Below are 56,620 nucleotides of genomic sequence, written 5' to 3'. Positions count from 1 at the left end.
CTTCGCACCCTGCTGGAGCGCACGTGCGAGGCCGAGGGCGTCCGGGTCGAGCCGACCGTGTTCCCCCTGGTCGTCCGCGCCGGCGGTGGCTCGGTGCGCGACTCGCTGTCGATCCTCGACCAGCTGCTGGCCGGCGCGGGGCCCGAGGGCGTCACCTACAAGGGCGCGGTCGGCCTGCTCGGCGTCACCGACGACGCCTTGCTCGACGAGACGATCGACGCGCTGGCGGCGCACGACGCACCGGGAGTCTTCCGGGCCGTCGACCGGGTGGTCGAGGCCGGGCACGACCCCCGCCGCTTCGCCACCGACCTGCTCGACCGGCTGCGCGACCTGATCGTGCTCGACGCCGTCCCCGAGGCCGGGGGCAACGGTCTGCTCGACTGCCCGCCCGACCGGCTGGACCTGATGAACCAGCAGGCCCAGGCGCTGGGTTCGGCGACGCTGTCGCGGATGGCCGACACCGTGCACGAGGGCCTCACCGAGATGCGGGGGACGACGGCGCCGCGGCTGCTGCTCGAACTGGTCTGCGCGCGCATGCTGCTGCCCGCCACCGACGGCTCGGCCGCCGCGACGCTGCAACGCCTCGAACGCCTCGAGCGGCGGATGTCGATCGCCGGCGAGCACGCGGGGCGGCCGCGGGAGGAGATCGGCCACCGCGAGAGCGCCCCGGTCGACGCCGTCCAGGCCCCCGCCACCGACCAGGGGCAGGGGCAGGCCGCGTCGTCGGGTCCGCGGCGGGAGTTCGTCCGCAGGTCACAGGCGGCGCAGGCCCCCGCCGCCCCGGCGCGGACCGAAGCCCGGCCGCCGGCCCCCGCGCAGCCGGCCCCCGCGCAGCCGTCCCCCGCACCCGCGGCCTCCACCGCGGCTCCTCCTGCCCCGACTGCCGCCGCGGCCGCGGGACCGGCGGCTGCCACGCCGGCGGCGTCCGCTGCGCCGGCGGCCGACGACTGGCCCGAGGCCGCGCGTCCGGGCGGGGGGCGGCGTCCCGTCGCGGCCGACGACTGGCCGGAGACCGCGCGTCCGGGCAGCCGCCCACGACCCGCCGCCGCGCCCACCCCGTCGCCGGCCGGCGACGCGCCCACCCCGCCGCCGGTCGGTGACGCAGCCACCCCGCGCCCGCGGGTGGCGACGGAGGAGCCGGACATCCCGCTCCCGCCCGAGCCCACCGACGACGAGGACTGGCCGCACCCGGCGCAGCCGGCCGCCGTCCGGGCCGCTGCTGCGCGGGTCGAGCAGCCGCGCCCCCCGGCGTCCCCGCCCCGTGCGGCCGCCGAGTCCTCGCCCGCCCCGCGCGGCGGCGAGCCGACGCCCGTCGTGTCGGCCGTCCCCGAGGAACCGGCCGGTGAGGGCGAGCTGACCACGACCGACGTCCGCCGGGTGTGGCCCGAGCTGCTGGCCATCGTCAAGAAGCACAAGCGCACCACCGAGGCGCTGCTGAAGAACGCCCAGGTGCACCAGCTCTCCGCCGGTGTCCTCACCCTCTCCACGTCGTCGCCGGCGCTGGCGCGGCGGCTGGGGGACGACCTGAACAAGGACGTCCTCCGCGCAGCGCTCAACGAGCTCCTGGGGGTCCGCTGGCGCATCGACGCCGTCGTCGACGGCGCCGGGCCGGCCACGGCTGGTGCCCGGGCGGTGGCGCCGGAGGCGGCACGGGAGGCGGCGCGCGCCGCCGAGGCCGCCGAGGCGCGCGAGCTCATGGCCGAGCGTGCGGCGGAGGGGTCCGACGACGGGGACCGCGAGCCGGGGCCGGTCGTCGACCAGGAGCAGGCCGCTCTGCAGCTGCTGCGAGCCCAGCTCGGCGCGCGGCCGGTCGACAGCTGAGCCCGCGGGGCGGCGCGCCCTCACCTGTCGCACCCGCGGCCTACTCTCGTGGCATGTTCCCCGGAGGCCAGCAGCCCGACCTGTCGCAGCTGATGAAGCAGGCGCAGCAGATGCAGCAGCAGCTCGCCGCCGCTCAGCAGGAGCTGGCGGCCACCGAGGTCACCGGCACCGCCGGTGGCGGGCTGGTCTCGGCGACCATGACCGGTGACGGCGACCTCACCGCGCTCACCATCGCGCCGGACGCCGTCGACCCGGAGGACCTGGAGACCCTGCAGGACCTCGTCGTCGCCGCCGTCCGGGACGCCAAGCGCGCGGCGGACGAGCTGACCGCCAGCCGGATGGGCCCGCTCGCCGGCGGTCTCGGTGGCGGCGGCGGCCTGGGGCTGCCCGGCCTCTGATCGGGCGCGCCCGCCCGATCCACTTCCCAACTCGAGGAGCACCGTGTACGAGGGTGCCGTCCAGGACCTGATCGACGAGCTCGGTCGCCTGCCCGGCGTCGGGCCCAAGAGCGCCCAGCGCATCGCGTTCCACCTGCTGTCGGCCGAATCGGCCGACGTCAGCCGCCTGGTGGCGGCCCTGACGAGGGTGCAGGAGTCGGTCCGGTTCTGCGTGACCTGCTACAACGTCGCCGAGGCCGAGCAGTGCCGCATCTGCCGCGACCCGCGACGCACCGAGGACGTGCTGTGCGTGGTCGAGGAGCCGAAGGACGTCGTGGCCATCGAGCGCACCCGCGAGTTCCGCGGTCGCTACCACGTGCTCGGCGGGGCGATCAGCCCCATCGACGGCGTGGGCCCCGACGACCTGCGGGTCAAGGAGCTCATGACCCGGCTGATGGACGGCACGGTCAAGGAGCTGATCATCGCCACCGACCCCAACCTGGAGGGCGAGGCGACGGCGGCCTACCTGGCGCGGCTCGTCGGGCCGATGGGGCTGGCCGTGTCGCGGCTGGCCAGCGGCCTGCCGGTGGGTGGGGACCTCGAGTACGCCGACGAGGTCACGCTCGGCCGGGCGTTCGTGGGTCGGCGCCGCATCGACGCCTGAAAGGGGACCCCGCTGCCCCCACCGCTCGCGAGCTCGCGACGGGCCGGAGTGCTCCGGCGGCGCCGCGTGACGTGCTGACCTGCACGGCGAGGTCGAAGGTCACGGCTTGGTGTCGATGGCCGACCGGCACTGCCGGGGAGCGACGGGCGCCGCCTAGGGTCCACAGGCGATCCGTGGACCCTTTGGCGTCCGTGGGCCCCACGTCCGGAACTCGTCCGGCCCGCAGTGGCCGAGGAGGCAGGTCTTCCGCGATGACACGTCGTCGTACCACTCGAGCGCTCGCCGCGTCCGCGGCCGCACTCACCGCAGTCACACTCTCGGCCTGCGCCTCCAGCGACCGGGACTCCGGCGAGGGCGGCGGCGAGGGGGCCGCTGAGTCCGGGGGCACGATGGTCTTCGGCGCCGCCGGTGACCCCGCGATGTTCGACCCGGCGTTCGCCAGCGACGGCGAGACGTTCCGGATCGCCCGCCAGATCCACGAGGGCCTGCTCACCAACGAGCCGGGCACGACCGAGCTGGTCCCGGCCCTGGCCGAGGACTGGGAGGTCAGCGAGGACGGTCTGGAGTACACCTTCAACCTGCGCGAGGGCGTGCAGTTCCACGACGGCACGGACTTCAACGCCGAGGCGGTCTGCTTCAACTTCGACCGCTGGCACAACTTCACCGGCCTGGCCCAGAGCCCGAGCGCCTCCTACTACTACCAGGCGGTGTTCGGCGGCTTCGCCGACAGCGAGAACCCCGGCATCTACGAGGGCTGCGAGGCCGTCGACGAGAACACCGCGGTCATCACCTTCAACCAGGTGACCAGCAAGATCCCCGCCGCGCTGTCGCTGCCGGCGTTCTCCATCCAGAGCCCCACGGCCCTGCAGGAGTACGACGCCGACAACCTCTCGGGCAGCGAGGACGCGATCACCTACAGCGAGTACGCCCTCGAGCACCCGACCGGCACCGGGCCCTTCCGCTTCGACAGCTGGGACCGCGGCAACGGTGAGGTCACCATCGTCCGCAACGAGGACTACTGGGGCGAGCCGGCCCTGCTCGACGAGATCATCTTCCGCACCATCCCCGAGGGGAACACCCGCCGGCAGGAGCTCCAGGCCGGCACCATCGACGGCTACGACTTCGTCTCGCCCGCCGACTACGACACCCTCGAGAGCGAGGGCTTCCAGGTCCTCGTCCGCGACCCGTTCAACATCCTCTACCTCGGCTTCAACGGCGGGAACGTGCCCGGGACGAGCGCCAACCCGGCGCTGCAGGACGAGCGGGTGCGCCAGGCGATCGCCCACGCGATCGACCGCGAGACCATCGTGAACTCGCTGCTCCCCGAGGGCGCCGAGGTGGCGACGAACTTCATGCCGCCGACGGTGGACGGCTGGGCCGAGGACGTGCCGACCTACGAGTACGACCCGGAGCGGGCCCGGCAGCTGCTGGAGGAGGCCGGCGCCGCCGGCACCACGCTGCGGTTCTACTACCCGACCGACGTCAGCCGGCCCTACCTGCCGGACCCGGCCGCGATGTACCAGGTCATCGCCGAGGACCTGCAGGAGGTCGGTCTCACCATCGAGCCGGTCGCGCTGCAGTGGAACCCGGACTACCTGCAGGCGGTGCAGTCGGGCCAGGCCGACATCCACCTGCTCGGCTGGACCGGTGACTACAACGACGCCTACAACTTCATCGGCACGTTCTTCGCCGAGGACCAGAACAACCAGGCGTCCGCGGAGTTCGGCGCGTTCAGCGCCCCGGAGATCTTCGCCGCGCTGGCCGAGGCCGACTCCGAGCCGGACCCGGCGACCCGGACCGAGCTCTACCAGGAGGCCAACCGCCTCATCAAGGAGTACCTGCCGGCGGTGCCGATCTCGCACTCGCCCCCGGCGCTGGTCGTGGCCGAGAACGTCCAGGGTCTCGAGCCCAGCCCGCTGACCGCGGAGGACTTCTCGACGGTCTCGCTCCAGGACTGAGCAGGGATCCCCTCGACCGCGCCGGCGGTGGCAGCGACGCCACCGCCGGCGCGGTCGACCGTCCGGTGTAGGACAGCGGTGTCCGGAAAGGCTGGTCCGAGCGCGTGCTCCGCTTCATCGTCCGGCGGCTCCTCCAGCTGATCCCGATCCTGCTGGGGCTGTCCGTCCTCCTCTTCGCCTGGCTGCGCGCCCTGCCCGGCGGCCCCGCCCAGGCGGCCCTCGGCGAGCGCGCCACGCCCGAGGCGATCGCCCGGTACAACGAGCTGTTCGGCCTGGACGAGCCGCTCTACGTCCAGTACTTCCGCTTCCTCGGGCGGGCCGTCCAGCTCGACTTCGGGAACTCCACGCAGTACGGCCGGCCGGTCACCGAGGTCTTCCTCGAGCGGTTCCCCGGCACGATCGAGCTGACCCTCCTGGCGATGGTCTTCGCCATCGGGGTCGGCATCCCGCTGGGCTACCTCGCCGCCCGCCGGCACGGCAGCTTCTTCGACTCCGCGTCCGTGATCGGCTCGCTGATCGGCGTCGCGATCCCGGTCTTCTTCCTGGCCTACCTGCTCCGGTTGCTGTTCGCCGTCGAGCTCGGCTGGCTGCCGGGGTCGGGGCGCCAGGACGTGCGCATCGACGCCACCCGCGTCACGAACTTCTACGTGCTGGACGGCCTGCTGACCCGCGAGTGGGACGCCGCCTGGGACGCCCTGATGCACCTGGTGCTGCCGGCGATCGCCCTGGGCACGATCCCGCTCGCGATCATCGTCCGGATCACGCGAGCATCGGTGCTGGACGTGGTGAACGAGGACTACGTCCGGACGGCGAACGCGAAGGGCCTGGCGATGGCGACGGTGCGCCGCCGGCACATCGTCCGCAACGCGCTGCTGCCCGTCTCGACGACGATCGGCCTGCAGACCGGTCTGCTCCTCTCCGGGGCGGTGCTGACCGAGACGGTGTTCGCCTTCGGCGGGGTCGGCTCGACGCTGTACGACGCGATCAGGCTCCGGGACTTCGCGGTGCTCCAGGGCTTCATCCTCATGCTCGCCGTCGTCTACGTGCTGGTGAACCTGCTGGTCGACATCAGCTACGGCCTGCTCGACCCGCGGGTGAGGGTCCGATGACGCCCGCGCGACCGGAGAGGGGGGTGTCGCGGTGACAGCTCTCGGCGACTACAAGCGCGAGCGCATCGACGCCCTCGCGGCCCGGGCCGGGCAGCTGCCCGAGGGCGACGCCGGGCTGTCGCTCACCCGCAGCGCCTTCCGCCGGCTGCGACGGGACCCCGTGGCCATCACCGGCGCGGTCATCGTGCTGGTGTTCCTCGTCGTGGCGGCCTTCGCGCCGCTGCTGGCGCCGAAGGACCCGGTCACCCAGTACCTGCTGTCGGAGATCCGGCCCGGCACCATCCCGGGGTCCCAGGAGGGCTTCCCCCTCGGCGTGGACAACCTGGGGCGCGACCTGCTCTCCCGGTTGATCTACGGGTCGCGGCAGTCGCTGCTCATCGGCGTGGTGTCCACCGTGCTCGGCCTGGTGGCCGGGATGGCCCTGGGTGTGCTGGCCGGCGCCTTCGGCGGCTGGGTCGACACCGCGGTCATGCGCTTCGTCGACATCCTCCTGTCCATCCCGGGCCTGCTCATGGCGATCACCATCTCGGTGCTGCTCGGCCAGAACCAGTACGCGCTGATGGTCGCCATCGCCGTCGTCCAGGTGCCCATCTTCGCCCGGTTGCTGCGCGGGTCGATGCTGGCCCAGCGCGGCAGCGACTACGCCGTCGCGGCCCGGGCGCTGGGCGTGAAGCAGGGCCGCATCGTGTTCGGGCACGTGCTGCCGAACTCGCTGTCGCCGGTCATCGTGCAGGCGACGCTGTCCCTGGCGACGGCGATCATCGAGGCCGCGGCGCTCTCCTACCTCGGCCTGGGTGACCCCGACATCGCCCGCCCCGAGTGGGGCGCGATGCTCGCCAACGCCCAGGACTTCCTGTCCATCCGCCCGGCGCTGGCGGTCTGGCCGGCGCTGTGCATCATCGTCGTCGCGCTCGGCTTCACGCTGCTCGGGGAGCGCCTGCGCGAAGCCCTCGACCCGAAGTTCCGGAGGTGAGCTCCGTGCAGGCACCGGTGCTCGAGGTGGAGGACCTCGCCGTCCGGTTCACCCGCCGCGGCGAGCAGTCGACGCGCGCCGTCGACGGCGTCAGCTTCTCGGTGGCCCCCGGCGAGACGATCGGGCTGGTGGGGGAGTCCGGCTGCGGCAAGTCGGTCACCTCCCTGGCGATCATGGGGCTGCTGCCGCGGCGCGGCGTCGAGGTGACCGGCTCGGTCCGCTTCGACGGCAACGACCTCGTCGACGCCCCGGACCACGTGCTCCGCGGGCTGCGCGGCGCCGACATGGGCATGGTCTTCCAGGACCCCCTCTCCTCGCTCAACCCCACCGTGCCGATCGGCACGCAGGTCACCGAGGTGCTGCTGGAGCACCGCGAGATGAGCAAGGCCGAGGCGCGCGACGAGGCCACCCGGCTGCTGGACCGGGTCGGCATCCCCGACCCGGGACGGCGGCTCAAGGAGTACCCCCACCAGCTCTCCGGCGGCATGCGGCAGCGGGCGCTGATCGCGATGGCGCTGGCCTGCGCGCCACGGCTGCTGATCGCCGACGAGCCCACCACGGCGCTCGACGTCACCATCCAGGCGCAGATCCTGGAGCTGCTGCGCGAACTCGTCGTCGACTCGGGGACGGCGCTGGTGATGATCACCCACGACCTCGGCGTCGTCGCCGGGCTCTGCGACCGGGTGCACGTCATGTACGCCGGCAAGATCATCGAGACGGCGGACCGGCACGACCTGTTCGCGCGACCCCGCCAGCCCTACACCGGCGGGTTGCTGGCGTCGGTCCCGCGGCTGGACTCCGCCCGCGGCGCGCCGCTCACGCCCATCCGCGGCTCGGCGCGCGACGCCATCCCGTGGTCGGAGGGGTGCGCCTTCGCCCCGCGCTGCGACAACGCCCAGGACGACTGCCTGACCGAGGTGGCGGGCAGCACCGTGCCCCTGGTGCCGGACGGCCCCGGCCGGGAGCTGCGCTGCCGCCACCCGCTCGAGCACCCGTCCGCGCCGTCGGGCGCCACCGCCTCCGGAGCCGCCCGATGACCGCCGCCCCGACCGCCGGCCAGGACGACCTGCTGCGGGTGGAGGACCTGAAGGTCCACTTCCCCATCAAGAAGGGCGTCTTCTTCGACCGCACGGTCGGCCACGTCCAGGCCGTGGACGGCGTCTCGCTCACCGTGCCCCGGGGCGCCACCTACGGGCTGGTGGGGGAGTCCGGCTGCGGCAAGTCGACGCTCGGCCGCGCCATCCTGCGGCTGGAGGAGCCCACCTCCGGGCGGGTCCTCTTCGACGGCACCGACGTCGCCGCGCTCAAGGGTGAGCCGCTCCGGCGGATGCGCCAGCGCATGCAGATGGTCTTCCAGGACCCGCTGGGCAGCCTCGACCCTCGGCAGAACGTGGAGTCGCTGCTCTCCGAGCCGCTGCGGGCGCACGGGCTCGCCGGGGGCAAGGCCGGGATCGCGGAGAAGATCCGCGGCCTGCTCGACGCCGTCGGGCTGCCCTCGGCCGCGTTGCGCCGCTACCCGCACGAGTTCTCCGGTGGCCAGCGGCAGCGGATCGGCATCGCCCGCGCGGTCGCGCTGGAGCCGGACCTGCTGATCGCCGACGAGCCGGTGTCGGCGCTGGACGTGTCGGTGCAGGCGCAGGTGCTCAACCTGCTCGAGGAGCTGCAGGAGCGGCTCGGCCTCACCTACCTGGTCATCGCGCACGACCTCGCCGTCGTCCGGCACATCAGCGACGTCGTCGGCGTCATGTACCTCGGCTCGCTGGTGGAGCAGGCACCCGCCGACGACCTCTACGAGCAGCCGCTGCACCCCTACACCCGGGCGCTGATGAGCGCGGTCCCGGTGCCCGACCCGGAGGTGGAGGAGCAGCGCGAGCGGATCCTGCTCGCCGGTGACCTGCCCTCGCCGGCCGACCCGCCCAGCGGCTGCCGGTTCCACACCCGGTGCCCGTGGCGGCAGGAGACGCGCTGCGACGACGAGGTCCCGGTGCTCCGCGAGCTCGGGCCGGAGCGGCTGGTCAGCTGCCACTGGGCCGAGGAGATCCGCGACGGGGTGCTCCGGCCCCGGTCGCCCGAGGAGGTGCTGCACGCCGGTGCGGCCACCCGGCCGGACGCGGGCGGGCGGCCCCGGGACGACGACCCCACCCCCTTCCTCGGCCGGGACCAGCCCCTGCCGCGGGCGGAGCAGGGCTGACCGCAGCGACACCCACCCAGGCATAGGAAGCGATGCATGCGTCTCCGGGCCCCGGACGCAGGTATAGCTTCCTATGCCTCAGTCGGTGACGACGACGTCGTCGCCGCGGCGGACCGCCCGGCGGACCCGCAGCCGGGCGATGCTGCCCACCAGCCGGACCAGGCCGCTGTAGCCCGGCGCCGGCCCGTGGTACCCGAGGAAGCCGCGCGGCCCGTCGACCATCTCGCCGGTGCGCACGTCGTAGCGGCTCTGGTGCCAGGGGCAGACCAGGCAGCCGTCGGCGTCGACGGTGCCCTCGGCGAGGTCGGCCAGCTGGTGGCGGCAGCGGCGGGAGACGGCGAAGTACTCGTCGTCCCCGCGGTTGCCCACGGCCCAGCCGCCGACGCGGCGGACCGTCCGCGGCGGCAGGTCGGCCGCGGGGATCGAGTCGGGGTCGGGCACGCGGGGCTCCTCGCAGAGGGCGGGTCGGCGGGGTCGCCCTACCCACCGCGCCCGGGCCGGACCCCTCCGCCGTCGGTAGGGTTCTGCCGACCGACGTCCGCCGTTCCTGGAGGTTCCCGTGCGCCGGCTCTGCGTGGTGCTGGGGGTCCTCGCCGTCCTCGTGGTCGGCGGCGGCCCGGCGTGGGCGGTGCCCCCGTTCCGGCTCGCGGAGCAGGTCACCGACGAGGTCGGTGCGCTCGACGGCAGCACCGCGGAGGTGCGGGACGTCGTCGACGACCTGCGGGCCGACACCGGCTCCGACCTGCACGTGGTCTTCGTGTCCAGCTTCGACGGCGCCGACCCGGGGGAGTGGGCCCAGGCCACGGCGGAGCTGAGCCAGCTCGGCGAGGAGGACGCGCTGCTCGCCGTCGCGGTCGACGACGAGCGGTACGGCACCGTCCGTCCGGCGGACTTCCCGGTCACCGGCGGGGAGTTCGACGAGCTCACCGACGAGCGGGTGGCCCCGCGGTTCTCCGAGGGCGACTGGGCCGGCGGCGTCGCCGCCTTCGCCGATCTGCTGCGGGACCCGGGAGCGGCGGCGGGGGAGCAGCCGGCGGAGGCCGCCGACGGGGGCTCCGGCGGGTCGGGCGTGCTGCTCGTCCTGGGCGGGATCGCGGTGGTCGGGGGCAGCGCCTACCTGCTCAGCCGGTCCCGCCGCACCCGCGGCGGTGCGCCCCTCCCCGGTGGCCGGCGGACCGAGCCCGACCCGCACGAGGGCGTGCCCACCGACGAGCTGCAGGGCCGGGCCAGCGAGGCGCTGCTGACGCTGGACGAGGCGGTCAAGACCTCGCAGCTGGACCTCGACTTCGCCCGCTCGCAGTACGGCGAGGAGGCGGTCGCCGGCTTCGGTGCGGCGCTGGCGCAGTCCAAGGCCGACCTCGGGCGCGCGTTCGCCCTGCGCCAGGAACTCGACGACGACGTGCCGGAGGACGAGCCCACCACCCGCCGGATGCTCGCCGAGATCCTCGCGCTGACCGGTGCCGCGGGCGCCCGCCTGGACGAGCTGAGCGCGGCGTTCCAGCAGCTGCGCGACCTGGAGCGGACCGCCCCCGAGGTGCTCGCCGGGCTGGAGCCCCGCATCGCGGCGCTGCGGGCGCGCATCCCCGAGGAGGAGCGGCGGCTGGCGGGGATCCGGCAGCGGTACTCGGGCTCGGCGGTGACCGCCGTCGCCGACAACGTGCAGGAGGCCGCCGCCCGGCTGGACGCCGCCGACGACGAGGTGCGCGAGGGCCGCGAGGCGCTCGCCGCCGGCCGCGGCGGGCAGGCGGTGGGGGACATCCGCGCCGCCGAGGACGCGGTCGCGCAGACCGGCACGCTGCTGGACGCCGTGGGTCGCCTGGCCGCCGACCTCGACGCGGCTGCCGACCGGGTGGGCGCGGTGCGCACCGAGACGGAGAAGGACCTCGCCGAGGCCCGGGCGCTGGTGGCCGGTGGTGACCGCAGCGGGCTGCCGCCGCAGATCGCCCGTGCCGAGGCCGCGCTCGCGGCGGCCGACGCCGCGCTGCGCCCCGCCGGCGGCGGCCCGGGCGACCCGCTCGCCGCGCTGCGGCAGCTCGAGGACGCCGACGCCGCCCTGGAGGAGGCGCTGGCGACCGCCCGCGACGCGCAGACCCAGGCGCGGCGGGCCGCGGCGGCGCTGGACCAGGCGCTGCTCACGGCCCGCTCGGCGGTGGGCGCAGCGGCCGACTTCGTCGACACCCGGCGCGGGGCGGTGGGCCCCGAGGCCCGCACGCGGCTCGCCGAGGCGCACCGGCACCTCGACGCCGCCGTCGGGCTGGGGCGCACCGACCCGGTGACCGCCCTCCGCGAGGCCCACCAGGCGGGCATGCTCGCCCAGCACGCGCTCGACCTGGCGCAGGACGACGTCGACCGGTGGCGCTCCGGGTACGGCCCCGGGGGCCCGGGTGGCTTCGGGGGCTACGGCGGCGGCTACCGCCGCGGCGGCGTCGACCTCGGCAGCCTGGTGCTCGGCGGCATCCTGATGGGTGGCGGTCGCGGGTTCGGTGGGGGCTCCGGGGGCTTCGGCGGCGGTTTCGGCGGTCGCTCCGGGGGCGGCGGCTTCGGCGGCGGGGGCCTCGGCGGGGGTGGTTCGTTCGGCGGCGGTGGCCGCAGCGGCGGCGGGACGTTCTGACCTGCCGAACTGTCGGTGCTCGGTGGGACCGTGACCTCCCCCACAACAGGAGGAGGCAACCATGCCCACTCGAGAGACCCCCTGGCCGCCCGGCACCCCCAGCTGGGTCGACTACGGCGCCGCCGACCTGGAGGCGGCCAAGCAGTTCTACGCCGGCCTGCTGGGCTGGGAGTACACCGGCGGCGACCCCGAGTTCGGCGGCTACCTGGACGCCGAGAAGGACGGGCGGCCGGTGGCCGGGATGGGTCCGCAGCAGGACCCGGACGACCCGCCCCGGTGGACGACGTACTTCGCGACGGACGACGCGGCCGCCGCGGTCTCCCGCATCCGCGAGGCCGGGGGCACCGTCGTGGCGGAGCCGATGGAGGTCGGGCCGTTCGGCACCATGGCCATCGCGCTGGACCCGCAGGGCAACCCCTTCGGCCTCTGGCAGGCCGGTGAGCACGTCGGCGTGCAGCGCTACAACGAGCCCGGGTCGCTGGTCTGGAACGAGCTCGCGGCCGACGACCCGGCGGCGGCCCGGGAGTTCTACGCCGCGGTCTTCGGGTTCCGCTTCGAGGAGGTCCCCGGCGGGGAGGGCTACACGACCTTCGCCACCGGAGGTGACCCGCTCGGCGGCCTCGGTGGCGTCGTCCCCGGGGCGCCGAAGGGCTGGTCGACCTGCTTCGCGGTGACCAGCACCGACGGCGCGGTCGCCACGGTCACGGCCGCGGGCGGCAAGGTCCTGCTCCCCGCGGAGGACACCGAGTACGGCCGGTTCGCGGTCGTCGCCGACCCGTGGGGCGCGTCGTTCGCGGTGATGGAGGTCGCCACCGGGTGACCGGTGCCCGGTAGCCGGTGCGAACGGGGCGCACCGGCGGCGCCGGGGTCAGGCCCGCAGCTGGCCGTAGGCGTGGTCGGGGCGAAACCGGACGACCAGCCGCCGGTCGGCGACCATCGCGGCCCGGTACTCGTCCCAGTTCTCGTGCTCGCCGGAGATGCCGCGGTAGTAGGCGATCAGCTCCTCGACGGCGGCGTCGTGCGGGTCCTGGGCGACCGGCGTGAGCTCGGCGGTCCCCTCGACGGCGACCCAGGTCCAGAAGTCGCCCGACGCCACGTGCAGCGTCACCCGGGGGTCGCGCTGCAGGTTGCGGGTCTTCGCGCGGTCGGCGGTCACCGAGACGCGGATGAGGCCGTCGTCCCAGGCGTAGCCGACGTTGGACAGCTGCGGCCGGCCGTCGCGCTTGATCGTGGCGAGCACCCCCCAGCGCTGCTCGGCGACGAACTGCAGCAGCCGTGGGTCGAGGCGGGTGGAGTCGGTCATGCCCGCAGCCTCCCTCAGCGGACGCGGCCGCGCGGCCGGAGCGCGACCGGGGGCAGCGGCGGGGCCTCCAGCCGCTCGCCGTCGTAGCCGACGACGGTGCCGAAGCGCCGCGACTCGGCGTTCCACTGCTCGGCGTACTCCGCGACCTCATCGCCCGACCGGCCGATGAAGTTCCACCACATCACCAGCCGCTCCTCGAACGGCTCGCCGCCGAGCAGCAGCAGCCGGGACGCCGCACCGGCACGCACCCGCAGCGCCCGCCGGCCGGTGCCGAGGTAGAGCATCGCGCCCGGCTCGAGCGGGACGCCGTCGACGGACACCGAGCCCGAGGAGGTCAGCAGCCCGTACTCGAAGTCGGGTTCCAGGGGCACCTCGACGTCGGCGCCGCTCGCGAGGTCCAGGTCGACGCCGACCAGCGGGGTGTACGCCCGCCCCGGCGACGTCACCCCGCCGAAGGAGCCCATCAGCACCGTCGCGGTGAGCCCGTCGGAGCTGAAGCCGGGCAGCTGCGCGTGGTGCTCGAAGTGCGGGGCCGCCTCGCGGTCGCGGTCGGGCAGCGCCACCCACAGCTGGGCTCCGTGCAGGAACCGCGGGTGGGTCGCCGGCGACTGCTCGGAGTGGGCGATCCCGTGCCCTGCCGTCATCAGCGCGAGCTCCCCGGGGCGGAACCGCACGTCGCTGCCGAGCGAGTCGCGGTGGTGCACCTCGCCGTCGAGAAGCCAGGAGACCGTCTGCAGGCCCGTGTGCGGGTGCGGCGGCACCTGCATGCCGGGGGAGGAGGTGATGTCGTCGGGGCCGTAGTGGTCGACGAACACCCAGGCGCCGACCATCCGCCGGCCGAGCGTCGGCAGCAGCCGGCGCACGCGGGTGCTCTCGCCGAGCAGCACCTCCTTGCCCGGGAGCAGGTCCAGCGCGGGCCCGGCGGTGGTGCCGGCCAGCCCGCCCACGTCGCGGGCCGGCGGACGCGGTTCCAGGTTGCTCATGGCGCGGCTCCTAGCGCTCGTCGTCCCCAGCAGTCTCGCCCCGGACGTCGGCGTGGGGAACCGGTCCCTCCACGCGCTGCGCCGGGATCGAGCCGAGCCGGCCGGCGCGGAAGTCGGTGAACGCGTCCCTGACCTCGTCCGCCGTGTTCATGACGAACGGCCCGTACATGGCGATCGGCTCGTTGATCGGCCGCCCGCCCAGGATCACGACGTCCAGCGCCGGCGTGCGCGACTCCTGGTGCACCGCGCCGCGCACGGTCACCGTGTCGCCGGGGCCGAGCACCGCGAGCTGGCCGGTGCGCACCGGGGCGCCGTCGATGCCGATCGAGCCGGCTCCGGAGAGCACGTAGACCAGCGCGTTGAAGTCCGGCCGCCACGGCAGGTCCAGCGTCGCGCCCGGGGCCACGGTCGCGTGCACCATAGCCATCGGGGTGTACGTCGAGCCCGGGCCGGTGTGGCCGGCGACCTCGCCGGCGATGACCCGCAGCAGCGCGCCGGCGTCGGCGCTGGCGAGCAGCACCGACTCCCGGGCGCGCAGGTCCTGGTAGCGCGGCTCGACCCACTTCTGCGCCCGCGGCAGGTTCACCCAGAGCTGGAGCCCGTGGAACAAGCCGCCGCTCACCACCAGCTGCTCCGGCGGGCGCTCGATGTGCAGGACGCCGCCACCGGCGGTCATCCACTGGGTGTCGCCGTTGCTGATCGTGCCGCCACCGCCGTGCGAGTCGGCGTGCTCGAACGTGCCGTCGATGAGGTAGGTGACGGTCTCGAAGCCGCGGTGCGGGTGCCAGCTGGTGCCCTTGGGCTCACCGGGCGCGTACTCGACCTCGCCCATCTGGTCCATGTGGAGGAACGGGTCGAGCGCGCGCAGGTCGACCCCGGCGAACGCCCGGCGCACGGGAAAGCCCTCTCCCTCGAAGCCGGAGGGCGCCGTCGTCACCGAGCGGGTGCGGCGGCGCACCGTGCGGGGAGCGGGCAGCGGGACCCGTGGCAGCGTGGTGGTGTCCTCGACGGTCACGGCGGGCATGCCGGCCTCCTTGTTGAGAGCTCAACTAGCGCCCAGCCTAACCCCGCTCGGGGTCGCCGTCTTCCCCTCCGTGCGGGCGGGACCCGCGCGCGCCCGCAGCCACCGCTCACGCGGCCGACTGTCCACATCTGAGGGGGCAAGCGCAAAGAACTCTTTGCAAAGGAGTCTTTGCAGTTCTAGTCTGCCTGCGTGACCCGCCTCCCCGACCCCCCCGAGCCAGCTGTCCGGGTGACCGACGTCCGGGCCCTCCGCGCGCTCTCGCACCCGCTGCGCAACCGCCTCCTCGGCCTGCTGCGCCTGCACGGCCCGGCCACCGCCAGCGGGCTGGCCCGCACGGTGGGGGAGAGCAGCGGGTCGACGAGCTACCACCTCCGCCAGCTCGCGGCCCACGGCTTCGTCGAGGAGGTCGAGGACCAGGGGAGCGGCCGCGAGCGCTGGTGGCGGGCGCGGCACCGGATGACCAGCTGGCGGGCCGCCGACCTCCTCACCCAGGAGGGCGGTCCGGAGGTGCAGGAAGAGATGACGCGGCTGCAGGTCGACCGGCAGGCCGCGGTGGTGGACGCCTGGTACGCGCAGCGGGAGCAGCTGGACCCGGACTGGGCGGATGCCGCCTCGCTCAACGACTACGGCCTGCGGCTCACGCCCGAGCAGGCCCGCGCGCTGGGGGCCGAGCTGGCCGCCACGCTGGCCCGCTGGGTGGAGGCCCACCCCGCGAGCGCGCCGGGCGACGGCGAGCAGGTCTGCGTGCTGCTCGACGTGCTGCCGCTGCGGGAGTGGCCCTCGTGACCGGCCCGGCAACGGTCCGCTCGGCCACCCGGCGGCTGGTCGGCCTGACGGCGCTGCGCTGGTTGCCGGTGGGGCTCACCACGCCGATCACGGTCCTCCTCGCGCAGGCGCGCGGCCTCACGCTCGGCGAGATCGGCGTGCTGTTCACCGTCCACGGGGCCGTGGTCGTGGCTCTGGAGCTGCCCACCGGCGGGCTGGCTGACGTCCTCGGCCGCCGTCCGGTCGTGGTCGCCGGGGCCGCGCTGCACCTCCTCTCGTGCCTGCTGCTCGCGACGGCGACGTCCTTCGCCGGGTTCCTGGCCGGCGTCCTGGCCCTCGGGCTCGGCCGCGTGCTGGACTCCGGCCCGGTCGAGGCCTGGTACGTGGACACCGTGCACCGGCTGGAGCCCGGCGCCGACGTCGCTCCCGGGCTGGCGAAGCACGGGGCCGCCGACGGGGCGAGCCTCGCGGTCGGCGCGGTGGTCGGCGGCCTCCTCCCGGCGCTGGCCGGTAGCTCCGGGGCGGAGGGGCTCGCGCTGCCCTACCTCGGTGCCGCCGTGCTGGACGTCGTCTACGTGGTGGCGGTGCTCCGGCTGCTGACCGAGGCCCGGCCCGCTCGGGAGGGCAGCGCGCGGGCCGCGCTGGGGAGCGGGCTGCGCGCGCTCCCGGCGACGGTGGGCGCCGCGGTGCGGCTGTCGGTCACCGACGGGCCGCTGCGGGTGGTCCTGCTGCTCACCGGCATCGGCGGGGCCGGGCTGGTGGCCTGCGAGCTGCTGGGTCCCCTGCGGTTCAGCGAGCTCGCGGGGGAGCCCGACGACGGGGCCGCCGTCTACGGGGTCGTCCTGGCCGGGTCCTTCGCCGCGGCGGCGATCGGTGCGGTGGCCGCACCGGCGCTGCGGCGCCTGCTGCGCGGCTCCACCCGGGCCGCCTGCGGGGTGCTCTCCACCCTCGGTGGTTCGGCGCTGGCCACGCTGGCCGGCCCGGACCTGCTGGCCGTGGCCGCCACCGGGTTCGTGCTGCAGTACCTGGCGCACGGCTCGGCCTGGCCGCTGCTCAGCGCCGTCCTGCACGCGCGGGTGGCCGCCGCCCACCGGGCCACCGCCGTCTCCGCGATGTCCCTGGCCTTCGCGCTCGGTGGCATCGCGGGGAACCTGGCGATCCCGCCGCTGGTGGCCGCGGCCGGGCTCGAGGGCGCCTTCCTGGCCGTGGGCGTGGTGGTCGCGCTCGGCGTCCTGGCCTGCCTCCGGCTGCCGCGGTCGACCGCATCCGGGACCGCCGTGGCCGCGGAGGAGGCACCCGTCGGATACTGAGGACCCATGACCCCTCCTCGCAGCCGATGAGCGCCCCCCTCAACCTGGTCAACCTCGAGCGGGTGCACAAGGCCCACGGCACCACCGTGGTCCTCGACGACGTCTCGCTCGGCGTCGCCGCCGGCGAGCGGATCGGCATCGTCGGCCGCAACGGGGGCGGCAAGAGCACGCTGCTGTCGCTGATCACCGGCGCCGACGACCCCGACTCCGGCCGGGTGACCCGCCGCGGCGACCTCGCGATGGGCGTGCTCGACCAGTCCGGCACCCTCCCGCCCGGGACGACGGTGCGCGACGTCGTGCTCCCCCCGTCGATGTTCGCCGCCGAGCACGAGTGGGCCGGCGACCCGGCCGTGCGCTCGGTGCTCACCGGCCTGGAGCTCGACCGGCTGGGTCTCGACGCCCCCGTCGCCCCCATGTCCGGTGGCGAGCGGCGCCGGGTGGCCCTGGCCGCCCAGCTGATCCGGCCGCTGGACCTGCTGGTGCTCGACGAGCCCACCAACCACCTCGACGTCGAGGGCGTGGCCTGGCTCGCCGGGTACGTGAAGCAGCGCAGCGGCGGCCTGGTCGTCGTCACCCACGACCGGTGGTTCCTCGACGAGGTCTGCACCACCACGTGGGAGGTCGCCGACGGGAACGTCCACTCCTACGACGGCGGGTACTCGGCGTACACCCTGGCCCGGGCCGAGCGGGCGCGGATCGCCTCGGTCACCGAGGAACGCCGGCTGAACCTGGTCCGCAAGGAGCTGGCCTGGTTGCGTCGCGGCCCGCCGGCACGGACCAGCAAGCCGAAGTTCCGCATCGAGGCCGCCCAGGCGCTGATCGCCGACGAGCCACCGGCCCGCGACTCCATGGCGCTGAAGGGGTTCGCCGCCCGGCGCCTCGGCAAGACCGTCTTCGACGTCGAGGACGTCGACTACGCAGTCCCCACCGAGGACGGGCCGCGGACCCTGTTCCACGGCCTGACCTGGCACGTCGGCCCCGGCGACCGGATCGGCATCGTCGGCGTCAACGGCGCGGGCAAGACCTCCTTGCTGCGGCTGCTGGTGGGCGAGACGGAGCCGGATTCGGGGACCGTCGTCGTCGGGCAGACCGTGGCGCCGGCCTACCTGTCGCAGCACGTCACCGAGCTGCCCGGGACGCTGCGCGTGGTCGAGGCGGTGCAGGAGGTCGCCCGCGTCGCCCGCATCGGCAACCAGGAGATCTCCGCCTCGTCGCTGGCCGAGCGGTTCGGCTTCGCGGCGAACCGGCAGTGGACGCCGGTCGGCGACCTCTCCGGTGGCGAGCGGCGGCGGCTGCAGCTGCTGCGGCTGCTCATGGGCGAGCCCAACGTGCTGGTCCTCGACGAGCCCACCAACGACCTGGACATCGACACCCTCACCGCGCTCGAGGACCTGCTCGACAGCTTCCCCGGCACCGTGCTGGTGGTCAGCCACGACCGCTACTTCGTCGACCGGGTCTGCGACAAGGTGGTCGCGCTGCTCGGTGACGGCTCGCTGGCCGAGCTCCCCGGTGGGGTGGAGGAGTACCTGCGCCGCCGGGCCGCCGGCGGTGCCCCGCTGACCACCGCGGCCGGTAGCGACGGTCCACGGCCGGTCGGGGCGCCGTCGGCCTCGGGGCCCGCGGTCTCGGCGGCGGAGGCGCGGGCGGCCAGGAAGGAGGCGGCGAAGCTCGAGCGGCGGATGCTCAAGCTGGACGCCGACGAGAAGAAGCTGCACGAGCAGCTGGCCGCGGCGGCCACCGACTACGCGAAGGCCGCCGAGCTCGACGCCCGGCTCAAGGAGCTGCAGGCGGAGAAGGAGCAGGTCGAGGAGGAGTGGCTGGCCGCCGCGGAGACCGCGGAGGGCTGACCCTCAGCGGGTGGCCCGCCGCTCGTGGTCGTCGTCCGCACGCGGGAGCGCCGTCGCCGGCCTGATGCCGTCCTCCCGCACCGCGGCGCGTCCGCCCTCACCGCAGAGCGGGAGGGAGGACGCGCCATGATCAGGGAACCGCTCCCTGCTCGAGGTGGCCCCGCCCGAGGCCCTCGTCGCCCCGCCATCCGCACCGTGGTCGCCGGGCTGTCCGACGCCGAGATCGCCGCCCGGCGTTACCTCGGCGAGGCGACGGTGGAGACGCACGTGAGCCGGGTGCTGCTGAGGCTGGGGTTGCGCGACCGGGTGCAGGCCGTCGCCTTCGCCTACGAGAGCGGGCTGGTCGCACCGGGGCGCTGAGTTTCACCGCGGCGGGACGGCGGTACTGCCCGATCGGGCGCGCGCGCGTCCCGAGACCGCCGTGCCACCTGGAGCTCCGTGACCCTGCTGCTGCTCGCGCACGTCGTCGCGGCGCTCGCCGCGCCGGTGCTCGTGCGGTGGTGGGGGCGGCAGGCGTTCCTGGCCCTCGCCCTCGTCCCGGCCGCGGGTCTGGTGTGGGTGCTGACCCGGCTGCCCACGGTGCTCGACGGCGGGGAGATCGCCGAGACGGTCCCGTGGGTCCCCGCCCTCGACCTGTCGGTGGCCCTGCGGCTGGACGCGCTGGCGCTGACCTTCGCCGGCCTGGTCACCGGCGTCGGGGCCCTGGTGCTGGTCTACTGCTCCCGCTACGTCGGACCCGACGACGAGGGCGCCGGGCGGCTCGGGGGGCAGCTCACGGCGTTCGCCGGGGCGATGCTCGGCCTGGTCCTGGCCGACGACGTCTTCGTGCTCTACGTGTTCTGGGAGCTGACCACGGTCTTCTCCTACCTGCTGATCGGCGGCTCCGGCGCCACGGTGGCCGGCCGCCGGGCCGCCGGTCAGGCGCTGATCCTCACCACGGCGGGCGGGCTGGCGATGCTGGCCGGGCTCATCATGCTGTCGCAGGCGGCCGGCAGCACGCTGCTGTCGGAGATCGTCACCGCGCCGGGCGACGGCGGCCTCCTCGTCGGCGGCGTGCTCCTCGTGCTGCTCGGTGCGCTCACCAAGTCCGCCATGGTGCCCTTCCACTTCTGGCTGCCCGCGGCCATGCAGGCGCCGACGCCGGTCAGCGCCTACCTGCACGCCGCGGCCATGGTGAAGGCCGGCATCTACCTGGTCGCCCGGCTGGCACCCGGGTACGCCGACGTCCCGGGCTGGCGGCCCGTCGTCCTCGGCATCGGCGTCACCACCATGCTGGTCGGGGGATACCGGGCGCTGCGCCAGTACGACCTGAAGCTGCTGCTCGCCTTCGGCACGGTGAGCCAGCTGGGGTTCGTGCTGACCCTGGTGGGCGGCGGCAGCGCGGCCCTGGGGAAGGCGGGGCTCGCCATGGTGCTGGCCCACGGGCTGTTCAAGTCCACGCTCTTCCTCTCCGTCGGCGTCATCGATCACGCGACCGGGACCCGTGACCTGCGGGAGCTCTCCGGGCTGGGGCGCCGGCTCCCGGTGCTCACCACCGCCGCGGTGCTCGCCTCGGCCTCCATGGCCGGCCTGCCGCCGCTGATCGGGTTCGTGGGCAAGGAGGCGGCCTTCACCGCGCTGTGGGACGGGGCCCTGCCCGACCGGACCGCAGCCACCGTCGTGCTGGTCGGGCTCGTCGTCGGCTCGGTGCTCACCGTCGCCTACACCGCGCGCTTCCTGTGGGGCGCCTTCGCCCGCAAGCCAGGCCTGCCGGGGACGGCGCCCGCGGAGCTCGAGCACCCGCCGGGGCCGCTCTTCCTCGTCGCGCCCGTGGTGCTGGCGCTCGCCGGTCTCGCCGGCGGGCTGGGGGCCTCCGCCCTCGACCCGCTCGTCGTCGCCGCCGCGGAGCCCCTGCCGCAGCTGCTGCCCGAGGAGGAGCACCTCGCGCTCTGGCACGGCCTCACCCCGGCCCTCGGGCTCTCCGCGGTCACGCTGCTCACCGGTGCGGTGCTGTTCCTGGCCCGCCGCCCGGTCTTCCGGCTCCAGCGCCGCGTGGGCGTCCCGGTCTCCGCCGACACCGGGTACTGGAACGTCCTCCAGGCGCTCGACCGGCTGGCCGTCGTGGTCACCGGCTCCACCCAGCGCGGTTCGCTGCCCGTCTACCTCGGCGTCATCCTGGTCACCGTGCTGGCCCTGCCCGGGGGTCTGCTGCTGGCCCGCGGCACCTGGCCCGCGGAGTGGCGGGCCTGGGACAACCCGCTCCAGGCGATCACCGGCGCCCTGGTGCTGGTGGCCGCCCTGCTCGCCGTGCGCATCCACCAGCGGCTGGCCGCCGCCGTGGTCGTGGGGCTCACCGGGTACGGCCTGGCGGTCCTCTTCGTCGTGCACGGGGCGCCCGACCTCGCCCTGACCCAGGTGCTCATCGAGACGGTCACCCTGGTCGCCTTCGTCCTGGTGCTGCGCAAGCTGCCGCTGGAGGTCGGCGGGAGCTCCCGCGCCCGCACCCGCTGGAGCCGCGGCGTGGTGGCGACGGCGGTCGGTGGCTTCATGGGCGTGGCCAGCGCGATCGCCCTGTCCGCCCGGGAGGCGCCGGCGGTGTCGGAGGCGTACCCGGAGCTCGCCGAGGAGGCCCACGGCGACAACATCGTCAACGTCACGCTGGTGGACATCCGCGCGTGGGACACCTTCGGCGAGATCTCCGTCCTCGTCGTCGCGGCGACCGGCGTGGCCAGCCTGGTCTTCCTGCGCGGCCGGGCCGGCGCGCTCGCGCGGGCCACCGCCGAGGACGAGCTCGAGGTGCCGCAGGGCCGCCGGGCCCCCCGGGCGCAGTGGCTGGCCGCCACCTCGACGCTCTCCCCGCGGCGGCGGTCGCTGATCTTCGAGGTGGTCACGCGGCTGCTGTTCCACGCCGTCCTCGTGCTGTCGGTGTTCCTGCTCTTCGCCGGGCACAACGCGCCCGGCGGCGGGTTCGCCGGCGGGCTGGTGGCCGGGCTCGCGCTGGTGCTCCGCTACCTGGCCGGCGGGCGGTACGAGCTCGGCGAGGCCGCACCGGTCGACCCCGGGGTCCTGCTGGGGCTCGGCCTGCTGATCTCGGGTGGGACCGGGGTCGTCGGGCTCGCGCTCGGCGCGCAGGTGCTGGAGACGGCGTTCTTCGAGGCCACCCTGCCGGTGTTCGGTGAGGTGGCCCTGGTGACCGCGCTCTTCTTCGACATCGGCGTCTACCTGGTGGTGGTCGGGCTGGTCCTCGACGTGCTGCGCAGCCTGGGCGCCGAGCTGGACCGCCAGGAGGAGGAGGGCGAGGACAGCGACCCCGCCGCCGAGGAGGTGATCGCGCGGTGACCCCCACCGTCGTCCTGCCCGTCGTCATCGCCGGCCTGTACGCCGCCGGCGTCTACCTGCTGCTCGACCGCAGCCTCACCCGCGTCCTGCTCGGCTTCCTCCTGCTCGGCAACGCCACGAACGTGCTGCTGCTGTCGTCCGGCGGCCCGGCCGGGGAGGCGCCGATCGTCGGTCACGCCGGGGACGGGGAGATGAGCGATCCGCTCCCGCAGGCGCTGGTCCTCACGGCGATCGTCATCACCTTCGGCATCTCGGCGTTCCTGCTGGCGGTCATCCACCGCTCGTGGCGGCTGGTGCGCCAGGAGGTCGTGCACACCGACGAGGAGGACCGCCGGGTCGCCGCCCGGAGCCCCCGGCACGCCGACGCCATGGACCCCGACGACATGGACCCGGTCGACCTGCACCCCGACGACCGGACGACGGGCGACGTCGTCGGCGGGCCGCCCGACCCGGAGGCGCGGCTGGCGGAGCGCTTCCCCGACAGCCCCTCCGACGACGTCGACCTGCCCTCCACCCGCAGGCGGCCGAGGTGATGCGCGTCCTGGCACCGGTGCCGGTGCTCGTCCCGCTGCTCGGTGCTGCGCTGTCGCTGCTGCTCAGCCGCTACCCGCGGGTGCAGCGGCTGATCAGCCTGGCGGCGATCGCCACCGTGCTGGGGGTGGCGGTGGCGCTGCTCCTGCTCGCCGACGCCGACGGCGCGGTGGCGGTGGCGGTCGGCGACTGGCCGGTGCCGCAGGCGATCATGCTCGTCGTCGACCGGCTGTCGGCGCTGATGATCGTGGTCGCCTCGACCGTCGCGCTCGGGGTGCTGCTGTTCTCCGTGGGCCAGGGCGTCGCCGACGGCCCGCGCAGCGCGCCGGTCTCGGTCTTCCACCCCACCTTCCTGGTGCTGATGGCGGGGGTGGGCTTCGCCTTCCTCGCCGGCGACCTGTTCAACCTCTACGTCGGCTTCGAGGTCCTGCTCACCGCGAGCTACGTGCTGCTGACCCTCGGCGGCTCGGCTCCCCGCATCCGGGGCGGGATCACCTACATCGTCGTCAGCCTGATGAGCTCGCTGCTCTTCCTCGCCGCGATCGGCCTGGTGTACGCGGCGACGGGGACGGTGAACCTCGCGCAGTTGGCGGGGCGGCTCGGCGAGCTCCCCGACGGCACCCGGATGCTGCTGCACGGGATGCTGCTGGTCGCCTTCGGCATCAAGGCCGCGGTCTTCCCGCTGTCGGCCTGGCTCCCCGACAGCTACCCGACCGCGCCCGCCCCGGTCACCGCCGTCTTCGCCGGGCTGCTCACCAAGGTCGGCGTCTACGCGATCATCCGCACCCAGACGCTGCTGTTCCCCGGTGGTGCGCTGGACACCGTGCTGATGTGCGCGGCGCTGGCCACCATGGTGGTCGGCATCCTGGGTGCGATCGCCCAGACCGACCTGCGCCGGATGCTGTCGTTCACGCTGGTCAGCCACATCGGCTACATGGTGTTCGGGATCGCGCTCTCGACCGAGGCAGGGCTGGCCGGGGCGATCTTCTACGTGGTGCACCACATCGTCATCCAGGCGACGCTCTTCCTCGTGGCCGGGCTGGTCGAGCGTCAGGGAGGCAGCACGACGGTCGGCCGCCTGGGTGGTCTGGCCGCGGCCTCGCCCCTGCTCGCCGTCCTCTACCTGGTGCCGGCGCTCAACCTCGCCGGCATCCCGCCGCTGTCGGGCTTCCTCGGCAAGCTCGGGCTGCTGCAGGCCGGTGTCTCGGCCGGTGGGGTGCTGCCGGGGCTGCTCGTCGCCGCCGGGGTGGTCACCAGCCTGCTCACGCTCGTCGCGGTCAGCCGGGTCTGGTCACGGGCGTTCTGGCGGCCGCCGAGGCAGGCCGAGCACCTGGAGACCCCCGCGGACGCGGCCGCCGAGAGCGGACCCGACGCCGGTCCGGACGACGGCACGGGGAGCGGTACCGGCAGTGGTGAGGGCAGCGCCGACGGCGGAGCGCGGCCGCGCGGGTCGTCCCGGTCGGGGCTGGGCTCGACCCGGCGTGGGGCGCGCGAGGCCGCCTGGCAGCACCAGGTGGCGCTCGCCACGGGGACCCCGGGCCCGGAGCCCGACCCGACGGGGGAGGTCCTCGACGACCGGGAGCGGCTGCCCCGGGCGCTGCTCGGTGCCACCGCCGGCCTGGTCACGGTCAGCGTGGCGCTCACCTTCCTGGCCGGGCCGCTCTACGCGCTCGCCGACCGTGCGGCCACCGACCTGCTGAACCGCACCCCGTACGTGGAGGCGGTCTACGGGGAGGGCCCCGCGAGCTCGGCCGAGGACGTCCCGTGAGCCCCGGTGCCCTCGTCGGCCGCCGCGCCCGCCACCTGCCCCTCATCGCCTGGCTGGTCCTCATCTGGGTGCTGCTGTGGGGCACCTGGTCGTGGGGGAACGTGCTCTCCGGGGTGCTGGTCGCGGTCGCCGTCACCTGGGTCCTGCCGCTGCCCGGGGTCACCGAGCACGCCCGGTTCCGGCCGCTCCCGGTGCTGGCCTTCCTCGGCTTCTTCCTGCGCGACCTGGCCGTCTCCAGCGCGCAGGTCGCGTGGGCGGCGCTGCGCAGGGGTGGGCGGGTGCGCTCCGCGGTCATCGTGTCGGAGCTGCGCACCGACTCCGACCTGCTGCTCACCCTGATCGCCGAGACGCTCAGCCTGGTGCCCGGGTCGCTGGTCCTCGACATCGACCGCACGCGCCGGACGATGCTGGTGCACGTGCTGCCGGTGGAGACCGAGGAGGACGTCGACCGGCAACGGGCCGAGGTGCTGGCCGTGGAGGGCCGGGTGGTGCGCGCCTTCGGCAGCGCCCGCGAGATCGCCGCGCTCGACGAGCCGCGGCCGCGCCCGGCGGACCCCGACGGGAGGACGACATGACCCTGGTGTGGGTGGCCGCCTACTCGATGCTCTCCGCGGGTGCGGCCCTGGCGATGGTGCGGGTCTGGCGCGGCCCCTCCCTGCTGGACCGGGTGGTCGCGACCGAGACGATGCTGGCGATCATCGCCGCGGGGGTCGCTGTGTACGCCGCGCTCGCGCGCGACGCCGCGGTCGTGCCGGTGCTCCTCGTGGTGGCGCTGCTGGGATTCGTCGGCGCCGTGTCGGTGGTGCGCTACGTGGGCGGGATGCTGCTCATGTCCGGGGACGACGACGGCCAGGGTGCAGGGCTCCCCCCGGCCGCCGAGCAGTCCACCGAGGGGCGGTGACGGCAGTGCAGACGGTGCTCGACGTCATCGCGATCGGCTGCCTGCTGCTCGGGTCGCTCATGGCGCTGGCCGCGGGGGTGGGGCTGGTGCGCTTCCCCGACGTGGTCTCCCGGCTGCACGCCGGCACGAAGCCGCAGGTCGCCGGCGTCCTGCTGATCATGACGGGCGGCGCGATCCGGCTGGTCGGGACGCCGGTGGTGTGGATGCTGCTGCTCGGCGGGTTGCTGCAGCTGCTGACCGTGCCGGTCAGCGCGCACATGATCAGCCGCATCGCCTACCGGCGCCGGCACGTGCGGCAGGACCTGCTGGTGGTGCACGAGGCGGGGTTCCTCGGCCTCGTCGGGGCCGACGCCGACGACCCGCCGGGCGACGAGCCCGCCGACGCCCCGCCTGACCAGCGCGACCGCGGGTGACCGCCGGGCCGATGCCGGCCGCCGGGGCCGGGGCAGCGCGCCCGGCCCCGGCGGTGGCTCAGCGCTCCGCGCGGTTGACGGCGGAGACGACGGCCCGCAGGGAGGCGGTGACGATGTTGGGATCGATGCCGACGCCCCAGAGCACCCGGTCGCCCACGGCGCACTCGACGTAGGCCGCGGCCCGGGCGTCACCGCCGGCGGACATCGCGTGCTCGGCGTAGTCGAGCACGCGGACGTCGACGTCCAGGCTCTTCAACGCGTCGACGAACGCCGCGATCGGGCCGTTGCCGCGGCCCTCGACGGTCACCGGGACGCCGGAGTCGACCAGCTCCACCACCATCTCGTCGAGCTGCCCGTCGCCGTGCGCGGTGTGCCGGTGACCGGTGAGGGCGAACCGGCCCCAGGGCGCGGCCGGGTCGGGCAGGTACTCGCTGCTGAACGCCGTCCACATCTGCTGGGCGGTGACCTCGCCGCCCTCGTCGTCGGTGTGCCGCTGGATGACCGCGCTGAACTCGATCTGCAGCCGGCGCGGCAGGTCCAGGTGGTTCTCGGTCTTCATGATGTAGGCGACGCCGCCCTTGCCGGACTGGCTGTTCACCCGGATCACGGCCTCGTAGCTGCGACCGACGTCCTTGGGGTCGATCGGCAGGTACGGCACCGCCCACGTCTGCTGCTCCACCGGGACGCCGGCGGCCGCGGCGTCGGCCTCCAGGGCCTTGAAGCCCTTGTTGATCGCGTCCTGGTGGGAGCCGGAGAAGGCGGTGTAGACCAGGTCGCCGCCGTAGGGGTGCCGCTCGTGCACGCCCAGCTGGTTGCAGTACTCGACCGTGCGGCGGATCTCGTCGATGTCGGAGAAGTCGATCTGCGGGTCGATGCCCTGGCTGAACAGGTTCAGCCCCAGGGTGACCAGGTCGACGTTGCCGGTGCGCTCGCCGTTGCCGAACAGGCAGCCCTCGATGCGGTCGGCGCCGGCGCGGTAGCCGAGCTCGGCGGCGGCGACGGCGGTGCCTCGGTCGTTGTGCGGGTGCAGGCTCAGGATGACGGAGTCGCGCCGGCCGAGGTTGCGGTGCATCCACTCGACCTGGTCGGCGTAGACGGTGGGCTCGGCCATCTCGACGGTGGCCGGCAGGTTGAGGATGGTCGGCCGGTCCGGGGTGGGCTCCCACACGTCGGTGACGGCGTTGCAGATCTCGACGGCGAAGTCGAGCTCGGTGCCGGTGAACGACTCGGGTGAGTACTCGAACCGGATGTCGGTGTCGCCCATCTGCTCGGCGAGCTTGCGCACCACCTGGGCGCCGTGGACGGCGATGTCGACGATGCCGGCGCGGTCGGAGCCGAAGACGACCCGCCGCTGCAGGGTGGAGGTGGAGTTGTAGAGGTGCACGATCGCCTGCTTGGCGCCGCGCAGCGACTCGAAGGTGCGCTCGATCAGCTCGTCGCGCGCCTGGGTCAGCACCTGGATCGTCACGTCGTCCGGTACCAGGTCCTCCTCGACCAGCTGGCGGACGAAGTCGTAGTCGGTCTGGCTGGCCGCCGGGAAACCGACCTCGATCTCCTTGTAGCCCATGCGGACCAGCAGTTCGAACATCCGCCGCTTGCGGTCGGGCGTCATGGGGTCGATCAGCGCCTGGTTGCCGTCGCGCAGGTCGACGGCGCACCAGCGGGGGGCCTGCGTCGTCACGGTGTCCGGCCAGGTGCGGTCGGGCAGCACCACCGGGGCGAAGGGCGCGTAGCGGTGGATCGGCATGCCGGACGGCTGCTGGGGGTGGCGGGCGTGCGGGTGGGTCTCGCTCATGGGGGAGGGCTCCTGGGGCGGGCTGCCGTGCGCGGAGTGCGCACAGCTCCGGGGACGGTCAGCGGACGCCGGGGACGCCAGAACCCCGCGGCGAGGGGGCCGACCTAGGAGAGGGCCTCGCCGCGGCGGGTAAGCAGGAGGCTGCCGCGCACGCCGCCACGGTAGCAGCGCGCCGGCCTTCGCCGCAGCAGCGCGGCCGAGCCCCGCGTGCGCCAGGGGTCGTCGGCAGGAGCCAGGTCCCCTCCGAGGTCAGTAGCGTTCTGCCCACCGGGGCTGGGCAGAGCTCGACTGTGCCGGGGCCTGGTCCTCCCCGCGCTCGGTCTGTGCCCACCGGGGCTGGGCAGAAGCCGACTGTGCGGGGGACTGGTAGGTCGGCGGCGCGGCCGGGCAGCAGCGAGGGCCTCAGAACTCCTTGCGCAACCGCAGGCGCAGCGGGCGGCCGTCGGGGTCGACCAGCAGCCGGTAGACCGGCGTGGCCCACAGCCGGGTGTGCCAGGCCAGCTTCTCCGGGCGGTGGGGCCGCAACCGCCCGGGCGGGCGGGGCCCCCGCCGCCCGCCGTCGTGCCACTCGGCCAGGGCGGCGGCCCGCTCCTCGAGCGTGGCGACGAAGCGCTCGGGGTCGAGCAGCAGGTCGTCGTCGCCGCCGTCGGGATCGAGGTCCAGGTGCTCGCGCGCCAGCTCCAGCCGCAGGTCCCGCGGCAGCGTGCGCGCGCAGTCCCCGGTCCCCGCCGGGTCCAGGGGTTCGCGCGGGTCGATCGTCGTGTCCAGGACGGCGGTGGACAGCTCGCTGTCGTGCGTCCAGGAGCGGCGGTTGAAGTTGTCGCTGCCGATGCTGGCCCAGACGTCGTCGACGAGGCACACCTTGGCGTGCACGTAGACCGGCGTCCCCGCGTGGTTCTCGACGTCGAAGACGTGCACCCGCTCCTCGCCCCCCGCCCGGATGCAGAGGTCGATCGCCTGGCGGCGGCCCACGTACTGCGGCGTCGCGTTGAACGCGCCCTCCTGGTCGGGGATGCGCGGCACGACCACCACCAGGTGCAGGTCGGGCTGGTCCCGCAGGGCGTCGGCGAACAGCTGGGCCACCTCGCCCGACCACATGTACTGGTCCTCGAGGTAGATCAGCCGCCGGGCGCGCCGCACGGCCTTGGAGTAGCCGCGGGCGATCGAGCGCTCGCCCTCGGGCGCGAAGTCGTAGCGGGGGAGGATCTTGGGGTAGGTCCGCAGGATCTGGACCAGGTGCGGCCCGGCCGGCGGGGGCGGCGGCAGCTCGGGCGGCAGCGGGGACGGGGCCAGCCGGGCCCTGCGGAACCGGTCGACGAGGTAGGCGATCGGGTTGCCCTGGACGGGGCTGGTCGGGTCGTCCCAGCGCTCGCGGAAGGTGGTCTCCAGCGCGGCGACGGCGGGTCCCCGGATCTCGGCCTGGACGTCGTGCCACGGCGGGGTCGGGCCGTACGCGGAGGCCATGTCCACCGCCTGCGGATCACCGTGGTGCCGCGCGTCGTCGCGGCGGCTGTGGCACAGGTCGATGCCGCCGGCGAACGCGACGTCCCGGGACGGGTCGGCCGGGCACCTGATGATCACCACCTTCTGGTGGTGGCTGCCGACCCGGCGCACGCGCTGGTCGAGCACGACCTTCCCGCCGTCCTCCTCGATCTCCCGGTCCAGCGACCGGTTCTGCTCCTTGCTGTAGGAGAGGGCGTCGGTGTGGGAGCGCCACACCAGGCCGCGCACGTCGACACCGCGGCGCGAGGCCGCGCTGAACAGCTCGTCCACGGTCGGCCCGCCCGGCCGCAGCCGCTGGTCGGGGTCTCCCCGCCAGTCGGTGAACCACAGGCGGTCGCCCTCGCCCAGCTGCTCGACCACCTCGACGAGCCGGTCGAAGTACACCGACCCGTGCACCAGCGGGCGGACCAGGTTCCCCTCCGTCCAGCCCGGGACCGCGGCGCCAGCGTTGTCGCGCTCGTCCGAGGTGAGCAGCCAGCGGCCCGGATCGTCCACCCGGTGATCACAACGGTCGGGTCTGCCGGATGCAAGCGCCCGGGTCGTGGACGACGTCGGTAGCCTCATGTCCCGTGGCCCTCGTCGTCCAGAAGTACGGCGGCTCGTCCGTCGCCTCCGCCGAACACATGAAGCGCGTCGCGGAGCGGATCGTCGCGGCCAAGAAGAACGGCGACGACGTCGTGGTCGTGGTCTCGGCGATGGGTGACACCACCGACGAGCTGCTCGACCTCGCCAGCCAGATCACCGACACCCCGCCCGGTCGCGAGCTGGACATGCTGCTGACCGCCGGCGAGCGGATCTCCATGGCGCTGCTGGCCATCGCCATCTCCGAGCACGGCTACGAGGCGCGCTCCTTCACCGGGTCGCAGGCAGGCGTCATCACCACGTCCAGCCACGGCAAGGCGCGGATCATCGACGTCACGCCCGGCCGGCTGAAGTCCGCGCTCGACGAGGGCTCCGTCGTCATCGTGGCCGGCTTCCAGGGCGTCAGCCAGGACACCAAGGACATCACCACGCTCGGCCGCGGCGGGTCGGACACCACCGCCGTCGCCGTCGCCGCGGCGCTGGACGCCGACGTCTGCGAGATCTACACCGACGTCGACGGCGTCTTCACCGCCGACCCGCGCATCGTCCCCAACGCCAAGCGGCTGGACACCATCACCTACGAGGAGATGCTCGAGCTGGCGGCCTCCGGCGCGAAGGTGCTCATGCTCCGCTGCGTCGAGTACGCCCGCCGCTACGGCATCCCCGTGCACGTCCGCAGCTCCTACTCCCAGCTCCCCGGCACCACCGTGACCGGCTCGATGGAGGACCTCACCGTGGAACAGGCGATCATCTCCGGCGTCGCGCACGACCGCTCCGAGGGCAAGGTCACCGTGTTCGGCGTGCCCGACCGGCCGGGTGAGGCGGCGCAGATCTTCCGCGTGCTCGCCGACGCCGAGGTCAACATCGACATGATCGTGCAGAACGTGTCGGCCGAGGCCAGCAAGCTCGCCGACATCTCCTTCACGCTGCCCAAGAGCGACGGCCCGACGGCGCTCGCCGCGCTGGAGAAGGTCAAGCACACCGTCGGCTACACCGGCGTCAGCTTCGACCAGCACATCGGCAAGGTCAGCCTCGTGGGCGCCGGCATGCGCTCGCACCCCGGCGTCTCGGCCAAGTTCTTCGGCGCGCTCGCCGACGCCGGGGTCAACCTGGAGCTGATCAGCACCTCGGAGATCCGCATCTCCGTGGTCTGCCGCGACACCGACGTCGACATCGCCGTCCGCGCGGTGCACGACGCCTTCGACCTGGGCACCGACGAGGCCCAGGCCGTGGTCTACGGAGGGACGGGACGATGAGCACGAACGGTGGGCTGCGCGTCGGCATCGTCGGCGCCACCGGGCAGGTCGGCCGGGTCGTGCGCGACCTCCTCGCCGAGCGGGAGTTCCCCCTCGCCGAGCTGCGCTTCTTCGCCTCCGCCCGCTCGGCGGGCAGCACGCTGCCCTGGGCCGGTGGCGAGATCACCGTCGAGGACGCCGCCGCCGCCGACCCGACGGGTCTGGACATCGCCATCTTCTCCGCCGGGGCGACCACCTCGCGGGCGCAGGCGCCCCGGTTCGCCGAGGCCGGCGTGACCGTGATCGACAACAGCTCCGCGTTCCGGCGCGACCCGGACGTCCCGCTGGTCGTCAGCGAGGTCAACCCGCACGCGCTGGGCGAGATCCGCAAGGGCATCATCGCCAACCCCAACTGCACGACCATGGCTGCGATGCCGGTGCTCAAGCCGCTGCACGACGAGGCGCAGCTGACCCGGATCGTCGCCAGCACGTACCAGGCGGTCTCCGGGAGCGGCGTGGCCGGCGTCGAGGAGCTGCACGGCCAGGCGAAGGCCGTGGTCGAGAAGGCCGACGCGTTGACCCACGACGGGTCGGCCGTGGCGTTCCCCGACCCGGTGAAGTACGTCGCGCCGATCGCGTTCAACGTGCTGCCGATGGCCGGCTCCGTCGTCGACGACGGCTCCTTCGAGACCGACGAGGAGCAGAAGCTCCGCAACGAGAGCCGCAAGATCCTCGGCATCCCCGACCTCCGGGTGGCGGGCACCTGCGTGCGGGTGCCGGTCTTCACGGGGCACTCGCTGTCGCTCAACGTCGAGTTCGCCCGGCCGCTGCCGGTCGAGCGGGCGACCGAGCTGCTGCAGGCCGCGCCTGGCGTCGAGCTGTCCGACGTCCCGAACCCGCTTCAGGCCGCCGGCCGCGACCCGAGCTACGTGGGCCGCATCCGGCAGGACCAGAGCGTCGACGGCGGCCGCGGGCTCGTGCTGTTCGTGAGCAACGACAACCTCCGCAAGGGCGCCGCCCTCAACACCGTCCAGATCGCGGAGCTCATCGCCGCCTCCCGCTGAGGACGGCGTCCGCAGGCAGGACGGCGCGGGTGACGTCCGAGGAGCCGGGACCCGGCGAGCTGCCCGTGGCCGGCGAGCAGCGCCGGCCGGGGCCCGATCTCTACACGCTGCGCGGGATGGTCGAGCTGGACCTGGCGCTGGAGGGCGGGGTGGCGGTCGATGCCGCCCACGCCCTCCTGAGCGACGCGGTCGTGCAGGCGTTCGGCCCGCGGTGGTACGAGTGGCTGGTCGAAGCGCTGACCGCGGAGGGGCGGGACCCGGCAGAGCTCGCGGCCCTGCTGACCGACGATGCGCTGGCCGACCGCGTGCTGGAGCGGGTGCGTGCCCGGATGGCCGCCGACGACGAGGCGCCCGACCCGCCGGGCGGGGAGTTCGGCTGGTACGCGTACGCCCCCGGCGACCCGAAGGGCAGCCGGGGGCGGTACCGCCGGGCGGTCGCGCGGCAGAGGGAGAGCGCCCGTCAGGCGCTGCTCGCCCCGCCGCGTCCCCGCGTGGCCGGCCGGCGCCGCGACCGCTAGCTCGTCCGGGTCAGGGCCGCACGTGGCGCAGCGCGAAGGCCAGGGCGACCTCCACCTGGCGGATCGTCTCCTCGATCACGAGGGAGCCGTGGCCGGCGTCGAAGCGGTAGACCTCGTGCGGCTTCCCGAGCTCCTCGAGCCGGGCCAGGTAGTTGTCGATCTGCCGGATCGGGCAGCGCGGGTCGTTGGCGCCCGCGACCACCAGCACCGGTGCGGCGACGGCGTCGACGTAGGTGATGGGGGAGGAGCGCACGTAGACGTCGCGGACCTCCTCCGGTGAGCCGCCGAAGAGCGCCCGGTCGTAGGCCCGCAGCCCCTCCATCTCGTCCTCGTAGGCGGCCAGGTAGTCGGCCACCGGCACCTCGGCGATCCCGGCCGCCCAGCGCTCCGGCTGGGTGCCCAGGCCCAGCAGCGTGAGGAACCCGCCCCACGAGCCGCCGGACAGGATCGCGCGCTGCGGGTCGACCACGCCCTCGGCCACCAGCGCGTCGTAGACGGCGCCGACGTCCTCCAGCTCGGTCAGCCCCGGCCGGCCGGTCAGCGCGTCCCGCCAGGCCGAGCCGTAGCCGGTGGAACCCCGGTAGTTCACGTGCACGACCGCGTAGCCGGCGTCCACGTAGGCGGCCCGGCGGGCGCGGTAGGAGTCGTCGTCGGCCGCCTCCGGGCCGCCGTGGACGAGGAACGCGGTCGCGAACGGGCCCTCACCGGCCGGTCGCACCAGCAGCGCGTGCACGTCGCCACCCGGGCCCGGGACCCAGCGGTCCTCGACCGGGTAGGCCGCCGGCGGCTCCTCGTCGGAGACCGAGAGGACGACGGGGCCGTCGGCCCGGCGGATCACCGGCGGCCGCTCGGAGTTCGACCACGCCAGCTCCACCGTGCCGTCGGGGCGGGCGGTGGCGCCGCGGACGACGCCCGGCGGGGTGTCGAGCTTCTCCAGCGCGCCCGAGGCCAGGTCGTAGCGGTACAGCTCGCTGCGGGCGGCGTGGTCGTGGCCCACCAGCAGCGCGGAGCCGTCGGGGTACCAGCTCGCGGTCACGTCGCCGGGCAGGTCGAGCACGAGCTCGGTCTCGGTGTCGGCGGCGACGTCCCAGACCAGCAGCTCCTCGCGGCCGCGCCGCTCGTGGCCGACCAGCAGCCGGCGGTCACCGGGCAGCGGCGCGAACTCCAGCGCGTGCAGGCCGCGGCCCTCGCCGTCCCACTTCTCCGCGACCACCGAGTCATCGGCCGTGCGGAGCACCCGCAGTGCGGGGTAGCGGGGGTCGCCGTGCTCGGAGTGCGAGATGACCAGCAGCTCGTCATCGCGGGTGAGCGCGTCCACCGAGGCGGGGTCGGGGTGCCGGTAGACGACCCGCGGCGTGCCGCCGGACGGCGCCAGCCACAGCTCGCTGCCGTCGTCGGTGCTGCGCCCGATGGCGACCAGCTCGCGGCCGAGCTCGAGCCCCGCCGGGTAGGCCGGCCCCACCTCGGGGACGGCGACGGTGTCCTCGCCGCCCTCGAACGGCTGGGTCATCCAGACGCCGAACTCGTCGCCGTCGGTGTCGGCGAACCACCAGATGGTCGCCCCGTCGTGGTCCAGGGTTGCGATGAGGGTGCCGTTGGGCCGGTCGGTGACCTGGCGGTGGGTGCCGGTCTCGCGGTCCCAGGCGTACTGCTCGACGACGCCGCTGACGTCGGAGCTGTACAGGTTGCGGTGCGGCGCGTTCTCGGCCCAGTCCGGCAGCGACACCCGGGGGGCGCGGAACCGGGCCTGCCAGCGGGCGGTGACCTCGGGGGGAAGGGCGGGTGCGGTCTGCTCGGCGGTCACGGCCCCATCTTCGCAGCGGCCCGGAACGGCTCAGGGGCCGCCTCGCGGCGGCCCCTGAGCTGATGGTCGGGGTGACAGGATTTGAACCTGCGGCCTCGTCGTCCCGAACGACGCGCGCTACCAAGCTGCGCCACACCCCGGGGTGCGTCGACGAGTCTAGCGCTCGCCCGCGCGCACCCCGGCGGCGGGTCAGGACGGGCGCGCGGTGAGGGTCAGCAACGTCGCCTCGGGTGGGCAGGCGAAGCGCACCGGCGCGTACGGGCTGGTGCCCAGACCGGCCGACACGTGCAGCCAGGTGCCGGCCGGGTGCGCCGGCGTCGGCTCCGCCCAGCGGTGCAGCCACCGGACCCGGTCGCGGTCGATGCCGCAGTTGGTGACCAGCGCGCCGTAGAAGGGCACCCGCAGCTGGCCGCCGTGCGTGTGGCCGCAGAGGAGCAGGTCGTACCCGTCGGCGGCGAACCGGTCGAGCACCCGGGGCTCGGGGGAGTGTGCCAGGCCGATCCGCAGGTCCGCCGCGGGGTCCGCCGCGCCGGCGACCAGGTCGTAGCGGTCCCGCTGCAGGTGCGAGTCGTCCACGCCGGCGAAGACGATGCGGCGTCCGCCGACGGTGAGCTCGCCGCGGTCGTTGGTGAGGTCCAGCCAGCCGCGGTCGCGCATGCCGTCGCGCAGGTCCCGCCAGGGCAGCTCGTCGCCGTGCACCCGCTCGTGATCGCGCTTGAAGTACTTGAACGGGTTCTTCGGCCGGGGGGCGAAGTAGTCGTTGCTGGCCAGCACGAAGGCCCCGGGCCGGTCCAGCAGCGGGTCCAGCGCACCCAGGGTGGGCGGCACGGCGTCGAAGCCCGCGAGGTTGTCGCCGGTGTTCACGACCAGGTCGGGTTCGAGCGCGGCCAGGCCCGCGACCCACTCCTGCTTGCTGCGCTGCCCCGCCGTCATGTGCAGGTCCGACAGCTGCAGGATCGTCAGCGGCGCCGACCCCGGGGCCAGCACCGGGACGTCGAAGCGGCGCAGGGTCCAGCGGGTGCGCTCGTAGATGCTCGCGTAGGCGGTCACGGCCGCGCCCGAGGCGACGGCGGCGGTGGGGAGGGCGGTGTACCAGCGCACCCGCCGAGCCTACGGGCGCAGCCGGGCACCGCGTCGTGCAAGGCTTGCCCCGTGTCCGACCTCAAGGAACAGCTGCGCACCGACCTGACCACCGCCATGAAGGCCCGCGACGAGCTGCGCACCGCCACGCTGCGCATGGTGCTCGCCGCCGTCAGCGCCGAGGAGGTGGCGGGCAAGGAGTCCCGCGAGCTCACCGACGACGAGGTGCAGGCGGTGCTCCGCCGCGAGGCGAAGAAGCGCCGCGAGGCCGCCGAGGCCTTCGGCTCGGCCGGGCGGGCCGAGCAGGCCGCCCGCGAGCAGGCGGAGGGCGAGGTCCTGGCCGGTTACCTGCCGGCCCAGCTCGATGACGCCGACCTGACCGCCATCGTCGCCGACGTCATCACCCGAACCGGGGCCTCCGGCATGAAGGACATGGGCAAGGTGATGGGCGCCGCGAACAGCGTCGTGGCCGGCCGGGCCGAGGGTGCGCGCGTCGCCGCCGAGGTGCGCCGCCAGCTCGGCTGACACGCACCCCCGAACGCGCGAGGGGCCGGACCTGGCGGTCCGGCCCCTCGTCGTCTCCAGCTCAGTTCGTCGGGGTCTCCCCGCCGGGCTCCGGTGCGGGGGTCCCGGTCTCGGCCCCGGCGTCGGCCGGCGGCGGCACCTGCGGCTCCGTCGGGGGCTCGGCCGGCGTCTCCGGCTCCACCGGCACGTCGGGCTCCACCGGCGTCGTGGTGGCCCCGCCGCGGTTGCCGGGCCGGTTGGCCGAGCGACTGGCTGGGCTGTCGTCGGACCGGGTGGTGCCGGTGACCTGCGGTGGGGCGTCGACACCGCGGCCGGCGTACTTCGGGTCGGCGGGCGGGAACGGCACGGGCTCCTGGCTGGTCAGGATCGGTGCCATCGCCTGGCGCCAGATGCCCGCCGGAAGGCCACCGCCGTAGCTGCCCACGTCATTGGTGTCCCGCGGGCGGAACACCATGACGCTGGCGGTGTACTGCGGGGTCGAGCCGACGAAGGCCACCGAGTCCCGCTCGTTCACCGTGCCGGTCTTGCCGGCGATCTGGTGACCGGGGATGTGGGCGCGGGCGCCGGTCTGCAGAGGGTTCCCCGGCTCGACGTCCTTGATCATCATCTGGTTGAGCGTGTCGGCGATACCGGGCTCGATCACCTGCTCGCAGTTGTCCTCCCGGACCACCGGCTGCCCGTCCTCACCGAGGAGCGGCTCCCCGTTCGGCGTGGTGATCGACAGCACCGGGGTGGGCGTGCACTTGACCCCGCGGGCGGCGACCGTCGCGTAGGCGTTGGCCAGGTCGAGCGGGCTCACACCGTCGGTGCCGAAGGCGAAGGACGGGCGGTTCTCGTCGATGATCTGCTGCGCGGGCGTCTGGGTGACCGAGTAGTCGAACGTCATGCCCAGGCGCTCCGCCATGCGGACGGCCGGCTCGATGCGGCCGAGCGCGTCCTCCAGGGCGAGGAAGTAGGTGTTGGAGGACATGTAGAGCGCCTGCGTCATGGTCAGCGTCCCCGGGTAGCCGTTGCCCACGTTGCCGATCGAGTACGGCTGGATGCGCCGCGTCTCCGGGTCGTAGCTCTCGTACACCCGTGACCGGTACGGCTCGCTCGTGGTGATCGTGTGGCTGGCGGGCAGGCCCTGCTCCAGCGCCGCGGCGGCGACGAACATCTTGAACGTCGACCCCGAGCCCTTGGTGGGGATGCTCGCGAAGTTGACCGACTCGCACTCGGGCGCGTCGCAGCCGTAGCGGCGGTTGACGCTCATCGCCAGCACCTGCCCGGTGCCGGGCTGGATGACGTCGTAGACGCCGACGGTGTCCGCGCCCATGGCCACGGTGTCCAGCACGGCCTGGTCGCCCGCGCGCTGCATGTCGGGCCGCAGCGTCGTGGTGATGGTCAGCCCGCCCTTGTCCAGCTGCGCCTTGGTCAGCCCCAGCTCCTGGATCAGGTACTGGCGGGTGAAGTCGCAGAAGAAGCCGCCGATCGAGGCGTCGATGCAGCCGTTCGGCGGGGCCTGGCCCGGGGTGACCTCCACCGGCGTCGGCGTGATCTCGGCGAGCTGCTGCTCGGTGATGTGGCCGAGGTCGTGCATGCGCTGCAGGACCTGGTTGCGCCGGATCTGGGCGTTCTCCGGGTTGTTGATCGGCTCGTCGTAGAAGGGGCTCTGCACCAGCCCGGCGAGCATGGCCGCCTGGGGGAGCGTCAGGTCGGCGGCGTTCACGCTGAAGTAGCGCTGCGCGGCGGCCTGGATGCCGTAGGCACCCTGCCCGAAGTACACGATGTTGAGGTAGCGGGTGAGGATCTCGTCCTTGGAGTAGGTGTCCTCCAGGGCCAGCGCGAGCCGCGCCTCCCGCAGCTTGCGGCCGACGGTCTCGGCGTCGGCGGCCTCCCGCTCCTCCGGCGTGGTGGCCGTCTGCAGCAGGGTCTGCTTCACCAGCTGCTGGGTGAGGGTGGAGCCACCCTCCTGCACCGAGCCGGCGGCGACGTTCCGCACCAGCGCGCGCATGGTGCCCTGCACGTCGAGGCCGTTGTGGTCGTAGAAGCGGGAGTCCTCGATGTCGACGAGGGCCTGCTTCATGACGTCGGCGATCTGGTCGGAGGTCACCGGGGTGCGGTTGTGCTCGTAGAAGTTCGTGATCAGCGAACCGTCCGAGGCGAGCACCCGGGTCACGCCTGCCGGCGTCTTGTCGGTGAGCTCCACCGGCAGGGCGTCGAGCAGCGACACCGAGTTGCGTGCCGCGAGCCCCGGCCCGCCGATCCAGGGCAGCATGAGGCCGGCCAGCAGCGCTCCGGCGACGACGATCGTCACGGCGAGCTTGGCGAGCAGACGGGTGGTGGCGCGCGCGTTCTCCGACATCGCGGTCAGGGTACGTCGCCCGGACGGGCGAGAGCGGTGCTCAGCCGCGGCGCGCGGGGAGGACGCGCGTCCGCGGCGTGCCGGTCGGCGTGTCGTCGTCCGGCCCGGTGAGGGCGGCGGCCATCATCCGCAGCCCGTCCAGGTCGTGGACGTCCCCGGCGGCGGCGGGCACCGTCCGCAGGGCGACGTCGGGGTGGGCGCTGGTGAAGCGGTCGGCCAGGTGCTGCTCGCGGGTGGCCTGCTGCATCCGCTCCGCGTGCACCCGCAGGGCCGCGGCCGCGAGCGCGGCGCCGTCGTCCCCGCTCTCCGCCACTTCTTCGGCGGCGCCCTCCGCACGGGTCGCGGACAGCGCCGTGGTGGCCGGCGGGTGGGTGCGGTTGACGACCAGCCCGGCGAGCGGCATCCCCTCGGCCGAGAGCCGGTCGACGAAGTAGGAGGCCTCCCGCAGCGCATCGGGCTCCGGGGCGGCGACCACGACGAACCACGTGCCGGGCCGGCGCAGCAGCTCGAAGGTCGCGGTGGCCCGCTCGCGGAAGCCGCCGAACATGGTGTCGAGGGCCGAGACGAACGCCGAGATGTCGCGCAGCAGCTGCCCGCCGAGGATCTTCGAGACGATCCGGCTGAAGAGCAGGAACCCGGCGCTGGCGAACTTGAAGCCGGCCCGGCTCGGCGCCATCAGCAGCCGGATCATCGTCCCGTCGAGGAAGCGGCCCATCCGGTTGGGGGCGTCGAGGAAGTCCAGCGCCGACCGGGACGGCGGGGTGTCCACGATGATCAGGTCCCACTGGTCGCTGGCGCGCAGCTGCCCCAGCTTCTCCATCGCCATGTACTCCTGCGTGCCGGAGAACGAGGAGGAGAGCGCTTGGTAGAAGGGGTTCTCGAGGATCTGCTGCGCGCGCTCGGGCGTGGAGTGAGCGGTGACGATGTCGTCGAACGTCCGCTTCATGTCCAGCATCATCGCGTGCAGCTCGCCCGGTGCCCCGGGGACGTCGACCTTCCGCGGCTCGTTGTCCAGCTCGGTCAGCCCGAGGGACTGGGCCAGCCGGCGGGCGGGGTCGATCGTCAGGACGACGACGGTGCGCCCGGCCTCCGCGGCGGCGAGCGCGAGGGCGGCCGACGTCGTCGTCTTGCCCACGCCCCCGGCGCCGCAGCAGACGACGATGCGCGTCTGCCGGTCGGCGATCAGCTCCGCGAGTTCCATGGCCGGCGCCTGGCGGGGTGCGCGGGTGCCCGAGGTGGTGCGGGGGGCGGCGGTGTCCGCGGCCATCAGCGGGCCACCGCAGCGGGCAGGTGCTCCTCGAGCCGCCCGGCGAGCTCGAACAGGCAACCGAGATCCATCGGGCCCGGCAGCAGCGGGATCTCGACGGTCGGGCGGCCCAGCTCCTCGACCCGGGCGCGCAGCGCGTCCTGCGCGGCCCAGCGGCGGGCGTGCTCCACGACCTCGGCGACCAGCGCGTCGGCCAGCTGCTCGGCGCCGGGCAGGTGCACGGTTTCCAGGGCGGGCGCGAGATCGGCGCCGGTCAGCTCGCCGGCGACCGCGCGGGACAGGGCGTCGGGCGGCAGCACGGGCTCGGCCGCCATGTTCACCACCACGGAGCCGATCGGCAGCCCGGCGGCCTGGAGCTCGGCGATGGCGTCCGCGGTCTCCTGCACGGGCATGTCCTCGAGCAGCGTGACCAGGTGCACCGCCGTCTGCGGGGAGCGCAGCACGGCCATGACGCCGTCGCTCTGGGTCTTGATCGGGCCGGACCGGGCCAGCTGCGACATCTCGCCGGTGACCCCGAGGAAGCGGGTGATCCGGCCGGTGGGCGGGGCGTCGACGACGACGGCGTCGTAGACGGGACGGCCGTCCTGCCGCCGGGTGACCGCCTCCTTGATCTTCCCGGTGATGAGCACGTCGCGGAGACCCGGGGCGATGGCGGTGGCGAAGTCGATGGCGCCCATCTTGCGCAGCGCCCGGCCTGCCCGCCGCAGGTTGTAGAACATGTCCAGGTAGTCGAGGAGCGCCTCCTCGACGTCGATCGCGAGCGCTTTGACCTCGCCGCCGCCGCGCGCGACGGCGACCCGGCGCTCCTCGTAGGGGAGCGGCGGGGTGTCGAACAGCTGGGCGATGCCCTGCCGGCCCTCGGTCTCCACGAGCAGGACCGACCGCCCGTCGGCGGCGAGCGCCAGGGCCAGGGCTGCGGCGACGGTGGTCTTGCCCGTCCCCCCCTTGCCGGTGACCACGTGCAGGCGCGCGGGTGTCAGTTCGGGGGGCACCGCCCCAGCCTAGGAGAAGGACCCCGTGCCCCCCACTCCTCGCGGGCTCGGAGCGGGGCCCTGCACGGGGCCGCCCGGTCAGGTCACCTGCTGCGCTAGCGTCGGGCCATGAGCGAAACCGCCCGCCAGAAGTGGGAGTACGCGACCATCCCGCTGCTCGTCCACAACACCAAGGCGATCCTCGACTCCTGGGGCGTCGACGGCTGGGAGCTGGTGACCGTGCTCCCCGGCCCCGGTGGGGCGGAGCAGCTGGTCGCCTACCTCAAGCGGCCGGTATGACCGCACCCGCGCAGGGCTGGCACGCCCGGCTCGCCGAGCTGGGCATCCGGCTGCCCCCGGTGGCCGCTCCCGTCGCCGCCTACGTCCCGGCCGTGCGGGCAGGGTCGCTGGTGTTCACCTCCGGCCAGCTGCCGTTCGTCGACGGCGGGCTGCGCCGCACCGGCAAGGTCGGCGGTTCGGTCGACGTGGAGGCCGCCGCGGCCGACGCCAAGGTCTGCGCGCTGAACGCCCTGGCCGCCGTCGACGACCTCGTGGGGCTGGACTCGGTGGCCCGCATCGTCCGGGTGGTCGGCTACGTCGCCAGCGTCGAGGGCTTCACCGGGCAGCCGCGCGTCGTCAACGGCGCGAGCGAGCTGATGGGCCGGATCTTCGGCGAGGCCGGGCAGCACGCCCGCAGCGCCGTGGGCGTGGCCGAGCTGCCGCTGGGCGCCCCCGTCGAGGTCGAGCTCACCGTCGAGCTGCGGTGACCGCCGAGCCCAAGCAGGCGGCGACCGTCCTGTTGCTGCGCGACGGGGAGGCGGGCCTGGAGGTCTACCTCCTCCGCCGCACGAAGGGGATGCCCTTCGCCGGCGGCATGACCGCCTACCCCGGGGGAGGGGTGGATCCCCGGGACGGAGACACGGAGACCGGTTGGGCCGGCCCCGACCCGGCGCAGTGGGCCACCGCCTTCGGCTGCGACGAGCGGACGGCGCGCGAGCTGGTCTGCGCCGCGGTGCGGGAGACCTTCGAGGAGGCCGGCGTCCTGCTGGCCGGGCTGCCCGACGGCAGCGTGGTGCCCGACGTGTCGGGCGACGACTGGGAGCGGCAGCGGCAGGGGCTGCTCAGCCGGGAGCTGTCGCTCGCCGAGCTGCTCGCCGACCGCGGGCTGGTGCTCCGGTCCGACCTGCTGCGCCCGTTCGCGCACTGGATCACCCCGCCGGTCGAACCCCGCCGCTACGACACCAAGTTCTTCGCCGCGGCGCTCCCGGTGGGGCAGGAGGCGCGGGACGTGTCCGGGGAGGCCGACGAGGCCGCGTGGCTGCGCCCGGCCGACGCCCTGGCCGAGCTGGGTGCCGGCACGCGACCGATGCTGCCGCCGACGTCGCACACGCTGGGCCAGCTGGCGGAGTTCCCCGACGTCGCCGCCGCGCTGGCCGGGTCGCCCCCGCAGCCGATGCACCCGATCAGCCCGCGGTTCGAGGAGACACCCGACGGCCGCTGGGCAGTGCTGCCGGACGGCACGCGCATCCGGCTGGCCGTTCCGCTTCTCTCGTGACGCTCCGCGTCGCACCTGCGCGGACCTGTCCGGGGCGCACCCGGCACGATCGCTGAACCCGAGAGGCCCAGGACCATGGCGGTCCTGGGCCTCTCGCGTTCACTGCCGGGGTGGTGTCACCGCGCGCGGCGGCGGAGTCGCTCCTCGTCGAGGACGACGACCGACTTGCCCTGCAGCTGGATCCAACCGCGGTGCACGAAGTCGGCGAGCGCCTTGTTGACCGTCTCGCGGGAGGCGCCCACCAGCTGGGCCAGCTCCTCCTGCGTGAGGTCGTGCTTCACCCGCAGGCCGTCGGTGTCACGGCTGCCGAAGCGGTCGGCCATCTGCAGCAGCGCCTTGGCGACGCGGCCGGGGACGTCGGTGAAGATCAGGTCCGCGACCGAGTCGTTGGTGCGGCGCAGCCGGCGGGCCAGCACGCGAAGCAGCTGCTCGCCGATCTCCGGGTGGGCCTCGATCCAGGGCAGCAGGACCGACTGCGGCATCCGCGCCAGCTTGACGTCCGTGACGGCGGTGGCCGTCGCCGTGCGCGGCCCCGGGTCGAAGACCGACAGCTCACCGAACTGGTCGGACGGTCCCATGACCGCGAGCACGTTCTCCCGGCCGTCGGGTGACCGGCGGGAGAGCTTGATCTTGCCCGTCATGACGATGTAGAGGCTGTCTCCAGGCTCGCCTTCGTTGAAGATCACCCGTCCCCGGGGAAGGGTGATCGTCTCCAGACGGCTGATGACGGGGTCCACCGCGTCCTCGGAGAGCCCCTGGAAGAGCCCCGACTGGGCCAGCACCTCGTCCACTGCACGTCCTCTCGCACTGTCTCCGGGCGCAGGGGTGCCCGCGCCCGACGGAGAGTCTAGGCGGCTGTGCGGTCCGTCACCCGTTCGGTGGGCAGGTCGTCCCCCCTCCGGGCGAGACGGCTTCCCCGCAGTGGCCCGCCACGAGCGTGCGAGTGGTGGGGCAGGGGGGCCTTTCAGACCAGCGGCGGGTTCTGGGAGCGCCGGCCCCGGTGGCGACGGCGCCGCCAGCGGAACAGCGCCCGCCGGATGCCCGACGTCGCGAGGGTGTCGACCTCACCGGGGGTCGCCGTGTCCAGGAACTCGCTGACCTCGCGGGAGGACGCCGGGCGGCGGAGGGGTTCCTCGACGCGTTCCATGACCAGCAGGAAGGCGATCAGCAGCGGGGGGAAGAGGATGACACTGAGGGCGACCAATCCCGAACTCCTCTGCATCGTCGGCGGGACGGGGGAAGCGGTCCACCCTCGATCATGGCACGCGAGGAGACGGTCAGCAGGGCCGCATACCCTCGACCGCGTGTCCGCCCCCGCGTCCTCACCGGCCTACGCGCGCCCCGCCCGGGCCCGGCGCCCCACCCCCGCCGCACTGACCGGCGCGTCGCCGTACGACCCGGGGGAGACCCCCCTGGCGCGCACCCGCCGGGCCCGCCGGATGGCGCGCGAGCTGGCCGTCATCCACCCCGACGCGCACTGCGAGCTCGACTTCACCAACCCCTTCGAGCTGCTGGTCGCCACGGTGCTGTCGGCGCAGACCACCGACAAGATGGTCAACAAGGTCACCCCGGCGCTCTTCGCCCGCTACCCCGACGCGGTCGCCCTCGCCGGCGCCGACCGCGAGGAGCTGGAGGCGGTCCTCAAGCCGACCGGGTTCTTCCGGGCCAAGGCGAACTCGGTGCTGGGGCTGAGCCAGGCCCTGGTCGAGCGCTTCGACGGTGAGGTGCCGGCCCGGATGGCGGACCTGGTGACCCTGCCGGGCGTCGGGCGCAAGACGGCGAACGTGGTGCTGGGCAACGCCTTCGGTGTCCCCGGGCTCACCGTCGACACCCACTTCGGCCGCCTGGTGCGCCGGTTCGGCTGGACCGAGGAGGAGGACCCGGTCAAGGTCGAAGCCGAGATCGCCCAGCTCGTGCCGAAGAGGGAGTGGACCGACTTCAGCCACCGGGTGATCTTCCACGGCCGCCGGGTCTGCCACGCGAAGAAGGCGGCCTGCGGCGCCTGCGGCCTGGCGCAGTGGTGCCCGTCGTTCGGCATCGGCCCGGTCGACCCGGAGCTCGCGGTCAAGCTGGTGAAGACCCCGGCCGCCTCGGACACCGAGTGATGCGCCGTCTCGTCCTGGGCGCCGTCGCGCTGCTCGCCGTCGCCGGCTGCGCCTCTGGGGAGGGCGGGGCAGCTGCTGCGCCGTCGCCGACCGCGTCCGCCGCAGAGGCGCTCACGCCCTGCCCGGAGCAGCCCGTGGCCGAGGCCGCCGGTGCCGATCGCCTGCCACCGCTCGCCTTCGACTGCCCCGCCGGCGGCTCCCTGGACCTCGCCCGCGCCCCCGGCGTCCCCATGGTGGTCAACCTGTGGGGCAGCTGGTGCCCGCCGTGCCGCGAGGAGATGCCGCTCCTGCAGGAGTTCTCGGAGGTCGCCGGTGACCGGGTGCGGATGGTGGGGGTGATCAGCAAGGACGGGCTGCCCCAGGCGGCCTCCTTCGCCGAGGACGCGGGCGTCACCTTCCCGAGCGCGTTCGACGGCGATGGGGAGCTGATGGCGGAGCTGGGTCTGAACGTGCTGCCGTTCACCTACTTCGTCGACGCCGGTGGGGCCTTGGTGCACACCCAGGTGGGGCCGGTGAGCTCGGTGGACGAACTCCGCGGGCTGGTCGCCGAGCACCTGGGGGTCCAGCTGTGACGGACCTCCACGGGCTGCCCGCGTACCTGCAGCGGCTGGTCGAGCGGGCCGACGACCTCCCGCTGCGCCACCGCATGCCGCAGGTGACCTCCACCGCGCGCCGGTCCGCCGTCCTCATCCTGTTCGGCGAGGGGCCGGCCGGTCCCGACCTGCTGCTGATCGAGAAGTCCCCCCACCTGCGCAGCCACGCGGGGCAGCCGGCGTTCCCCGGGGGCGGGGTCGACCCCGGGGACGACTTCCCCGTGGGCACCGCGCTGCGCGAGGCGCACGAGGAGGCGGGCGTCGATCCCGCCGGGGTCCGCGTCGTCGCGACGCTCCAGGAGCTCTTCCTGCCGCCGTCGAACCGGCTCGTGGTCCCCGTCGTGGGCTGGTGGGACGACCCGCGGGACGTAACGGTCGGCGATCCGCACGAGGTGGCCAGGGTCGCCCGGGTGCCGCTGGCCGACCTGGTCGACCCGGCCAACCGCTACCGAGTGCGGCACCCGGCCGGCTACATCGGGCCGGCGTTCTGCGTCGCCGACATGGAGGTGTGGGGCTTCACCGCCGGGCTGCTCGACGCGATCCTCGACGCCGCCGGGCTGGCCCGGCCCTGGGACGCCACGGACGTCCGGCCGATCAACCCCGAGCTGCTCCGCCCCTACACCCTGCCGGGGTCCGGGGACGACGACCCGGCGAGCGACACCGCCGCGCCGACGGTCGCCGATCCCGCGCCCGACGGCCCCGCGGCGCGTACGGTTCGGCCCCGATGACGGAGAGGATCTCCTTGCCCCCCACCACTCGCGCGTCCGTGGCGGGACCACGCGAGAAGGCCGCCGTGGTCGCGGCCGCACTGCTCCTAGTGACCGGCTGCGGTGGCGGTGGCGGTGCCGCGCAGGAGGTCTCCGAGGCGCCCGTCGCCGACGGGCTCGGCGAGGTGACCATCGCCGAGGACGGGGTCCAGGAGGTCACCCTCCAGACCCAGGACGACTACGTGTTCACCCCGGACACCTTCACGGTCGCGCCGGGGCCGGTGCGGCTGACCCTGGTGAACGTCGCCGAGGGGATGCCCCACAACCTCGAGTTCAGCGACGAGGAGCTGCCCGAGCCCGTCGACGCCGGCATCGCCATGCTCGCCGCCGGCGAGGAGAAGACGATCGAGTTCGAGGTGACGGCACCGGGGGAGTACCCGTTCGCCTGCACCTTCCACCTCCAGCTCGGGCAGGTGGGCACGATGACGGTCAGCGGGTAGCGGTGTCCCTGGTCGACCTGCTGCTGATCACGCTGGCGCTGCTGTTCGCCCTCTCCGGGTTCCGCCAGGGCCTGCTGGTCTCCGCGACCTCGATCCTCGGCTTCCTCGGCGGGGCGGTGCTCGGCGCGCAGCTGGCCGGGCCGGTCGCCGACCGCATCGACGGCTCCAGCGTCAGCCGGGTCTTCGGCGCTCTCGTGGTCGTGCTCGCCGGGGCGCTGCTCGGGCAGATCCTGGCCGGTGCGGCGGGCCGGGCGCTGCGCTCCCGGGTCACCTGGGAGCCGGCCAAGATGGTCGACTCCGTGGCCGGGGCCGTGGTGTCGGCGGCCGCCGTGCTGCTCGTCGCCTGGATGGTCGCCTCCCCGCTGGCCAGCTCCCCGTTCCCCCAGGTCTCCGGCCAGGTGCGCCAGTCGGCGCTGGTGCAGGCCGTGGACCGGGCTGTCCCCGACGGGGTGCGCGCCGTCTACGAGGACCTCCGCGAGGCCATCGACCGGCGGGGGCTGCCCGACGTCCTCGACCCGCTCACCCCCACCCAGGCGCGGGAGGTGCCGGCCCCCGACCCCGAGCTGCAGAACAGCGCCGTCGTCGAGTCGGTGCGGGGCTCGGTGGTCCGGATCCGCGGGGTGGCGCCGTCCTGCTCCCGGCAGATCGACGGCTCCGGCTTCGTCTACGCGCCCGAACGGGTCATGACCAACGCTCACGTGCTCGCCGGCGTCACCGATCCCGTCGTGGTCGCCGAAGGCCGGGAGTACGACGCGGTCCCGGTCGTGGTCGACGAGGAGATCGACGTCGCGGTGCTCGCTGTGCCGGGGTTGCCGCAGGTGCCGCTGCGGTTCACCCCCGGGACGGCCGACTCCGGCGACGACGCGATCATCATGGGGTACCCCGGGGGCGGGCCGTTCTACGTGGGGCCCGCTCGCGTCCGGGACCGCGGCGAGATCAGCGGGCCCGACTTCCGCAACACGCGGACCGTCGTCCGCGACGTCTACGCCCTCTTCGGCCAGGTGCGCGCGGGCAACTCCGGCGGGCCCCTGTTCGCCCCCGACGGGAGCGTCCTCGGCGTGGTCTTCGCCTCCGCGATCGACGACCCGCAGACCGGCTACGCGCTCACCGGCCCCCAGGTCGCCGAGGCCGCCGAGGCCGGCAGCGTCGCGCGCACCGAGGTCGCCACGGGCCCCTGCGAGTAGAAGGACCCCTTCGCTCCCCGGCCTTCGCAGGCTCAGGCCGGGTCCCTGCGGAGGGGCCGTTCCATCACGTCACCGGGGCCGTCTCCACCCCGTCACGTGCGGATCAACGAGCCCACTGGGCGATGGCGCGGGTGACCTCCTCGGGGGCCTCCTCCTGCGGGAAGTGGCCGATGCCGGGCAGCTCCCGCCACTCGTAGGCCCCGGCGACGTAGCGGCCCGAGCCGCGCGCCGTCCGCGGGAGGATGTACGGGTCCACCGCGCCGTGCAGCTGCAGGGTGGGCGCGGTCACCGGTGCCGCCATCCGGCGGGCGTACCGGAGCCCGTCGGGCCGCAGCTGCGACCGCCCGGCCCAGCGGTAGTACTCCATCGCGCCGTACGCGGCCTGCGGGATGCGCGCCGCCGCCCGGTAGCGCTCCACGGCCGAGGCGAAGTCCGTCGTGCGGGCCCACTCCGGTCCGGCCCAGCGCTGCATCAGGTCGGCGACGGGGTCGTCGTCGACCCGGGTCAGCCGCCGCTCCGGCAGCCGCGGCACCTGGAACGCCAGCGCGTGGCGCAGCGCCCGCCGCTGCCGGCGATCGGCCATGCCGGCCCGCAGGAGCCGCGGGTGGGCCGTCGAGACGACGACCAGCCGGCGCACGACGCGCGGGTGCAGCGCGGCGGCGGTCCAACCGAGCAGGCCACCCCAGTCGTGACCGACGACGACCGCGTCGCGCTCCCCCAGCGCCCGTACCAGCGCGGCCACATCGGAGGAGAGGGTGGGCAGGTCGTAGCCGCGGGGCGGCTTGTCGCTGGCCCCGTAGCCGCGCAGGTCCGGTGCCACGACCCGGAAACCCGCCTCGGCCAGGCCGGTGAGCTGGGCGCGCCAGGTCCACCAGAACTGCGGGAAGCCGTGGAGCAGCAGCACGAGCGGCCCGTCGCCGGTCTCCGCCGCGTGCAGGCGCACGCCGTTGGCGGAGATGTCGCGGTGGGTCCACGGACCCGGGAGGAGGACGCTGATCGCGTCGGGACGGCCGTCCGCGGGGACGGTCACGGGCGTCAGACCCGGTAGGAACCGTTGCCGCGCAGCTCGACCTTGCCGCCGCTCACGGTGGGCACCTCGCGACGCCGGGCGCCGGGGACCTCGCGGTGCATCACCTCGGGCAGCTCGCGCAGCGACTCCAACGTGCGCTCGGGCTTCTCGATCTTCTTGATCATCCGCTTGCCGATCAGCGCGAGCAGGCCGGCGACCACGAGCAGCGCCACCCAGACGATGAGGTAGGACAGCCAGCGCGGCACGCCCAGCGCGGTCAGCCCCTCGGCGAGGGCGATGAAGAGGAAGAACATCGAGAAGCCGGCGACGACGCCCGCGGCCCCGAACATCCCGCCGCCGACGGCGCCCTTCTTCGCGGACGCGCCGATCTCGGACTTGGCCAGCTCGACCTCGCCCCGGATGAGGGTGGAGACGTCGGCCATCGCGCTCTGCACCAGCGTGCCGATCGAGGGCTCGGCCGCCGCGCTGCTGCCGTCGGTGCGGGTGGGCGACACACTGTGGGCCACGGGTGGCTCCTCCTCCGGTCGGGCGGTCCTGGTCAGGACGATCGTGCCCCATGAGCACCGGGACCGCGTCCCGATCCCTCGGAAAGGGGGGAGGCACAGGAAGCTTTCCCCGCGATCCGGACGCCCTGGATGCAGGGAAAGCTTCCTGTGCCCGTGAGGTCAGCCCTCCGCCGGGGCGGCGGGCAGCTTCTCCTTGATCATGTTCATCACCGAGGAGTCCGTCAGCGTGGTGACGTCACCCAGCTCGCGGTTCTCGGCGATGTCGCGCAGCAGCCGGCGCATGATCTTGCCGGAGCGGGTCTTGGGCAGCTCGTGCACGACCATGATCTGGCGCGGCTTGGCGATCGGGCCGATGTCGCGGGCGACGTGGTTGCGCAGGGTCTGCACCAGCTCGTCGCCGGAGTCCTCGGCGTTCCCGCGCAGGATCACGAAGGCGACGATGCCCTGCCCGGTGGTGGGGTCGCTCGCGCCGACGACCGCGGCCTCGGCGACGGTCGGGTGCCCGACCAGCGAGGACTCCACCTCGGTCGTCGAGATCCGGTGGCCGGACACGTTCATCACGTCGTCCACCCGGCCGAGCAACCAGATGTTGCCCTCGGCGTCCTTCTTGGCGCCGTCCCCGGCGAAGTAGACGTCCTTGCCGAAGCGGGACCAGTAGGTGTCCACGTAGCGGTCGTCGTCGCCCCAGATGGTGCGCAGCATCGACGGCCACGGCTCGGTGAGCACCAGCAGGCCGGTGGAGTCGTCGCTGAGCTCGTTGCCCTCGTCGTCGACGACCTTCGCGGAGATGCCTGGGAACGGGGTCTGGGCCGAGCCCGGGACCAGCGACGTGACACCGGGGAGCGGGGTGAGCATGTGCGCCCCGGTCTCGGTCTGCCACCAGGTGTCCATGATCGGGCAGCGGCCCCCGCCGATGTTCTGGTGGTACCAGAGCCAGGCCTCCGGGTTGATCGGCTCGCCCACCGAGCCGAGCAGCCGCAGCGAGCTCAGGTCGAAGCCCGCGGGGATGTCCTCGCCCCACTTCATGAACGTCCGGATCACCGTCGGGGCCGTGTAGAGGATCGTCACCCCGTACTTCTGGATCAGCTCGAACCAGCGGCCGCGGTGCGGGGTCTCCGGCGTCCCCTCGTACATCACCGACGTCGCCCGGTTGGCCAGCGGCCCGTAGACGATGTAGCTGTGGCCGGTGACCCAGCCGACGTCGGCCGCCGTCCAGAAGACGTCGGTGTCGGGCTTGAGGTCGAACGTCGCCCAGTGCGTGTAGGCGACCTGGGTCAGGTAGCCGCCTGACGTGTGCAGGATGCCCTTGGGCTTCGCCGTCGTGCCCGACGTGTACATGATGTAGAGCGGGTGCTCGGCGTCGAAGAACTCGCAGGTGTGCTCGGCGGACTGCCGGCCGACCACGTCGTGCCACCACAGGTCGCGGCCCTCGGACCACTCGACCTCCTGCTCGGTGCGCTTGACCACGACGACGTTGCGGACGCCGGGGCTGCGGCCCACCGCGTCGTCGACGGCGGGCTTGAGCGCGCTCGGGGCGCCGCGGCGGTAGCCGCCGTCGGCGGTGATGACCAGGACGGCACCGGCGTCGTCGAGCCGGCTGGCCAGGGCGTCCGCCGAGAAGCCGCCGAAGACCACCATGTGCACCGCGCCGATGCGGGCGCAGGCCAGCATCGAGATGATCGCCTCGGGGATCATCGGCAGGTAGATCGCCACCCGGTCGCCGGCCTGCACGCCGAGCTCGGTGAGCGCGTTCGCCGCCTTGCAGACCTCGTCCTTGAGCTGGGCGTAGGTGATCGCGCGGGTGTCCCCGGGCTCGCCCTCCCAGTGGTAGGCCACCTGCTCGCCGTGGCCGGCCTCGACGTGCCGGTCGACGCAGTTGTAGGCCACGTTGAGCCTGCCGCCGACGAACCACTTGGCGAAGGGCGGGTTGTCCCAGTCCAGGACCCTGTCCCACTCCTGCTCCCAGGTCAGCCGGCGCGCCGCGGACTCCCAGAACGCCAGCCGGTCGCGAGCCGCCTCGTCGTAGACGTCGGGGCCGACGTTCGCCTGCGCCGCGAGGGCCTCGGGCGGGGTGAAGCTCCGGCCGTCGACCTGGGTCGTGTCGCTCATGGGTCCTCCCGAGATCCGGCGCCGCGTGCCGTCCGCGGCGGTGCAGCGTGTGCCACGACACACCGTATGGCCGTGGTGCCCGGTCGTCTGCCCCGTGCGACCCGCGGAGCGACGACCGGCCACACTGGCCCGGTGAGCGGTCCGCAGGCGCAGGTCGCGGCCCGGATCCCCGGCGCCGCCGCCCTGGGGCTGGTCCCCCCGGCCGGGGGCCGGGCGGTGCCGGCCGACCGCCTCGCCGACCCGGCGTGGCTCCGCCCGGTCCTGGCCGCCCGCGCGGCCCGCGGCGGTGGCGACCCGCGGGTGCAGGCGACGGTGTGGTGGTACTCGGCGTCGGCGGTGCTGGTGACCCCCGTGCTGGCCGGGCTCGCGGTCGGGCGGCCGCTGTCGGCCCGACCGGCGGACACGACAGTCGTCCTCGGGTCCGGCGGCCTGCCCGTGGCCGCGGTCTCCGCGGCCGCCGCGGAGGATCCGGCGTCCGGGCTGCGCGAGTGCCTGGCAGCGGTGATCCCAGCGGTGGCCACGGCCGGCCGGATGCGCCCGCGCCCGCTGTGGGCGATCGCCACCGACTCGCTGGCCAACGGGCTGCTGACCCTCGGGCGGGCCCTCGGCGACGTCGCCGCCGTCACCGCCCTGGCCGCCCCGCTGGCCGAGGCGGTCGGTCCGCCGCTGCCGGTGCCCCGCTACGTCGACGTCGGCGGGGTGCGGTTCACCTCCCGGGTGTCCTGCTGCCTGGTGGACCGGTTGCCCGGCGGCGGCACCTGCCTGTCCTGCCCCCGCCGCCCACCCGCCGAGCGGCAGGTCCTGCTCGAGGGCGCGGCGCAGCGCGGCTGACCGGTGCTGCCGGAGGCGCGCCCTCGCACTCCGCCGTCCCCGGGGCGATGATCGCGGGGCGACCGCAGTCGAGCGACCAGGGAGGGCCGATGCCCGTCATGCCTGCTGCGTTCTTCGGTCACGGCAACCCGATGAACGCGCTGGAGAAGAACCGGTACACCGAGGCCTGGCGGGCGTTCGGGCGGTCCGTGCCCCGGCCCCGGGCCATCCTGGTGGTCTCCGCGCACTGGTACGTGCAGGCCACCGCGATCACCGCGATGCCCCGGCCGCGCACGATCCACGACTTCTTCGGTTTCCCCCGCGAGCTCTTCGACGTCCGCTACGAGCCGCCGGGGCTGCCCGATCTGTACGAGGAGGTGGCCGACATCGTGCACCCGACCTGGGTCGGTGCCGACCACGACAGCTGGGGCATCGACCACGGCACGTGGTCGGTGCTGGTGCACGCCTTCCCCGACGCCGACATCCCGGTGGTGCAGCTGTCGATCAACGCGCTGAAGTCCTTCGACTACCACCTCCAGCTCGGCGCGGCCCTGGCGCCGCTGCGCGAGGACGGCGTGCTGCTGATCGGCAGCGGCAACGTGGTGCACAACCTCGGCGGCGTGAGCCGGGCGCTGCCCGACGCGGGCTTCGACTGGGCACAGCGGTTCGACGAGGCCGCCAAGGAGTGCATGCTCACCGACCCCACCGACGTCGGCCGGCTGGACGGCCACCGCGACTTCGACCTCGCCGTCCCGACGCCGGACCACTTCCTCCCGCTGCTCTACGTCGCCGGCGCGGCGGGTGCCACCGACGCCCCGGTCGACGTGCTCGTCGACGGGTACGCCTACGGATCGCTCTCCATGACCGCCTACAGCGTCGGCATGGACGCCCCCGAGCTGTCGGGGTCCGGTGTCGCGGCGGCCCTGCCCGAGGGCCCGCCCCCGGACGGCGCGAACATCTGACGAAGGACCCCCTCCCTCCCCGACCGTCGCTCCGCTCGGGCGGGGCCCCTGGGAGGGGGCCGTTCCAGTACCTCGCCTGGCCGTTCCAGCGGGTCGCTAGGCGGTGCGGGGACCTTCGTCGGCGGGGCGGTGCAGGTCGGTGATCCGGGGGAAGGGGCGGGTCGAGAAGACCGCCTCGACCGGCACGCCGAAGAACTCGGCGATGCGCAGCGCCAGGTGCAGGCTCGGGTTGTACTCGCCGCGCTCCAGGTAGCCGACGGTCTGGTAGTGGACGCCGAGGGCGTCGGCGAGCTCCCGCCTGGTCACCTGCTGCTCGGCGCGCAGCAGCGCGATCCGGTTGTGGACGGCGTCGCCGGTGCGGTCACCGGCAGGGCGGTCGTCGGCCACCGATCAGTGCACCCACTGCAGGGTGGCCTCGCGGGCGGCCTGCACCTGCGACCCGGACTGGCGGCGGGCCATCCGGCGCAGCACCCGCGGGGTGACCAGCGCGCCGAACACCGCCCAGGCGGCCAGCACCAGCACCGTGAGGCCGGTGCGCCACGAGTCGCCGAGCTCGACGGTCACCGCCGAGTCGGGGAGGAACGCCGAACGCAGCCCGAGGCCGATCCAGTAGACGGGGAAGAACTGTGCGATCGCCTGCACCCACCCCCACATGACCTGGATCGGGAGGAAGATCCCCGAGATGGCGGTGAGCAGCAGGACCGGCAGCATGCCCCACGTGCCGACCTTCTGCGTGCTCGGCACGACCGACCCCAGGATCATCCCCAGCGGCAGCGTCGCCAGCAGCCCGAGCACCACCACCCAGGCGACCGCGAGCCACCCGGCCGCGCCGCCGTGCATCAACCCGTCGAAGAGCAGGAAGCTCGGGACCAGGATGGTGAGCAGCGAGGGGAGCAGGCCGAGGGAGTGGTACGTCAGCTGCCCGGTCACGTAGCCCTGCATGCCGTGCGGCAGCGCCTTGTGCCGCAGCAGCGTCCCGTCCTCGCGCTCCATCGCGAGCGCGAAGGCCGGGCCGATCACCACTCCGAAGGCGACCAGCGCCCCGAGGATGCTCGGCAGCGCGTACGTCGGGTACATCAGCCCGGTGCCCTCGAGCTCGTTGTCGCGGTTGAACCACAGGTAGACCAGGGTGCCGACGGCGGTGAACAGGTAGAAGCCCTGGTCCTGCGGGCTGCGCAGGCTCAGGACGAACTCCGTCCAGCCGCGGCGCAGGCCCAGGCCGATCGCGTGCCGGGTGGGGTTCATCGGGTGATCCCCTGCAGGACGGGCCCGGCGGGCCGGCCGGACTCGGCGCGCTGCACCATCGCCAGGTAGGTGTCCTCGAGGCTGGCGCGGCGGACCTCGAGGTCGGTGAGCCGGTCACCCTGCTCCGCGAACAGCCGGCGGACGAAGCCGACGACGTCGCCGGTCGGGTGGACGAAGCGGTCCGGGCCGCACGCCCAGCGGACCTCGGCCGTGCCGGCCACCTGCCGGGTGAGCTCCTCCGCGCTGCCGGAGGCGACGATCCGGCCGTGGGTCAGGATGAGGATCCGGTCGGCCAGCTTCTCCGCCTCGGCCAGGTCGTGGGTGGTCAGCAGGATGCTCGTCCCCTCCAGGTCGGACAGCCGGTGCACCAGTTCGTGGAAGTCGCGCCGCGCCTGCGGGTCGAAGCCCGCCGTGGGCTCGTCGAGGAAGAGCAGCTCGGGCCGGCCGATGATGCCGACGGCGACGTCCAGCCGCCGGCGCTGACCCCCGGAGAGCTTGCCGATCTTCCTCTCCGCGTGCTCGGTCAGGCCGACGGTCGCGAGCAGGTGGTCGACCTCGTAGGGGCGCGGCCGCTCGGGGGTCGACCACGGCTCGAAGTAGCCGCCCAGCTGGGTGAGCAGCTGGCGCGGGGTCCAGCGCGCGTGGTCGCGCCATGACTGCAGCACCACCCCCACCCGCGCCCGCCAGGCGTCGCCGGCCGTCGCCGGGTCCTCGCCGAGCACCCGGACCTCTCCGGCCGAGGGCAGCCGGAAGCCCTCCAGGATCTCGATCGTCGTGGTCTTGCCGGCGCCGTTGGGGCCCAGGAGGCAGACCACCTCACCGGGGTGCACCTCCAGGTCGACGCCGGAGAGGACCTCCTGGTCGCCGTAGCTCATCCGCAACCCGCTGGTCCGGATCACCGCTCCGTCGGACGCGTCGTGCCGAGGACCCACGTCACCCACCCCTCCGCGCTGGTCGTGCAGTCGATAGTAGGAGTGCTACATCGGCAGCACAAGTGCAACTCGTGCACCATCCGGCGGTTACGAAAGGTCACGACTGTCGTGCGCTTGGTGAGGACGCTCCGCCAGGACGGAAGGATCCGTCACCACCGCCCAGGGTCGTCGTTACTGCTGTGCAAGTGGCGTCACACGTAACCAGCTCCGGGAGGCCCCCTTTGTCGTCGCGTTCCCTGCCCCGCCCCGGACGGCCACGCGGCCGCCGGGCGCTGGTCGCGTCCGGCCTGGCCGTCGCGCTCGTGGGCGTGCCGGGCCTCGCCCGGGCGGACGAGCCGGTGGGGCCGCCGGACCCCCTCCAGCCGGTCACCGACCTGCTGGAGGGCGTGGTCGGTGGCCCGGGCGCCCCGCCGGTGCTCCCCGGTGAGGGTGCGGCCCCGGCCGAAGGGGCGGAGGAGCAGCCCGCCGTCGTCCCGGTGCCCGCCCTGGAGGTGCCCGCCGAGCTGGAGGCCGCGTTGCAGCAGCTCGGCGCGGCGCTGCAGCTCCCGGAGAGCTGCGTGGCCGGGATCGTCGACTCCGTCGACCTCGTCGTCGCCGGTCTCGTGGCGGTGCCCGTGCAGCTGGTCGAGGTGGTCACCGAGCTCGGCACGGCGCTGGAGGGGCTGGCCGGCGGAGGCGGCCTCGAGGGGCTGCTCGGGTTGGGGGAGGAGCTGCAGGGCGCGTTCGACCCCGCGGTGATCACCGATTCGTCCGTCGTCCAGGGCCTGCAGCTCCTGGCCGAGACCCTGCCCACCTGCGTACCCGCACTGCCGGCCGAGGAGGAGCCCCCGGTCCCGTCCGAGCCCGAGCCGCCGCACGCCCCCGAGCCGGGGGGGCCCGCGCCGGTCGAGCACCCGGTGGCCCAGCCGGTCGCCTACCCGGGCTACGCGCCCACCGCCGGGGACGGGGAGGGCGACGGGATCCCGCCGGCGCTCGCCGGCCTCGTGCTCGCGGTCGCGGCCGGCGCGGGGAGCGCCGGCTGGTTGAGGTCCCGTCGTGCGGCCGACCCGGGGGCCTGACCTGCGCACCGTCGCGGCCTTCGTCGTCGTCCTGGCGACCGGCCTCGCGGTGCTGTGGGTCGTCAACGCGCGTCCGCCGGCGGGGGACGACGTGTTCGCGCTGTCGGAGCAGGCGGCTGCCGGGCCGATCGAACCCGCGTGGCTGGCCATCCCCGCGATCGGTGTCGATGCGCCCGTCGAGCACCGCGGCACGGTCACCTACGAGAACCCGTTCACCGGGCTGACCGTCGACGGCTACGGCGTCCCCGGGTCGATGCTGACCACGTCGTGGTGGTCCGACGGCCCGGCGCCGGGATCGGGGCGGATGGCGGTGGTCCTCGGCCACCAGCAGGACGAGGGCGACGCCGTCTTCAACCGGCTGCACGAACTCGCCCCCGGCGACGAGGTGGTGCTGCGCGACGACCGGGGTGCGGCCCTGCGGCTGACCGTGCTCGGCGAGCCGCTCACCGGTCTGGACAAGGCGACGTCGGCGCTGTCGGACGCGCTCAACGGGCACCCGGCGGAGGCCGACGTCGCGCTGGTGACCTGCGGTGGCGAGTTCGACGACGCCGCGGGGACGAGCACCGAGAACACGGTGGTGTTCGCGACCGTGGCCGGCAGCCCCTAGCCCTCCGCCGTCAGGCCCGCGACCTCGCCGACGACCCAGACGGCCGGGGGGCGGACGGTGTGCTGGGCGAGGGTGGCGGGGAGGTCGGCGAGGGTGGTGCGCAGGGTGCGCTGGGTGGGGGTGGAGCCGTCGGTGACGACGGCGACGGGGGTGTGCGGGGCG

General features: G+C 74.3%; 55 protein-coding genes and 1 tRNA gene (1 of these 56 cut by a window edge). 36 read left to right on the top strand and 20 right to left on the bottom strand.

Annotated features, from left to right (window positions below; all coding sequences use genetic code 11):
• From ACI79W_RS18730 to ACI79W_RS18695, 8 genes are all read left to right on the top strand, one after another.
• Positions 1-1,821 carry the 3' portion of a DNA polymerase III subunit gamma and tau gene (locus ACI79W_RS18730; RefSeq protein WP_456563599.1) on the top strand. The gene continues 549 nt to the left of window position 1, outside the view, so the window shows 1,821 of its 2,370 coding nt (coding positions 550-2,370); the start codon falls outside the window, past its left edge; its stop codon occupies positions 1,819-1,821.
• Between the two features lie 53 nt (positions 1,822-1,874).
• The gene (locus ACI79W_RS18725) at positions 1,875-2,219 is read left to right on the top strand and encodes a YbaB/EbfC family nucleoid-associated protein (protein WP_456563598.1); all 345 of its coding nucleotides are present in this window, start codon (positions 1,875-1,877) and stop codon (positions 2,217-2,219) included.
• A gap of 43 nt (positions 2,220-2,262) precedes the next feature.
• Complete coding sequence (gene recR, locus ACI79W_RS18720) at positions 2,263-2,862, top strand: recombination mediator RecR (protein ID WP_456563597.1); 600 nt, start codon at positions 2,263-2,265, stop codon at positions 2,860-2,862.
• Positions 2,863-3,113: 251 nt separating this feature from the next.
• A complete protein-coding gene (locus ACI79W_RS18715) occupies positions 3,114-4,820 on the top strand; it encodes an ABC transporter substrate-binding protein (RefSeq protein ID WP_456563596.1) in 1,707 nt (568 codons plus the stop codon).
• A 104-nt stretch (positions 4,821-4,924) separates the two neighbouring features.
• A complete protein-coding gene (locus tag ACI79W_RS18710) occupies positions 4,925-5,929 on the top strand; it encodes an ABC transporter permease (protein ID WP_456563595.1) in 1,005 nt (334 codons plus the stop codon).
• Positions 5,930-5,960: 31 nt separating this feature from the next.
• Positions 5,961-6,902, top strand: coding sequence for an ABC transporter permease (locus tag ACI79W_RS18705; protein ID WP_456563594.1), 942 nt, complete (start codon positions 5,961-5,963; stop codon positions 6,900-6,902).
• A complete protein-coding gene (locus ACI79W_RS18700; RefSeq protein ID WP_456563593.1) occupies positions 6,899-7,939 on the top strand; it encodes an ABC transporter ATP-binding protein in 1,041 nt (346 codons plus the stop codon). Before ACI79W_RS18705 ends, ACI79W_RS18700 begins: the two co-directional genes overlap by 4 nt.
• A complete protein-coding gene (locus ACI79W_RS18695) occupies positions 7,936-9,093 on the top strand; it encodes an ABC transporter ATP-binding protein (protein ID WP_456563592.1) in 1,158 nt (385 codons plus the stop codon). Before ACI79W_RS18700 ends, ACI79W_RS18695 begins: the two co-directional genes overlap by 4 nt.
• A gap of 78 nt (positions 9,094-9,171) precedes the next feature.
• Here the strand turns inward: ACI79W_RS18695 and ACI79W_RS18690 are convergent, their stop codons facing one another.
• Positions 9,172-9,534: a Rieske (2Fe-2S) protein gene (locus ACI79W_RS18690; RefSeq protein ID WP_456563591.1), complete on the bottom strand. Its 363-nt coding sequence runs from the start codon at positions 9,532-9,534 to the stop codon at positions 9,172-9,174.
• A 118-nt stretch (positions 9,535-9,652) separates the two neighbouring features.
• On the opposite strand from ACI79W_RS18690, the gene ACI79W_RS18685 reads away from it, so the two are divergent.
• On the top strand, positions 9,653-11,704 hold the full coding sequence (locus ACI79W_RS18685) for a TPM domain-containing protein (protein ID WP_456563590.1): 2,052 nt from the start codon (positions 9,653-9,655) through the stop codon (positions 11,702-11,704).
• A 61-nt stretch (positions 11,705-11,765) separates the two neighbouring features.
• The gene (locus tag ACI79W_RS18680) at positions 11,766-12,524 is read left to right on the top strand and encodes a VOC family protein (RefSeq protein WP_456563589.1); all 759 of its coding nucleotides are present in this window, start codon (positions 11,766-11,768) and stop codon (positions 12,522-12,524) included.
• Positions 12,525-12,572: 48 nt separating this feature from the next.
• Here ACI79W_RS18680 and ACI79W_RS18675 read toward each other — a convergent pair whose 3' ends face one another.
• The 3 genes from ACI79W_RS18675 to ACI79W_RS18665 are packed head-to-tail and all read right to left on the bottom strand — an operon-like array spanning position 12,573 to position 15,014.
• Positions 12,573-13,007 carry a PPOX class F420-dependent oxidoreductase gene (locus ACI79W_RS18675; protein ID WP_456563588.1) on the bottom strand — a complete coding sequence of 145 codons (435 nt, stop codon included), beginning with the start codon at positions 13,005-13,007 and terminating at the stop codon, positions 12,573-12,575.
• 14 nt (positions 13,008-13,021) lie between these two features.
• Positions 13,022-13,990: a pirin family protein gene (locus tag ACI79W_RS18670; protein WP_456563587.1), complete on the bottom strand. Its 969-nt coding sequence runs from the start codon at positions 13,988-13,990 to the stop codon at positions 13,022-13,024.
• Between the two features lie 10 nt (positions 13,991-14,000).
• Positions 14,001-15,014: a pirin family protein gene (locus ACI79W_RS18665; protein WP_456563586.1), complete on the bottom strand. Its 1,014-nt coding sequence runs from the start codon at positions 15,012-15,014 to the stop codon at positions 14,001-14,003.
• A gap of 189 nt (positions 15,015-15,203) precedes the next feature.
• Between ACI79W_RS18665 and ACI79W_RS18660 the strand changes: the two genes are divergently transcribed.
• The 10 genes from ACI79W_RS18660 to mnhG all read left to right on the top strand — a co-directional run bounded on the left by ACI79W_RS18660 (position 15,204) and on the right by mnhG (position 25,867).
• A complete protein-coding gene (locus tag ACI79W_RS18660) occupies positions 15,204-15,800 on the top strand; it encodes a winged helix-turn-helix domain-containing protein (RefSeq protein WP_456563585.1) in 597 nt (198 codons plus the stop codon).
• Positions 15,797-17,089, top strand: coding sequence for an MFS transporter (locus ACI79W_RS18655; protein WP_456563584.1), 1,293 nt, complete (start codon positions 15,797-15,799; stop codon positions 17,087-17,089). The genes ACI79W_RS18660 and ACI79W_RS18655 overlap by 4 nt, the downstream gene beginning before the upstream one ends.
• Positions 17,090-17,115: 26 nt before the next feature.
• Positions 17,116-18,936, top strand: a complete 1,821-nt coding sequence (locus ACI79W_RS18650; protein WP_456563583.1) for an ABC-F family ATP-binding cassette domain-containing protein — start codon at positions 17,116-17,118, stop codon at positions 18,934-18,936.
• Between the two features lie 195 nt (positions 18,937-19,131).
• Positions 19,132-19,296: a response regulator transcription factor gene (locus ACI79W_RS18645; RefSeq protein ID WP_456563582.1), complete on the top strand. Its 165-nt coding sequence runs from the start codon at positions 19,132-19,134 to the stop codon at positions 19,294-19,296.
• 78 nt (positions 19,297-19,374) lie between these two features.
• Positions 19,375-22,254: a Na+/H+ antiporter subunit A gene (locus tag ACI79W_RS18640; protein ID WP_456563581.1), complete on the top strand. Its 2,880-nt coding sequence runs from the start codon at positions 19,375-19,377 to the stop codon at positions 22,252-22,254.
• Positions 22,251-22,787: a Na(+)/H(+) antiporter subunit C gene (locus ACI79W_RS18635; RefSeq protein WP_456563580.1), complete on the top strand. Its 537-nt coding sequence runs from the start codon at positions 22,251-22,253 to the stop codon at positions 22,785-22,787. Before ACI79W_RS18640 ends, ACI79W_RS18635 begins: the two co-directional genes overlap by 4 nt.
• Positions 22,787-24,553, top strand: a complete 1,767-nt coding sequence (locus ACI79W_RS18630) for a Na+/H+ antiporter subunit D (protein WP_456563579.1) — start codon at positions 22,787-22,789, stop codon at positions 24,551-24,553. The genes ACI79W_RS18635 and ACI79W_RS18630 overlap by 1 nt, the downstream gene beginning before the upstream one ends.
• Positions 24,550-25,128: a Na+/H+ antiporter subunit E gene (locus tag ACI79W_RS18625; protein WP_456563578.1), complete on the top strand. Its 579-nt coding sequence runs from the start codon at positions 24,550-24,552 to the stop codon at positions 25,126-25,128. The genes ACI79W_RS18630 and ACI79W_RS18625 overlap by 4 nt, the downstream gene beginning before the upstream one ends.
• A complete protein-coding gene (locus ACI79W_RS18620; protein WP_456563577.1) occupies positions 25,125-25,454 on the top strand; it encodes a monovalent cation/H+ antiporter complex subunit F in 330 nt (109 codons plus the stop codon). The genes ACI79W_RS18625 and ACI79W_RS18620 overlap by 4 nt, the downstream gene beginning before the upstream one ends.
• Positions 25,451-25,867 (top strand): monovalent cation/H(+) antiporter subunit G, encoded by a 417-nt coding sequence (gene mnhG, locus ACI79W_RS18615; protein WP_456563576.1) that lies wholly within the window; start codon positions 25,451-25,453, stop codon positions 25,865-25,867. The genes ACI79W_RS18620 and mnhG overlap by 4 nt, the downstream gene beginning before the upstream one ends.
• A 58-nt stretch (positions 25,868-25,925) precedes the next feature.
• Here mnhG and leuA read toward each other — a convergent pair whose 3' ends face one another.
• On the bottom strand, positions 25,926-27,662 hold the full coding sequence (gene leuA, locus ACI79W_RS18610) for a 2-isopropylmalate synthase (protein ID WP_456563575.1): 1,737 nt from the start codon (positions 27,660-27,662) through the stop codon (positions 25,926-25,928).
• Between the two features lie 402 nt (positions 27,663-28,064).
• Entirely contained in the window at positions 28,065-29,660 is a 1,596-nt protein-coding gene (locus ACI79W_RS18605) for a phospholipase D family protein (RefSeq protein ID WP_456563574.1), read from the bottom strand.
• 74 nt (positions 29,661-29,734) lie between these two features.
• Between ACI79W_RS18605 and ACI79W_RS18600 the strand changes: the two genes are divergently transcribed.
• The 3 genes from ACI79W_RS18600 to ACI79W_RS18590 are packed head-to-tail and all read left to right on the top strand — an operon-like array spanning position 29,735 to position 32,564.
• Positions 29,735-31,003 carry an aspartate kinase gene (locus ACI79W_RS18600; protein ID WP_456563573.1) on the top strand — a complete coding sequence of 423 codons (1,269 nt, stop codon included), beginning with the start codon at positions 29,735-29,737 and terminating at the stop codon, positions 31,001-31,003.
• Positions 31,000-32,046, top strand: a complete 1,047-nt coding sequence (locus tag ACI79W_RS18595) for an aspartate-semialdehyde dehydrogenase (protein ID WP_456563572.1) — start codon at positions 31,000-31,002, stop codon at positions 32,044-32,046. Before ACI79W_RS18600 ends, ACI79W_RS18595 begins: the two co-directional genes overlap by 4 nt.
• Before the next feature lie 29 nt (positions 32,047-32,075).
• Positions 32,076-32,564: a hypothetical protein gene (locus tag ACI79W_RS18590; protein WP_456563571.1), complete on the top strand. Its 489-nt coding sequence runs from the start codon at positions 32,076-32,078 to the stop codon at positions 32,562-32,564.
• A gap of 10 nt (positions 32,565-32,574) precedes the next feature.
• On the opposite strand, the gene ACI79W_RS18585 is transcribed toward ACI79W_RS18590, so the two are convergent.
• From ACI79W_RS18585 to ACI79W_RS18575, 3 genes are all read right to left on the bottom strand, one after another.
• Positions 32,575-34,368 carry a S9 family peptidase gene (locus ACI79W_RS18585; RefSeq protein ID WP_456563570.1) on the bottom strand — a complete coding sequence of 598 codons (1,794 nt, stop codon included), beginning with the start codon at positions 34,366-34,368 and terminating at the stop codon, positions 32,575-32,577.
• Positions 34,369-34,431: 63 nt separating this feature from the next.
• Positions 34,432-34,508: transfer RNA gene (locus ACI79W_RS18580), tRNA-Pro, on the bottom strand.
• A gap of 49 nt (positions 34,509-34,557) precedes the next feature.
• Positions 34,558-35,469, bottom strand: coding sequence for a metallophosphoesterase (locus ACI79W_RS18575; RefSeq protein ID WP_456563569.1), 912 nt, complete (start codon positions 35,467-35,469; stop codon positions 34,558-34,560).
• A gap of 51 nt (positions 35,470-35,520) precedes the next feature.
• Here ACI79W_RS18575 and ACI79W_RS18570 point away from each other — a divergent pair, with 51 nt between their 5' ends.
• A complete protein-coding gene (locus ACI79W_RS18570) occupies positions 35,521-35,973 on the top strand; it encodes a GatB/YqeY domain-containing protein (RefSeq protein WP_456563568.1) in 453 nt (150 codons plus the stop codon).
• A 61-nt stretch (positions 35,974-36,034) separates the two neighbouring features.
• Here ACI79W_RS18570 and ACI79W_RS18565 read toward each other — a convergent pair whose 3' ends face one another.
• Genes ACI79W_RS18565 through ACI79W_RS18555 form a run of 3 tightly spaced genes read right to left on the bottom strand, consistent with a single transcriptional unit; the run spans position 36,035 to position 40,576 of the window.
• The gene (locus ACI79W_RS18565; protein WP_456563567.1) at positions 36,035-38,317 is read right to left on the bottom strand and encodes a transglycosylase domain-containing protein; all 2,283 of its coding nucleotides are present in this window, start codon (positions 38,315-38,317) and stop codon (positions 36,035-36,037) included.
• Positions 38,318-38,357: 40 nt separating this feature from the next.
• On the bottom strand, positions 38,358-39,584 hold the full coding sequence (locus ACI79W_RS18560) for an ArsA family ATPase (protein WP_456563566.1): 1,227 nt from the start codon (positions 39,582-39,584) through the stop codon (positions 38,358-38,360).
• A complete protein-coding gene (locus tag ACI79W_RS18555) occupies positions 39,584-40,576 on the bottom strand; it encodes an ArsA-related P-loop ATPase (protein ID WP_456563565.1) in 993 nt (330 codons plus the stop codon). The genes ACI79W_RS18560 and ACI79W_RS18555 overlap by 1 nt, the downstream gene beginning before the upstream one ends.
• 108 nt (positions 40,577-40,684) lie before the next feature.
• Between ACI79W_RS18555 and ACI79W_RS18550 the strand changes: the two genes are divergently transcribed.
• The 3 genes from ACI79W_RS18550 to ACI79W_RS18540 are packed head-to-tail and all read left to right on the top strand — an operon-like array spanning position 40,685 to position 42,110.
• On the top strand, positions 40,685-40,855 hold the full coding sequence (locus tag ACI79W_RS18550; protein WP_236828588.1) for a DUF4177 domain-containing protein: 171 nt from the start codon (positions 40,685-40,687) through the stop codon (positions 40,853-40,855).
• Entirely contained in the window at positions 40,852-41,322 is a 471-nt protein-coding gene (locus ACI79W_RS18545) for a RidA family protein (protein ID WP_236828587.1), read from the top strand. Before ACI79W_RS18550 ends, ACI79W_RS18545 begins: the two co-directional genes overlap by 4 nt.
• Positions 41,319-42,110 (top strand): NUDIX hydrolase, encoded by a 792-nt coding sequence (locus tag ACI79W_RS18540; RefSeq protein WP_456563564.1) that lies wholly within the window; start codon positions 41,319-41,321, stop codon positions 42,108-42,110. Before ACI79W_RS18545 ends, ACI79W_RS18540 begins: the two co-directional genes overlap by 4 nt.
• A 116-nt stretch (positions 42,111-42,226) precedes the next feature.
• On the opposite strand, the gene ACI79W_RS18535 is transcribed toward ACI79W_RS18540, so the two are convergent.
• Together ACI79W_RS18535 and ACI79W_RS18530 are read right to left on the bottom strand one after the other, a co-directional pair.
• Positions 42,227-42,901, bottom strand: a complete 675-nt coding sequence (locus tag ACI79W_RS18535) for a Crp/Fnr family transcriptional regulator (protein WP_456563563.1) — start codon at positions 42,899-42,901, stop codon at positions 42,227-42,229.
• 173 nt (positions 42,902-43,074) lie between these two features.
• Positions 43,075-43,314, bottom strand: a complete 240-nt coding sequence (locus tag ACI79W_RS18530) for a hypothetical protein (protein WP_091929289.1) — start codon at positions 43,312-43,314, stop codon at positions 43,075-43,077.
• A gap of 100 nt (positions 43,315-43,414) precedes the next feature.
• Between ACI79W_RS18530 and nth the strand changes: the two genes are divergently transcribed.
• From nth to ACI79W_RS18505, 5 genes are read left to right on the top strand one after another with little or no spacing between them, the layout of a single operon-like run.
• Complete coding sequence (nth, locus tag ACI79W_RS18525) at positions 43,415-44,215, top strand: endonuclease III (RefSeq protein WP_456563562.1); 801 nt, start codon at positions 43,415-43,417, stop codon at positions 44,213-44,215.
• The gene (locus tag ACI79W_RS18520; RefSeq protein WP_456563561.1) at positions 44,215-44,787 is read left to right on the top strand and encodes a TlpA family protein disulfide reductase; all 573 of its coding nucleotides are present in this window, start codon (positions 44,215-44,217) and stop codon (positions 44,785-44,787) included. The genes nth and ACI79W_RS18520 overlap by 1 nt, the downstream gene beginning before the upstream one ends.
• A complete protein-coding gene (locus ACI79W_RS18515) occupies positions 44,784-45,536 on the top strand; it encodes an NUDIX hydrolase (RefSeq protein ID WP_456563560.1) in 753 nt (250 codons plus the stop codon). Before ACI79W_RS18520 ends, ACI79W_RS18515 begins: the two co-directional genes overlap by 4 nt.
• Positions 45,537-45,574: 38 nt before the next feature.
• Positions 45,575-46,015 (top strand): plastocyanin/azurin family copper-binding protein, encoded by a 441-nt coding sequence (locus ACI79W_RS18510; RefSeq protein WP_456563559.1) that lies wholly within the window; start codon positions 45,575-45,577, stop codon positions 46,013-46,015.
• 2 nt (positions 46,016-46,017) lie between these two features.
• Positions 46,018-47,199: a MarP family serine protease gene (locus ACI79W_RS18505; RefSeq protein ID WP_456563558.1), complete on the top strand. Its 1,182-nt coding sequence runs from the start codon at positions 46,018-46,020 to the stop codon at positions 47,197-47,199.
• A gap of 103 nt (positions 47,200-47,302) precedes the next feature.
• Here ACI79W_RS18505 and ACI79W_RS18500 read toward each other — a convergent pair whose 3' ends face one another.
• The 3 genes from ACI79W_RS18500 to acs all read right to left on the bottom strand — a co-directional run bounded on the left by ACI79W_RS18500 (position 47,303) and on the right by acs (position 50,844).
• Complete coding sequence (locus ACI79W_RS18500; protein ID WP_456563557.1) at positions 47,303-48,229, bottom strand: alpha/beta fold hydrolase; 927 nt, start codon at positions 48,227-48,229, stop codon at positions 47,303-47,305.
• 5 nt (positions 48,230-48,234) lie between these two features.
• The gene (locus ACI79W_RS18495; RefSeq protein WP_456563556.1) at positions 48,235-48,735 is read right to left on the bottom strand and encodes a phage holin family protein; all 501 of its coding nucleotides are present in this window, start codon (positions 48,733-48,735) and stop codon (positions 48,235-48,237) included.
• A 159-nt stretch (positions 48,736-48,894) separates the two neighbouring features.
• A complete protein-coding gene (gene acs, locus ACI79W_RS18490) occupies positions 48,895-50,844 on the bottom strand; it encodes an acetate--CoA ligase (protein ID WP_456563555.1) in 1,950 nt (649 codons plus the stop codon).
• A 132-nt stretch (positions 50,845-50,976) separates the two neighbouring features.
• Between acs and ACI79W_RS18485 the strand changes: the two genes are divergently transcribed.
• Together ACI79W_RS18485 and ygiD are read left to right on the top strand one after the other, a co-directional pair.
• Complete coding sequence (locus ACI79W_RS18485; protein WP_456563554.1) at positions 50,977-51,675, top strand: (2Fe-2S)-binding protein; 699 nt, start codon at positions 50,977-50,979, stop codon at positions 51,673-51,675.
• 89 nt (positions 51,676-51,764) lie between these two features.
• Entirely contained in the window at positions 51,765-52,616 is an 852-nt protein-coding gene (gene ygiD / locus ACI79W_RS18480) for a 4,5-DOPA-extradiol-dioxygenase (RefSeq protein WP_456563553.1), read from the top strand.
• 96 nt (positions 52,617-52,712) lie between these two features.
• Here the strand turns inward: ygiD and ACI79W_RS18475 are convergent, their stop codons facing one another.
• From ACI79W_RS18475 to ACI79W_RS18465, 3 genes are read right to left on the bottom strand one after another with little or no spacing between them, the layout of a single operon-like run.
• On the bottom strand, positions 52,713-53,003 hold the full coding sequence (locus ACI79W_RS18475) for a helix-turn-helix transcriptional regulator (RefSeq protein WP_236830701.1): 291 nt from the start codon (positions 53,001-53,003) through the stop codon (positions 52,713-52,715).
• Between the two features lie 3 nt (positions 53,004-53,006).
• On the bottom strand, positions 53,007-53,861 hold the full coding sequence (locus tag ACI79W_RS18470) for an ABC transporter permease (protein ID WP_456563552.1): 855 nt from the start codon (positions 53,859-53,861) through the stop codon (positions 53,007-53,009).
• Entirely contained in the window at positions 53,858-54,760 is a 903-nt protein-coding gene (locus tag ACI79W_RS18465; RefSeq protein ID WP_456563551.1) for an ABC transporter ATP-binding protein, read from the bottom strand. The genes ACI79W_RS18470 and ACI79W_RS18465 overlap by 4 nt, the downstream gene beginning before the upstream one ends.
• Positions 54,761-55,014: 254 nt before the next feature.
• On the opposite strand from ACI79W_RS18465, the gene ACI79W_RS18460 reads away from it, so the two are divergent.
• Positions 55,015-55,851 carry a hypothetical protein gene (locus ACI79W_RS18460; protein ID WP_456563550.1) on the top strand — a complete coding sequence of 279 codons (837 nt, stop codon included), beginning with the start codon at positions 55,015-55,017 and terminating at the stop codon, positions 55,849-55,851.
• Positions 55,829-56,458 carry a class F sortase gene (locus tag ACI79W_RS18455; protein ID WP_456563549.1) on the top strand — a complete coding sequence of 210 codons (630 nt, stop codon included), beginning with the start codon at positions 55,829-55,831 and terminating at the stop codon, positions 56,456-56,458. The genes ACI79W_RS18460 and ACI79W_RS18455 overlap by 23 nt, the downstream gene beginning before the upstream one ends.
• Positions 56,459-56,620: the final 162 nt, after the last annotated feature.

It is taken from the genome of Blastococcus sp. SYSU DS0533 (assembly GCF_054050775.1).
The sequence above is the reverse complement of the archived record's forward strand: the minus strand, read 5'-3'. Positions and strand labels throughout refer to the sequence as shown.

What these genes read in the sequence shown, in the direction of transcription:
- ACI79W_RS18680 (WP_456563589.1), top strand. Translation starts at nt 11,766, where the DNA reads ATGCCCACTCGAGAGACCCCCTGGCCGCCCGGCACCCCCAGCTGGGTC.
- acs (WP_456563555.1), bottom strand. Translation starts at nt 50,844, where the DNA reads ATGAGCGACACGACCCAGGTCGACGGCCGGAGCTTCACCCCGCCCGAG.
- ACI79W_RS18675 (WP_456563588.1), bottom strand. Translation starts at nt 13,007, where the DNA reads ATGACCGACTCCACCCGCCTCGACCCACGGCTGCTGCAGTTCGTCGCC.
- leuA (WP_456563575.1), bottom strand. Translation starts at nt 27,662, where the DNA reads ATGAGCGAGACCCACCCGCACGCCCGCCACCCCCAGCAGCCGTCCGGC.
- ACI79W_RS18560 (WP_456563566.1), bottom strand. Translation starts at nt 39,584, where the DNA reads ATGGCCGCGGACACCGCCGCCCCCCGCACCACCTCGGGCACCCGCGCA.
- ACI79W_RS18715 (WP_456563596.1), top strand. Translation starts at nt 3,114, where the DNA reads ATGACACGTCGTCGTACCACTCGAGCGCTCGCCGCGTCCGCGGCCGCA.
- ACI79W_RS18670 (WP_456563587.1), bottom strand. Translation starts at nt 13,990, where the DNA reads ATGAGCAACCTGGAACCGCGTCCGCCGGCCCGCGACGTGGGCGGGCTG.
- ACI79W_RS18695 (WP_456563592.1), top strand. Translation starts at nt 7,936, where the DNA reads ATGACCGCCGCCCCGACCGCCGGCCAGGACGACCTGCTGCGGGTGGAG.
- ACI79W_RS18545 (WP_236828587.1), top strand. Translation starts at nt 40,852, where the DNA reads ATGACCGCACCCGCGCAGGGCTGGCACGCCCGGCTCGCCGAGCTGGGC.
- ACI79W_RS18565 (WP_456563567.1), bottom strand. Translation starts at nt 38,317, where the DNA reads ATGTCGGAGAACGCGCGCGCCACCACCCGTCTGCTCGCCAAGCTCGCC.
- ACI79W_RS18595 (WP_456563572.1), top strand. Translation starts at nt 31,000, where the DNA reads ATGAGCACGAACGGTGGGCTGCGCGTCGGCATCGTCGGCGCCACCGGG.
- ACI79W_RS18665 (WP_456563586.1), bottom strand. Translation starts at nt 15,014, where the DNA reads ATGCCCGCCGTGACCGTCGAGGACACCACCACGCTGCCACGGGTCCCG.
- ACI79W_RS18650 (WP_456563583.1), top strand. Translation starts at nt 17,116, where the DNA reads ATGAGCGCCCCCCTCAACCTGGTCAACCTCGAGCGGGTGCACAAGGCC.
- ACI79W_RS18620 (WP_456563577.1), top strand. Translation starts at nt 25,125, where the DNA reads ATGACCCTGGTGTGGGTGGCCGCCTACTCGATGCTCTCCGCGGGTGCG.
- ACI79W_RS18550 (WP_236828588.1), top strand. Translation starts at nt 40,685, where the DNA reads ATGAGCGAAACCGCCCGCCAGAAGTGGGAGTACGCGACCATCCCGCTG.
- ACI79W_RS18520 (WP_456563561.1), top strand. Translation starts at nt 44,215, where the DNA reads ATGCGCCGTCTCGTCCTGGGCGCCGTCGCGCTGCTCGCCGTCGCCGGC.
- ygiD (WP_456563553.1), top strand. Translation starts at nt 51,765, where the DNA reads ATGCCCGTCATGCCTGCTGCGTTCTTCGGTCACGGCAACCCGATGAAC.
- ACI79W_RS18470 (WP_456563552.1), bottom strand. Translation starts at nt 53,861, where the DNA reads ATGAACCCCACCCGGCACGCGATCGGCCTGGGCCTGCGCCGCGGCTGG.
- ACI79W_RS18630 (WP_456563579.1), top strand. Translation starts at nt 22,787, where the DNA reads ATGCGCGTCCTGGCACCGGTGCCGGTGCTCGTCCCGCTGCTCGGTGCT.
- ACI79W_RS18725 (WP_456563598.1), top strand. Translation starts at nt 1,875, where the DNA reads ATGTTCCCCGGAGGCCAGCAGCCCGACCTGTCGCAGCTGATGAAGCAG.